The 55,038-nt window shown below is 57.9% G+C and carries 60 protein-coding genes and 1 riboswitch (2 of these 61 running past the window's edge); of the genes, 20 read left to right on the top strand and 40 right to left on the bottom strand.

Translation table 11 applies throughout. The features are described 5' to 3' along the window. The 3 genes in view from mqnE to SELSP_RS01545 are tightly spaced (at most 57 nt apart) and all read right to left on the bottom strand, a layout consistent with a single transcriptional unit that may run on beyond the window. A protein-coding gene (gene mqnE / locus SELSP_RS01555) for an aminofutalosine synthase MqnE (protein WP_006193757.1) crosses the window boundary here: on the bottom strand, positions 1-1,054 show its 5' portion. Its footprint begins 68 nt before the window's first position; 1,054 of the gene's 1,122 nt are visible here — the first part of the coding sequence; its start codon is at positions 1,052-1,054; the stop codon falls past the left edge of the window. A gap of 9 nt (positions 1,055-1,063) precedes the next feature. Further along, a complete protein-coding gene (locus SELSP_RS01550; RefSeq protein WP_006193758.1) occupies positions 1,064-1,579 on the bottom strand; it encodes an ECF transporter S component in 516 nt (171 codons plus the stop codon). A gap of 57 nt (positions 1,580-1,636) precedes the next feature. Beyond that, entirely contained in the window at positions 1,637-2,200 is a 564-nt protein-coding gene (locus tag SELSP_RS01545) for a beta-class carbonic anhydrase (protein ID WP_006193759.1), read from the bottom strand. A 207-nt stretch (positions 2,201-2,407) separates the two neighbouring features. On the opposite strand from SELSP_RS01545, the gene trxA reads away from it, so the two are divergent. Beyond that, positions 2,408-2,716 (top strand): thioredoxin, encoded by a 309-nt coding sequence (gene trxA, locus SELSP_RS01540; RefSeq protein WP_006193761.1) that lies wholly within the window; start codon positions 2,408-2,410, stop codon positions 2,714-2,716. A gap of 112 nt (positions 2,717-2,828) precedes the next feature. Here trxA and SELSP_RS01535 read toward each other — a convergent pair whose 3' ends face one another. From SELSP_RS01535 to SELSP_RS01520, 4 genes are all read right to left on the bottom strand, one after another. Next, the gene (locus tag SELSP_RS01535) at positions 2,829-3,158 is read right to left on the bottom strand and encodes a branched-chain amino acid transporter permease (protein WP_006193762.1); all 330 of its coding nucleotides are present in this window, start codon (positions 3,156-3,158) and stop codon (positions 2,829-2,831) included. Beyond that, positions 3,155-3,871: an AzlC family ABC transporter permease gene (locus SELSP_RS01530; RefSeq protein WP_013740546.1), complete on the bottom strand. Its 717-nt coding sequence runs from the start codon at positions 3,869-3,871 to the stop codon at positions 3,155-3,157. The genes SELSP_RS01535 and SELSP_RS01530 overlap by 4 nt, the downstream gene beginning before the upstream one ends. A 9-nt stretch (positions 3,872-3,880) precedes the next feature. Continuing rightward, a complete protein-coding gene (locus tag SELSP_RS01525) occupies positions 3,881-5,983 on the bottom strand; it encodes a methyl-accepting chemotaxis protein (protein ID WP_006193764.1) in 2,103 nt (700 codons plus the stop codon). 215 nt (positions 5,984-6,198) lie between these two features. Then, positions 6,199-7,071 (bottom strand): NAD(P)/FAD-dependent oxidoreductase, encoded by an 873-nt coding sequence (locus tag SELSP_RS01520; RefSeq protein ID WP_006193765.1) that lies wholly within the window; start codon positions 7,069-7,071, stop codon positions 6,199-6,201. Between the two features lie 216 nt (positions 7,072-7,287). Between SELSP_RS01520 and SELSP_RS01515 the strand changes: the two genes are divergently transcribed. From SELSP_RS01515 to SELSP_RS01505, 3 genes are all read left to right on the top strand, one after another. Continuing rightward, entirely contained in the window at positions 7,288-7,638 is a 351-nt protein-coding gene (locus tag SELSP_RS01515) for a hypothetical protein (protein WP_013740545.1), read from the top strand. Positions 7,639-7,785: 147 nt separating this feature from the next. Next, positions 7,786-8,673: a hypothetical protein gene (locus SELSP_RS01510; protein ID WP_006193768.1), complete on the top strand. Its 888-nt coding sequence runs from the start codon at positions 7,786-7,788 to the stop codon at positions 8,671-8,673. A gap of 26 nt (positions 8,674-8,699) precedes the next feature. Continuing rightward, on the top strand, positions 8,700-9,896 hold the full coding sequence (locus SELSP_RS01505) for a glycoside hydrolase family 3 protein (protein ID WP_013740544.1): 1,197 nt from the start codon (positions 8,700-8,702) through the stop codon (positions 9,894-9,896). Positions 9,897-10,386: 490 nt separating this feature from the next. Here the strand turns inward: SELSP_RS01505 and SELSP_RS01500 are convergent, their stop codons facing one another. Next, on the bottom strand, positions 10,387-11,031 hold the full coding sequence (locus tag SELSP_RS01500) for a lactate utilization protein (protein ID WP_013740543.1): 645 nt from the start codon (positions 11,029-11,031) through the stop codon (positions 10,387-10,389). Positions 11,032-11,205: 174 nt separating this feature from the next. On the opposite strand from SELSP_RS01500, the gene hisC reads away from it, so the two are divergent. The 9 genes from hisC (at position 11,206) to SELSP_RS01455 (ending at position 18,356) form a co-directional block, all read left to right on the top strand. Further along, positions 11,206-12,258: a histidinol-phosphate transaminase gene (hisC, locus tag SELSP_RS01495; protein ID WP_006193771.1), complete on the top strand. Its 1,053-nt coding sequence runs from the start codon at positions 11,206-11,208 to the stop codon at positions 12,256-12,258. A 67-nt stretch (positions 12,259-12,325) separates the two neighbouring features. Continuing rightward, entirely contained in the window at positions 12,326-13,300 is a 975-nt protein-coding gene (locus SELSP_RS01490) for a polysaccharide deacetylase family protein (RefSeq protein WP_006193772.1), read from the top strand. Then, positions 13,294-14,478, top strand: coding sequence for a serine hydrolase (locus tag SELSP_RS01485; RefSeq protein ID WP_006193773.1), 1,185 nt, complete (start codon positions 13,294-13,296; stop codon positions 14,476-14,478). The genes SELSP_RS01490 and SELSP_RS01485 overlap by 7 nt, the downstream gene beginning before the upstream one ends. Positions 14,479-14,582: 104 nt before the next feature. Continuing rightward, on the top strand, positions 14,583-14,987 hold the full coding sequence (locus tag SELSP_RS01480; protein WP_006193774.1) for an Asp23/Gls24 family envelope stress response protein: 405 nt from the start codon (positions 14,583-14,585) through the stop codon (positions 14,985-14,987). A 91-nt stretch (positions 14,988-15,078) separates the two neighbouring features. Beyond that, on the top strand, positions 15,079-15,765 hold the full coding sequence (locus SELSP_RS01475; RefSeq protein ID WP_006193775.1) for a DUF4234 domain-containing protein: 687 nt from the start codon (positions 15,079-15,081) through the stop codon (positions 15,763-15,765). 54 nt (positions 15,766-15,819) lie between these two features. After that, the gene (locus tag SELSP_RS01470; protein WP_006193776.1) at positions 15,820-16,191 is read left to right on the top strand and encodes a DUF4234 domain-containing protein; all 372 of its coding nucleotides are present in this window, start codon (positions 15,820-15,822) and stop codon (positions 16,189-16,191) included. A gap of 3 nt (positions 16,192-16,194) precedes the next feature. Continuing rightward, the gene (locus tag SELSP_RS01465) at positions 16,195-16,671 is read left to right on the top strand and encodes a DUF2752 domain-containing protein (protein WP_006193777.1); all 477 of its coding nucleotides are present in this window, start codon (positions 16,195-16,197) and stop codon (positions 16,669-16,671) included. Between the two features lie 713 nt (positions 16,672-17,384). Next, positions 17,385-17,729: a single-stranded DNA-binding protein gene (locus SELSP_RS01460; RefSeq protein WP_006193780.1), complete on the top strand. Its 345-nt coding sequence runs from the start codon at positions 17,385-17,387 to the stop codon at positions 17,727-17,729. Positions 17,730-17,969: 240 nt separating this feature from the next. Beyond that, a complete protein-coding gene (locus SELSP_RS01455; RefSeq protein WP_006193782.1) occupies positions 17,970-18,356 on the top strand; it encodes a hypothetical protein in 387 nt (128 codons plus the stop codon). A 143-nt stretch (positions 18,357-18,499) separates the two neighbouring features. Here SELSP_RS01455 and SELSP_RS01450 read toward each other — a convergent pair whose 3' ends face one another. The 4 genes from SELSP_RS01450 to SELSP_RS01440 form a co-directional block, all read right to left on the bottom strand. Then, positions 18,500-20,275 (bottom strand): poly(ADP-ribose) glycohydrolase domain-containing protein, encoded by a 1,776-nt coding sequence (locus tag SELSP_RS01450; RefSeq protein WP_006193783.1) that lies wholly within the window; start codon positions 20,273-20,275, stop codon positions 18,500-18,502. A 326-nt stretch (positions 20,276-20,601) separates the two neighbouring features. Next, entirely contained in the window at positions 20,602-20,802 is a 201-nt protein-coding gene (locus SELSP_RS12540; RefSeq protein ID WP_006193785.1) for a recombinase family protein, read from the bottom strand. Positions 20,803-20,854: 52 nt separating this feature from the next. Next, complete coding sequence (locus SELSP_RS01445; protein ID WP_006193786.1) at positions 20,855-22,462, bottom strand: SH3 domain-containing protein; 1,608 nt, start codon at positions 22,460-22,462, stop codon at positions 20,855-20,857. Positions 22,463-22,467: 5 nt separating this feature from the next. Then, positions 22,468-23,823: an MATE family efflux transporter gene (locus SELSP_RS01440; RefSeq protein WP_013740541.1), complete on the bottom strand. Its 1,356-nt coding sequence runs from the start codon at positions 23,821-23,823 to the stop codon at positions 22,468-22,470. Between the two features lie 215 nt (positions 23,824-24,038). Here SELSP_RS01440 and SELSP_RS01435 point away from each other — a divergent pair, with 215 nt between their 5' ends. Next, positions 24,039-24,521, top strand: a complete 483-nt coding sequence (locus tag SELSP_RS01435; RefSeq protein ID WP_006193788.1) for a pyridoxamine 5'-phosphate oxidase family protein — start codon at positions 24,039-24,041, stop codon at positions 24,519-24,521. 55 nt (positions 24,522-24,576) lie between these two features. Here SELSP_RS01435 and SELSP_RS12330 read toward each other — a convergent pair whose 3' ends face one another. The 13 genes from SELSP_RS12330 to SELSP_RS01370 all read right to left on the bottom strand — a co-directional run bounded on the left by SELSP_RS12330 (position 24,577) and on the right by SELSP_RS01370 (position 34,729). Continuing rightward, the gene (locus SELSP_RS12330; protein ID WP_006193789.1) at positions 24,577-25,002 is read right to left on the bottom strand and encodes a DsrE/DsrF/DrsH-like family protein; all 426 of its coding nucleotides are present in this window, start codon (positions 25,000-25,002) and stop codon (positions 24,577-24,579) included. Positions 25,003-25,100: 98 nt separating this feature from the next. Beyond that, entirely contained in the window at positions 25,101-27,146 is a 2,046-nt protein-coding gene (locus SELSP_RS01425; protein ID WP_006193790.1) for an FAD-dependent oxidoreductase, read from the bottom strand. A gap of 52 nt (positions 27,147-27,198) precedes the next feature. After that, positions 27,199-27,501: an ArsR/SmtB family transcription factor gene (locus tag SELSP_RS01420; protein ID WP_006193791.1), complete on the bottom strand. Its 303-nt coding sequence runs from the start codon at positions 27,499-27,501 to the stop codon at positions 27,199-27,201. A gap of 150 nt (positions 27,502-27,651) precedes the next feature. Then, positions 27,652-27,855 carry a hypothetical protein gene (locus tag SELSP_RS01415; RefSeq protein ID WP_006193793.1) on the bottom strand — a complete coding sequence of 68 codons (204 nt, stop codon included), beginning with the start codon at positions 27,853-27,855 and terminating at the stop codon, positions 27,652-27,654. Then, a complete protein-coding gene (locus SELSP_RS01410) occupies positions 27,852-28,103 on the bottom strand; it encodes a type II toxin-antitoxin system RelE family toxin (RefSeq protein ID WP_006193794.1) in 252 nt (83 codons plus the stop codon). Before SELSP_RS01410 ends, SELSP_RS01415 begins: the two co-directional genes overlap by 4 nt. A 109-nt stretch (positions 28,104-28,212) precedes the next feature. Then, a complete protein-coding gene (gene smpB / locus SELSP_RS01405) occupies positions 28,213-28,689 on the bottom strand; it encodes an SsrA-binding protein SmpB (protein WP_006193795.1) in 477 nt (158 codons plus the stop codon). Between the two features lie 55 nt (positions 28,690-28,744). Beyond that, positions 28,745-31,348 (bottom strand): ribonuclease R, encoded by a 2,604-nt coding sequence (rnr, locus tag SELSP_RS01400; protein WP_006193796.1) that lies wholly within the window; start codon positions 31,346-31,348, stop codon positions 28,745-28,747. Beyond that, the gene (locus SELSP_RS01395) at positions 31,335-31,760 is read right to left on the bottom strand and encodes a PaaI family thioesterase (RefSeq protein ID WP_006193798.1); all 426 of its coding nucleotides are present in this window, start codon (positions 31,758-31,760) and stop codon (positions 31,335-31,337) included. The genes rnr and SELSP_RS01395 overlap by 14 nt, the downstream gene beginning before the upstream one ends. Positions 31,761-31,783: 23 nt before the next feature. Next, positions 31,784-32,533 (bottom strand): alpha/beta hydrolase, encoded by a 750-nt coding sequence (locus SELSP_RS01390; RefSeq protein WP_006193799.1) that lies wholly within the window; start codon positions 32,531-32,533, stop codon positions 31,784-31,786. A gap of 147 nt (positions 32,534-32,680) precedes the next feature. Next, positions 32,681-32,896 carry a preprotein translocase subunit SecG gene (secG, locus tag SELSP_RS01385; RefSeq protein ID WP_006193800.1) on the bottom strand — a complete coding sequence of 72 codons (216 nt, stop codon included), beginning with the start codon at positions 32,894-32,896 and terminating at the stop codon, positions 32,681-32,683. A 134-nt stretch (positions 32,897-33,030) separates the two neighbouring features. After that, positions 33,031-33,264, bottom strand: coding sequence for a type II toxin-antitoxin system MqsA family antitoxin (locus tag SELSP_RS01380; protein ID WP_013740540.1), 234 nt, complete (start codon positions 33,262-33,264; stop codon positions 33,031-33,033). After that, a complete protein-coding gene (locus SELSP_RS01375) occupies positions 33,261-33,614 on the bottom strand; it encodes a DUF4258 domain-containing protein (protein ID WP_232362394.1) in 354 nt (117 codons plus the stop codon). The genes SELSP_RS01380 and SELSP_RS01375 overlap by 4 nt, the downstream gene beginning before the upstream one ends. Before the next feature lie 86 nt (positions 33,615-33,700). Beyond that, entirely contained in the window at positions 33,701-34,729 is a 1,029-nt protein-coding gene (locus SELSP_RS01370) for an ABC transporter substrate-binding protein (protein WP_006193804.1), read from the bottom strand. Positions 34,730-34,935: 206 nt separating this feature from the next. Between SELSP_RS01370 and SELSP_RS01365 the strand changes: the two genes are divergently transcribed. From SELSP_RS01365 to SELSP_RS01360, 3 genes are read left to right on the top strand one after another with little or no spacing between them, the layout of a single operon-like run. Continuing rightward, positions 34,936-36,414, top strand: a complete 1,479-nt coding sequence (locus tag SELSP_RS01365) for a class I adenylate-forming enzyme family protein (RefSeq protein ID WP_006193805.1) — start codon at positions 34,936-34,938, stop codon at positions 36,412-36,414. 18 nt (positions 36,415-36,432) lie between these two features. Next, positions 36,433-36,912 (top strand): hypothetical protein, encoded by a 480-nt coding sequence (locus SELSP_RS12145; RefSeq protein WP_006193806.1) that lies wholly within the window; start codon positions 36,433-36,435, stop codon positions 36,910-36,912. 29 nt (positions 36,913-36,941) lie between these two features. Continuing rightward, on the top strand, positions 36,942-38,123 hold the full coding sequence (locus tag SELSP_RS01360) for a multidrug effflux MFS transporter (protein ID WP_013740538.1): 1,182 nt from the start codon (positions 36,942-36,944) through the stop codon (positions 38,121-38,123). A gap of 19 nt (positions 38,124-38,142) precedes the next feature. On the opposite strand, the gene SELSP_RS01355 is transcribed toward SELSP_RS01360, so the two are convergent. The 12 genes from SELSP_RS01355 to SELSP_RS01305 all read right to left on the bottom strand — a co-directional run bounded on the left by SELSP_RS01355 (position 38,143) and on the right by SELSP_RS01305 (position 49,646). Then, positions 38,143-39,453, bottom strand: a complete 1,311-nt coding sequence (locus tag SELSP_RS01355; protein ID WP_006193808.1) for a dicarboxylate/amino acid:cation symporter — start codon at positions 39,451-39,453, stop codon at positions 38,143-38,145. Between the two features lie 268 nt (positions 39,454-39,721). Continuing rightward, entirely contained in the window at positions 39,722-40,774 is a 1,053-nt protein-coding gene (locus SELSP_RS01350) for a FecCD family ABC transporter permease (protein ID WP_006193809.1), read from the bottom strand. Continuing rightward, positions 40,771-41,784 carry an ABC transporter substrate-binding protein gene (locus SELSP_RS01345; protein ID WP_232362389.1) on the bottom strand — a complete coding sequence of 338 codons (1,014 nt, stop codon included), beginning with the start codon at positions 41,782-41,784 and terminating at the stop codon, positions 40,771-40,773. The genes SELSP_RS01350 and SELSP_RS01345 overlap by 4 nt, the downstream gene beginning before the upstream one ends. Before the next feature lie 53 nt (positions 41,785-41,837). Beyond that, positions 41,838-44,003 (bottom strand): TonB-dependent siderophore receptor, encoded by a 2,166-nt coding sequence (locus tag SELSP_RS01340; RefSeq protein WP_006193811.1) that lies wholly within the window; start codon positions 44,001-44,003, stop codon positions 41,838-41,840. Between the two features lie 122 nt (positions 44,004-44,125). Further along, positions 44,126-44,301: riboswitch (cobalamin riboswitch) on the bottom strand. Positions 44,302-44,501: 200 nt separating this feature from the next. After that, positions 44,502-44,795 carry a helix-turn-helix domain-containing protein gene (locus tag SELSP_RS01335; protein ID WP_006193813.1) on the bottom strand — a complete coding sequence of 98 codons (294 nt, stop codon included), beginning with the start codon at positions 44,793-44,795 and terminating at the stop codon, positions 44,502-44,504. Further along, entirely contained in the window at positions 44,792-45,151 is a 360-nt protein-coding gene (locus SELSP_RS01330) for a type II toxin-antitoxin system RelE/ParE family toxin (protein WP_006193814.1), read from the bottom strand. Before SELSP_RS01330 ends, SELSP_RS01335 begins: the two co-directional genes overlap by 4 nt. A 92-nt stretch (positions 45,152-45,243) precedes the next feature. Continuing rightward, positions 45,244-45,747, bottom strand: coding sequence for a nitroreductase family protein (locus SELSP_RS01325; RefSeq protein ID WP_006193815.1), 504 nt, complete (start codon positions 45,745-45,747; stop codon positions 45,244-45,246). A 60-nt stretch (positions 45,748-45,807) separates the two neighbouring features. Next, on the bottom strand, positions 45,808-45,960 hold the full coding sequence (locus tag SELSP_RS12060) for a HepT-like ribonuclease domain-containing protein (protein ID WP_006193816.1): 153 nt from the start codon (positions 45,958-45,960) through the stop codon (positions 45,808-45,810). Beyond that, a complete protein-coding gene (locus SELSP_RS01320; RefSeq protein ID WP_006193817.1) occupies positions 45,950-46,255 on the bottom strand; it encodes a nucleotidyltransferase family protein in 306 nt (101 codons plus the stop codon). The genes SELSP_RS12060 and SELSP_RS01320 overlap by 11 nt, the downstream gene beginning before the upstream one ends. 1 nt (position 46,256) lies before the next feature. Further along, the gene (locus tag SELSP_RS01315; RefSeq protein ID WP_006193818.1) at positions 46,257-47,009 is read right to left on the bottom strand and encodes a DUF6339 family protein; all 753 of its coding nucleotides are present in this window, start codon (positions 47,007-47,009) and stop codon (positions 46,257-46,259) included. Next, positions 47,000-47,866 (bottom strand): hypothetical protein, encoded by an 867-nt coding sequence (locus SELSP_RS01310; protein ID WP_013740537.1) that lies wholly within the window; start codon positions 47,864-47,866, stop codon positions 47,000-47,002. The genes SELSP_RS01315 and SELSP_RS01310 overlap by 10 nt, the downstream gene beginning before the upstream one ends. Continuing rightward, complete coding sequence (locus SELSP_RS01305; RefSeq protein ID WP_006193820.1) at positions 47,814-49,646, bottom strand: hypothetical protein; 1,833 nt, start codon at positions 49,644-49,646, stop codon at positions 47,814-47,816. Before SELSP_RS01305 ends, SELSP_RS01310 begins: the two co-directional genes overlap by 53 nt. A 533-nt stretch (positions 49,647-50,179) precedes the next feature. On the opposite strand from SELSP_RS01305, the gene SELSP_RS01300 reads away from it, so the two are divergent. After that, a complete protein-coding gene (locus SELSP_RS01300) occupies positions 50,180-50,530 on the top strand; it encodes a hypothetical protein (RefSeq protein ID WP_006193821.1) in 351 nt (116 codons plus the stop codon). A 49-nt stretch (positions 50,531-50,579) separates the two neighbouring features. On the opposite strand, the gene SELSP_RS01295 is transcribed toward SELSP_RS01300, so the two are convergent. Continuing rightward, on the bottom strand, positions 50,580-51,278 hold the full coding sequence (locus tag SELSP_RS01295; RefSeq protein WP_233275184.1) for a hypothetical protein: 699 nt from the start codon (positions 51,276-51,278) through the stop codon (positions 50,580-50,582). A 238-nt stretch (positions 51,279-51,516) separates the two neighbouring features. Here SELSP_RS01295 and SELSP_RS01290 point away from each other — a divergent pair, with 238 nt between their 5' ends. Beyond that, a complete protein-coding gene (locus SELSP_RS01290; protein ID WP_006193823.1) occupies positions 51,517-52,683 on the top strand; it encodes an HD-GYP domain-containing protein in 1,167 nt (388 codons plus the stop codon). 51 nt (positions 52,684-52,734) lie between these two features. Further along, entirely contained in the window at positions 52,735-53,913 is a 1,179-nt protein-coding gene (locus tag SELSP_RS01285; RefSeq protein WP_006193824.1) for an HD-GYP domain-containing protein, read from the top strand. 56 nt (positions 53,914-53,969) lie between these two features. Here SELSP_RS01285 and SELSP_RS01280 read toward each other — a convergent pair whose 3' ends face one another. Both SELSP_RS01280 and eno read right to left on the bottom strand, forming a co-directional pair. Continuing rightward, positions 53,970-54,341, bottom strand: a complete 372-nt coding sequence (locus SELSP_RS01280; RefSeq protein ID WP_006193825.1) for a heavy-metal-associated domain-containing protein — start codon at positions 54,339-54,341, stop codon at positions 53,970-53,972. A 185-nt stretch (positions 54,342-54,526) separates the two neighbouring features. Next, positions 54,527-55,038: the 3' end of a phosphopyruvate hydratase gene (gene eno, locus SELSP_RS01275; protein WP_006193826.1), read on the bottom strand. The gene runs 787 nt beyond the window's last position; only the last 512 of its 1,299 coding nucleotides appear in the window; its start codon lies beyond the right edge, outside the window; the stop codon is at positions 54,527-54,529.

Raw genomic sequence — 55,038 nt, 5'->3', positions numbered from 1 at the left:
CGATGCGGATGATGCGGTCCTCCGTCAGCGCGCGCGGACTCTTCGCGCCCGCGTCGTGCAGAATCGTCTCCTTGTGCACCGTACCGTCGATGTCGTTCGCGCCGAAGCCGAGCGCTACTTGGGCGACGGGGACGGTCAGCATGACCCAATATGCCTTGATGTTCGTGAAGTTGTCGAGCATGAGGCGCGAGATCGCCATCGTCCTGAGGTCGTCCCACATCGAGGTCTGAGAGATGCCGCTCTCGGCGGCGAGCGCCGTGTTCTTCGGCAGGAACGGGAAGCAGATGAACGTCTGGAAGCCACCCGTCTCGTCCTGCAGAGAGCGCAGTGCGAGCAGATGGTCGACGCGCTCGGCGAGCGTCTCGATATGCCCGTAGAGCATCGAGGCGTTCGACTTGATGCCGAGTTCATGCGCCGTGCGCGCAGCGTCGAGCCACTCCTTCGCCGTCGCCTTGTTCGGACACAGCTCTTCGCGGATGCGGTCGGAGAGAATCTCAGCGCCGCCGCCCGCGATCGCATCGAGTCCCGCCGCCTTGAGCCTTTCCAGCACCTCGCGCACGGAAAGCCCCGAGATCTTGGAAAAGTGCGTGATCTCGACGCCCGTGAATCCCTTGAGGTAGAGCTTGGGGAATCTTTCGTGCAGTGCACGAAGACGCGCGAGATAGTCATCGAAGCTCCACTCGGGATGCAGCCCCGAAACGACGTGCAGTCCCGCAAGATGCGGATCCTTCATCGCATCCTCGACGACGGCGATGGCGTCCGCCGCCTCCATCTCGTAGGCGCCCTTGTCCTCGGCGTCACGGCCGAAAGCGCAGAACTTGCAGTGCGCACGGCATATATTCGTGAGGTTCACATGGCAGTTCACGTTGTAGTAGACGACGTCGCCGCACTTTTCGCACCGCACATGGTCGGCGAGTGCACCGAGCCAAGCGATGTTCCTGCAGTCAAAGAGGCGGACGCCGTCCTCGCGCGTCAGGCGCTCTTTCGCCAGCACCTTTTCTTCAATATCTTCATAGCCCTTGGGAGCGAGCAATTCCGTCACTTCTTTCCTCATCCATAAAATTCAATCCTTGCGCAAAAAACGCCCGCGTAAAAACGGCAGGGCGGCGAGCGCCAAGACGCTATTGACGACGCCCTCCGCGAAAAGCCCGGGGAAGGAGGCGAGCGCCGCCGCGAGGCTGTCGTAAAGGACAGCCCCTGCGAACGTGTAGGCCGCCGCCATCCAGAGGCTTGAAAGCGTGAGCGCCACGCCGATGCGTCCAACGAGACTCGCCGCATCCGCCATGCGGCAGACGATTTCCGCCATGACGAACTTGATGACGAGTGTCGGCACGATCCAAAGCGCGAAGCCGCTCATGAAGTCGGCAAGCGCCGAGCCGAAGCACGCGGCAAAGAGCGCCGAGCGCCGCGGCGCCAAAAGTGCGAAGAGAAAGATCGCGGCATCGCCCAAATGCGCGTAGCCCAGCGGAATCGGGATGTGCGGCACGAAGGTGGCTAGAAAGACGATCGCCGTCATCAGCGCCGTCAAGACAAGATCCTTCGCGGTAAAGTCACGGTTCTTTCTTCGAGCGGCCATCATGACTTCTCCTTCGGCATACCTGCAGCAAAAAACTTCTCCTCGTATCCGATGCTCTCTTCACGCATCGCCGCTCTCAATCAGGTCGACCTTGCCTGTCCTCGGGTGCAACATCAGTCCGTGAATCTTAAGATCCTTCGGCAGCAGCGGATTCTCGCGCAGTTTTTGGACGACTTCCTTGACATTTTCCGCCGGATGGCTGAAGCTGTCCGCCCAATGCACAAGCTCCTCGCGCAGGGGCGCGATCGCCGCATCGTCGACGCCGCGCGCGTGCATGGCCTCGATGAGACTCTTCGCCGTCGTCTTCGCCATGCCGCATTCGTCGTGACCGACGACGAAGATCTCCTCAATGCCGAGCTCGTATGTCGCAACCATGAGGCTTCGCACAACGCCGTCGAAGGGGCCGATGAGCGTGTTGCCGACGGTCTTGACGAATTTCGCGTCGCCGCGCTTTAGCCCCAAGGCAGGCTCCAAAAGCTCTACAAGGCGCGTGTCCATGCAGGTGAACACGGCGATTTTCTTCTTCGGCAGCTTGCTCTCGTGTGCATCCTCTCCCGTGTAGTCGACGGGCGGGTTCTTGCAGTACGCCTCATTCGCCTGCAGCATCTCTTCCAATCGTGTCATGGAATCCACCTTTCCAGGGAAGCACGGATAAATTCAACGACTCCCCATCATTATTTTTCGTTCATCATTGTAGTGGAAAAAGCGCGATATTGCAAGAGATTTGACGGCAAGACGGAAGAAATCGCACGCTTTCCCGCTTTTTCCGAGGAAAAAAATGTGATATAATGAAGAAGGAGCTTCATCAAAAAAAGATTGCGAGGGATAAACATGAATGCAATAGAGATTACAAAGGAAAACTTCGAGAGCGAGGTCACGGCCGCCAAGGGCGCGGTGCTGCTCGACTTCTGGGCGCCGTGGTGCGGCCCGTGCCGCATGCTCACGCCCGTCATCGACGAGGTGGCTGCAGGGCATCCCGACCTCAAGGTCGGCAAGGTCAACATCGACGAGCAGCCCGATCTCGCCGTCCGGTTCGGCGTGCAGTCGATTCCGACGCTCATCGTCTTCAAGGACGGAAAGAAGACGAAAGAATCCGTCGGCTTCGTGCCGCGCGAGATGGTCGAGAGCCTGCTCGACTGAAGGGATCGCGGATAAATTCCGCACTTCCTCAAGACGTACGAGAAAGAGCCGCCATGGTTTTGCAGCCGTGGCGGCTCTTTTTTTGATAGGCGCTGCATCCATCCGTGCTTCTTCAGATGAATACGAACTGTATGAGCAGCATGTAGCAGACTGTACCGCCCGCGATGGAGAAGAGAAACTGCCTGCGCCACACATGCAAGCCCACCGTCACGGCGACGCCCAAAAGCTCGGGCAAGCCGTGCGGCGCGGCGAGCCACGCGACATCCTTGAGACAGTAGACGACGAGCATCGCGAAGATCGCCGCGGGCAGCGCATCGCCCAAGTAGCGCACATAGGCGGGCGTCGGCTTCCTGCCCGAAAAGATGAGGAACGGCACAGCGCGCGTAAGGAGCGTCGCCAGCGCGCACAGGGTGATCGTCGCGGCTTCCTCAGAAAAGCTCATCGAAATCCTCCCTTCCGCGCAATCGAGCGGCGCAGTGCGGTCAAAAAGAGCAAGATCAGCACCATCGTCGGGATGAGGAAGTCGTCTGTGCCGAAGAAGAAGAGGCAGACGCCTGCGGCGAGAAAGCCGACAGCGGCGCTGATATGCTGCTTTTCATGCAGGAATTGCTCCAGGAAGATGACGACGAACATCGCCGTCATCACGAAGCCGAGTCCCGAAGTGTCGAAGCTCATCAGACCGCCCACGAGACTGCCGAGCGCCGTACCTGCAACCCAATAGAGCTGATTGAGAAGCGTCACGAAGAAGTAGAACCAGCCGCGATCGACATCCTGTGGCAGGCGCGTCGTATAGGCGATGGAGAACGTCTCGTCGCAAAGTCCATAGATGAGATAGATGCGCTTGGCGCCGAGTCCTTTGTACTTTTCGAGCATGGAAAGCCCGTAGAAGAGATGACGCGCCTGAATCATCAAGGCGATGAAGAACGCCTGCACGGGCGCAAAGGGCGAGAGCAGCAGCGTTCCCGCAACGAACTCCAAGGAGCCGCCGAAAATGACGACGGCCATGACGACGGGATACCAGAAGGAGAAGCCGAGCACATGCATGTAGACGCCGTACGCCATGCCGAGAAAGAGAAAGCCCGCGAGAATCGGCACGGTGCGCGGAAATGCCGCGCGAAGAGCGCGCGCCTTCGCCCCGCTGCCGCGAAGAGTCAAGCCTCCCACCTACGCGCCGCGCTCGATGTTTCGGATCAGGAGGTTGATCGCCTCCATGCGCATATTCGCCGACTCACTGACCTTTTCCAACTCGCTGACGGAGCGCGCCGACTCGGCGATGTGCACGAGGCTTCCTTCAAGCGTCTTCTGCAGCACGGTCATTTGCTCGTTGAACTGCGCGTCGAAAGCACGAATCTTCTTCTCCATTTCCTCGTTTGCCTCCATGATGGCGTCGATCTTGCGCACTTCGTGCAGCAGCTTTCGCACCGCCTCGTCGGATGCCGTGAGGTTTTCCTGCGTCGTGCCCGATAGCTTGCCGACCTCCTGCGCGACGACGGCGAAGCCACGTCCCGCCTCGCCCGCACGCGCCGCTTCTATGGTCGCATTCAAGGCGAGCAAATTGATCTGCGAAGCGATGCCTGCAATCAGGCGGATGACCTCGTCGATGCGCTTCGTGTCCTGCGCCAGCTTTTCGAGCGTCGGCCCGATCTCCTCGCCTTGGCGCACGATCTGCGCGAAGAGCTGCTTCTGCTCGGCCGAGCCGTCCGAAAGGTTCTTGAGCGCCGCCTGAATCGCATGAACCTCATCGGAAATGCGCGTGATGGAGTCGATGATCGCAGGAATCTTCTGCTGATAGTCGCGGAACATGGCGACAAGGTCATCTTTGAGCGCCCCCACATGCGCCTGCCGGTCGATCATGCGGCGGAAGAAAAAGGCGTCGCAGTCGGCGTAGATGCTCGCGAAGTTATCGATGTAGTCATCGCGGAAACTCACGCCCGAAGGCACATGATAGAAGAAGAGCGCCGTCAGCGTCTCGTTGACATGCAGCCCCGCGATTTCACCGAAGCTCGAAAAGCCTGCGACAGGCACATCACGGAACTCGTCGATGCGCCCCGTCTCCGACGCATAGCAGAGGCGGCGCAGGATGCAGTCGTTCAGAATGCCGCCGAGCGGTGCAGGCTTGCCGCGCTGGAAATCGATGAGACCCTTGGCGAGCGTATCGGCGAGAGAGCCGCGCTTCATCAGATGAAGCCGCTCGCCCGTCACGATGTCGCAGTAGAGATTCAGGCGGCCTCGCGCATGGTCGAGCGCACTGACCGAGCGAATGAAGAAGTCTTCGTTGATATCGGAAGCGAACGTGTACTTCTGCATTGCCGCATCAAGATCGGCGGCAGAATGCACGCCAAGCGTGCGTTTCAAGGCCTCCAACGCCGGCAATGTCTCGCCCGACGAAAGCTGCAGCGTCTCGACAGAGCGAAGCGCCGTCGAGGCCTTATCGATGATGAAGGACGTATCCGTCTTTTCGACCGCCTGCGTCTTGAAGATGCCATAGCGGTAGCCGCGCCTGAGACGCACGAGCGTAATGACGGCATGATCTTCAAGGCTCGCTTCGCCGTCGTAGACGCAGGCGCGCCCGTGCGCATCGGGGGCAGACGAGCCGCCGATATAGGGGCACGGGAACTTTCGCGACTCGTAGAGCGCCTGCATGAGGAACGTCTCCGAGCGCGAAAGTCCGTCAATGTAGACGAGCGCAAACGTATGGTAGAGACTGATGCGAAACGGCGGCGTATGCCGCTCAAGCTCGCCCTTGATCGCCTGGAGACGCGCCTCAAGGCTCATGTCGATGCGATCCGCCTTCAAATCCTGCGAGTGGAGCGGAACGCTCATCGTGAAGACGCCCTCGATCATGCGGCGCGAATATCCCTGCAGAAGCACGCGTGCGCGTCCTTCGCCGGCTTCCTGGTAGAGCGTCGCACTGCCCTGCGGACGACAAAGCTCGCCCGCGTCCGTCATGAGCACGACGCGCACCTCCTTGCCGAGCGCCTGCTGCACGGCTCTGCCGACATCCGTCAAGTCGAGATCGGGCGAGACGAAGCCGAGGACGATCGCCGCGCCGTCGGGCAGGGAGGCGATGGGCGCGAGGTTTTCCCGCGCGATCTCGCTTCGATGCAGGTAGCAGACGGCGACATCAGCGCCCTGCAAATCTCTGGCTGCCGGCGCTTTGTTCTGCGCGGCTGCCTTTTGAACCTGCGGCAAGGGCTTCGCATCCACGCGATCGCGCAGAGAAGATTTCCCTTCCTCATCTTTTCTGCTCTTCAAAAAATCAAACACCTTCGAACCTCCTGACAAAAGAAGCACGGATAAATTCGGCCGCTCATGCTCACACTTCTATGCGGCCTCAATTTATCACCATTTCCCGAAGAAAAACTGCCGGACACGCCCGCGCCCAGCTGCCGTACATACCTTGGCCATCATTATAGCATGGAAGGGGCGTCCCTTTCCAATTTTTTTCAAAGGAAAATTGCCGTCCGACGCACGTCTTCCATTCAAGCCTTTTTGCCGCGCAAAAACTTCAGCGCCGAAAGCCCCGCGACCGCGCCCTCGTGCACGGCCTTCGCCACCTGCAGGAGTCCGCCCGTCGCATCGCCCGCGGCAAAGACGCCGGGCACGTTCGTCTCCATCTTCTCATTCACTTTCAGATATACGCCGTCGAGAAGAATGCCGAGCTTCTTGGCAATCGCCGTACTGCCCGCCGTGCCGACGGCGACGAATACGCCGCTGACGGGAAGCGCCGTGCCACCCGCAAAGACGACGCGCTCGACTCTGCCCTCGCCCTCGACCGCGGCGAGTCGTTCCGTATGCACGAGAAGCCCTGCCGGCACGTGCGCGGGCGCCGCCTCGCCATTCGTCAAAAGATGCACCTTCGCCGCGTGCGGCAGGAGCGCCGCAGCTTCTGCAAGCGCATAGTCACCCGCGCCGAGGACGGCGGCCTCCTTGCCGCGATAGAAGAAGGCGTCGCAGATCGCGCAGTAGCTCACGCCGTGCCCTTCCAGCTCCTTGAGTCCTGAGAGCGGCGGCGCGAGGCGCGAAGCGCCCATGGCGAGCACGACTGCATCCGCTTCGAGCGTCCGATGCACCAGCTCAGCGACGAAGCCGTCCATCGTGTCCTTGAAGCGCAGGCCGACAAGCTCCCCCTCGACGAAATCCACGCCGAGACGCTTCGCGCCCTCGACGCCCTGCGCGGCAAGCTCCCTGCCCGTCAGCGGCTCGCCGAAGCCGTAATAGTTTTCAATCCTTTCCGCCTTTTCGAGCGCACCGACGCCGTTCGCAACGACCGTGACCGCCGCCCCGCCGCGCTTCGCGTAAACAGCCGCCGAAACGCCCGCAGGCCCCTGTCCGATGACAAGAAGATGTTTCATGCCTGAATCTCCTTTCCGTCCCAAAGGAAGCACGAATAAGCTCAAGCGCCCATCTTCGCATATCCGGACGACTCCATCTCAGCCGCGCTTCCACCATTCTTCCATTACTATACTACGTAAATTTTCCGCGCTTTGTCAATAACCGCTTGCAATTCTGCCCCATTTCTTCTATAGTCGTAATAGGCAATGTCAACGAATAAAGAAAGGATGTTATTCATGGACAAGCAAACCCTCATTGAAAAGGTCAAAGAGATCGTCAGCGCCCCGAGCTGCTACGAAGGACTCCGAAAGCTCGGCGAAGACTGGCTCGCCTCCATCGGCACGGACGCGGAAAAGAAGCTCTCCGAAAAGCTCATCGCCGCTCTCAAGGAAGATGTCTCCAGCATCGACGCCTCACTCGCCTTCTTCCAGTCCGACGAAGCGAAAAGCATCTTCGGCAGTGAAGAAGCTGCAAACCTCGCAAAGAAAGCCGAAGAGTTCAAAGCTGCCGGCAACAAGATTTGTTTCTGCCCCGCGTGCCAGGCAGGCGAAACCGTGCTCGAAAACGCGAGCGTGCTGCTCAAGTAAGACGCGGAATCAAACAGACTGCCAAAGCCGAATGCAGGAAAAGCTGCACTCGGCTTTTCTTGCATCGAAAAGCGCGAATGCTTGCCAATGGGACAGATTTTTTATAAAATATGAGGTAAGCGAAGCCTCGTTTCAAAGGAGCGGCACATGACGATTTTCGACACACCGGAGCGGCAAAAAGTCTATCGTGACATCATCAAGAAACTGCGTTTGATTGACGACGCATTTTTCAACAGCTGTTTCGACGGCGACATCGCCTGTATGGAGCTTTTGCTGCAAATCATCTTTGGCAATCCACAACTGCGCGTCGAAGAAGTATTGACGCAAAGATCTGTCCCCAACCTCTTCGGACGCGGTGTGCGCTTCGATGCAATTGCCACTGACGGTGAACGCATCTTCGATGTCGAAGTGCAGCGCGATGACGAGGGTGCCGATCCCATGCGAGCGCGCTACAACAGCTGCATGATGGACGCACGCGAACTCGACAAGGGAAAAGACTTCAGGGAACTGCCCGAAACCTATGTCATCTTCATTACGGAACACGATGTATGGAAAGGCAATCGACCACTATATCATGTACAGAAGTCCTTCGCTGAAACAGGAGTCGCCTTCGACGACGGCGCACATATTATCTACGTCAATGCCGCATATCAAGACGACACGCCGCTCGGTCGCCTGATGCATGATTTCTTCTGTGAAAACCCCAACGACATGCATTACAGCGTCTTAGCAAATCGAGCGAGATTTTTCAAAGAAAACGAAAGGGGAGCCTCCACCATGTGCAAATTGATTGAAGACCTCGTCAAGAGTGACCTGGAACACATTCTCAAGGCCGAAGTAGCCGAAGCCGAGGTTCGCGGTGAAGCCCGTGGTGAAGCCCGCGGCGAAGCTCGCGGCAAAGCACATGGCGAAGAAAGCGCCTTTCTCAGCAGCATCCGCAATCTGATGAAGAATGCGGGCGTCTCGCCAGAGAAAGCCATGGATCTGCTCGGCATTGACGCCATGGCTCGCAGCAAGTATATGTCACTGCTATGAAACACACTCCCAGCAAGGAATCATCCATGACGAAAAATCGCGCGAACCGCAAAACCTCCCTCGTTCCTCTACTCCTCTGTCTGATCATCTTCTGCACCAGCCTGCTCCTCGCGGGCTGCCTTGCGCGCTCTGACGATGCCGCCTCGAAAGATTCCGCTGCGAGCCATACGCAAAAAGGCCTCTCGCCCGATGAAAAAGCGGCCGCCATTGTACAGAAGATGAGCGACGCCGAGAAGGTCGGGCAGCTCCTCATGATCGGCATACAGGGAGCGGAGCTCGATGCGGACAGCCGCTTCATGCTTTCGGAGTATCATATCGGCGGCGTCATCCTCTTTGACCGCAATATGAAGAGTCAAGAGCAGGTGCGTGCGCTGAACGATTCCCTGCAGAAAAATGCCTCGGATGCAGGACTGCCGCTTTTCTTGGCCATCGACGAGGAAGGCGGCGCCGTCGCTCGCATGAAGGAGGCATTCCTGCCGCCGCCCGCCGCCGCAGAAATCGGCCGCACGGGCGACCCCCAGGCGGCATACCGTTATGCCGCCGACACGGCGCACGGACTCAAGGCGATGGGATTCAACCTGAACTTCGCCCCCGTCGCCGACCTCGGTGCGACCTATGGGCGCTCCTATGCCGACGATGCCGCCACCGCGACAAAGTTTGTCGCCGCCGCCCTCGAAGGCCACGCGGACGCCGGGCTTCTCGCGACGCTCAAGCACTTCCCCGGTCTCGGACGCGGCGAGAGCGACACGCATGAAGACACGGTCACCGTGCGCGCCGACCGCGCTACCCTCGAAGCGAGCGACCTCGTGCCGTTTCGCGAGATGATTACTAAAAGGAACGCTGCAAAGAATGCGAAAGGCGCTAGCGGCTGGTTCGTCATGGCAACGCACACGATGTACCCGGCGCTCGATGCCAAGAATCCTGCCAGCCTTTCGCCCGCCATCCTGCAGGGCCTCCTCCGAGAAGAGCTCTCCTACGACGGCGTCATCGTGACCGACGACCTTGAAATGGGCGCAATCTCACGCCACTACGGCTTCGATCGCGCGGGCGTCGAAGCGATCCTGGCGGGAGCAGACCTCGTGCTCGTCTGCCACGACTACGCGCACGAAACCGCCGTCTACAACGGCCTCCTGAAAGCCGTGAAAAGCGGCGAGATCTCCAAAGACCGCCTCGACGCTTCCGTCCGGCGCATCGTCAAGGCAAAGATCGAATATCTCGAATAGGCGCTTGCAATCATAGCCGAGAAGATTGACAGCAACGTACAAAAAATCTATAATTACAAAAGAAGAGTGACTGGCGGGTGGTAGCGTCGGTTTCTCCTTCGGAAATTTTTAGTTTCATTGGAAAGAGGAGCCGCCGCAACCGCAGAGCGGTTCTTTTTTCTACTTAGAATCTAAGCAGATGAAAAGTGATGTCTACTGCAAGCGCAAGCGCTGCAATGAGAAGTGAGAGCTTTTCATAAAGCGTCACACACATCACCTCCTCGCATGGAGGAGAACCGACTGAAGCCAGTCACTACGGCGATTATAGCATAGGAATTGCCGCAAGGAAAGCGCCAGCCTCTGCTATAACGAAAACCATGTTCTGAGAATCTTATTGCAACCATTTTGAAGGCCAGCCGTCATGGCAAGCTGATATAGCAAGCAGCCTCCTGTTTCGCCAAGCGAAGTGCAGGAGGCTGTTTGCGTTCATGCAGCGCCTTCGTAACTCTATCTACAGCCCCAAACACTCCTCAATCAAAACCAGTTCCATCGGGCGATAGCTCATCTTCTTGTAGTGGATTGTCAGTGCGTTGCAGATGCGCTCGGGGCTTGTACAGTCGTAGCACCTGTCGCCCTTTGCAGCGCACGGCGTGCGCTTTTTCTTCCTCGCTGCATTTTGCGGCGCGGCAATGGCGTGGATGCGCTCGATTGCCGCCTCCACATCCTTGACGAGCTTGTTCACGCCGCAGACGAAATACGTCTTCTCATGACCAAAGAGAGAACCTGCGATGCGGTTTCCCGCGCCGTCCATGTTGACGATCTGCCCCGCCTCCGTGATGGCGTTCGCCGACAATAGGAAGACATCGGTCATCAGCGCCTCCCTGCCTGCCCCGAGGAAAGCCTCCAAACCGCCGATGTGACCGCTCCTCGCAGGATCTATGACCTCGTTTTTCACGCTGAGCTTCTCGTAGAGCCTCAGCGCTCGCAGCGTCTCCGAGTCGCCGAAGCCCACGCGCTTTCCTGCGATCTCCCGCGCGAGGTAGTCCGCCGCCTCCTCCTTCGTCTGAAACAGCGATACGTCGTAACGATTGCGGCGAAACGCTTCAAGCGTGCGCTCGATGCGCTCCTTTTCACGCACTTTTCCATCTTCCGTCATGACCTTCTCTCCTTCCGTCAAACACGCGGAAAATCCCCTATTTACCCTAAAGAAATTTTCGGCAAAAGCCGCCGCTTTCCTGCCGCCCCCTTGCCCTTCGGGCAAAAAGGACGTAGAATAGGAATGTATTCTTTAAGAAAAACGCTTATAGCATAATGAAAACGAGGGAAAGCCATGAGCCTGTACGATAACATCCGCCGCGTCACCCCCTACGTCCCCGGCGAGCAGCCTGCGGGCAAGGTCATCAAACTGAACACGAACGAATGCCCCTACGCGCCCTCGCCGCGCGTCGCCGAAGCCATCGCCGTCTGCGACGCCGGCCGCCTGCGCCTCTACCCCGAGCCGGACTGCCACACTTTGAAGGAATCGATCGCCGCGCATTACGCGGTCAAGCCGGACGAAGTCTTCGTCGGCGTCGGCTCCGACGACGTGCTCGCGCTCGCCTTCCTCACGTTCTTTGCCGGGGAAAAGCCCGTGCTTTTCCCCGACATCACCTACTCCTTCTACGATGTCTGGGCCGAGCTTTACGCCATCCCCTACGAGACCGTGCCGCTCGCCGCAGACTTCACGCTCCGCCCCGAAGACTACGCGCGTGAAAACGGCGGCGTCATCTTCGCGAACCCCAACGCGCCGACGGGACTCGCGCTTCCCCTCTCAGGCGTTGAAGAAATCCTCGCGAAGAATCCCGAATCCGTCGTCATCGTCGATGAAGCCTACGTCGATTTCGGCGCAGAAACAGCGCTCCCGCTGCTCAAAAAATACGAGAACCTCGTCGTCGTGCGCACGATGTCGAAGTCGCGCGCTCTCGCCGGCATGCGCATCGGCTACGCCTTCGCAGCAAAGCGGCTCATCCGTGCCATGGAGGACGTCAAGGCGTCGATCAACTCCTACACGATGACGACGCTCTCTCTCGCCGCAGGAAAAGCCGCCATCGAGGACGAAGACTACTTTCAGCAAACGCTTGGAAAAATCATCAAGACGCGCGAGGAAACGAAGGCGTCTCTTCAAAAGCTTGGCTTTTCCGTCACGGAATCGAAGACGAACTTCCTCTTCGCGCGAAATCCCAACATCCCGGCACAAACGCTCTTCGAAACCTTGCGAAAGCGCGGCATCTATGTGCGCTACTTCAAGAAACCGCGCATCGACGAACACCTGCGCATCACCATCGGCACGGACGAGGACATGAAGCAGCTTCTCGAAGAACTCCGCTGCCTCAGCAAAAGATGAAAAATGCGCCAGGACGGAGAAACGGAATGTAAGAAATCACGGAACATACGGAAAGGATGATTTTGTCTTGCAAAAGAACACGGAAAACACCAGCGGCAAGAACTTCCTGCAGAACCGCCACGCGAAGATGTTCGTGCTCATCGCTTGCCTCATGATCGCCTGCATCGCAGGCTGGCGCATCGCATGGAGCGAACTTCATACGGAAGACAACGCTGCGGAACCCTCGACGGCACAGACAACGGACAGCGGCGCTCCCGCGGCCGACCCTGCGAAAAAGACGCCGCCGAGCGGCAACTACGTCGTCGTCAGTGACGACTTCAGCAACCTCCAGATCACCGATGCGCAGACGCCCGTCTACGACATCTATACGCTCGCCGAACGCCGCGAAAAAGGCCTTCCCACCGAGATGCCGGATCTCATCCCCTATACGATGCCGAATGTCGCCTACCTGACCTTTGACGACGGCCCCGACGCGAAGAACACGCCCGCCATCCTCGACATCCTGAAGGAGCGCGGCATACACGCCACCTTCTATGTCATCGGCAGCATGGCAGAAGCGCACCCCGACGTCCTCAAGCGCATCTTCGCCGAAGGCCATGCCATCGGCAACCACAGCTACAGCCACCGCTACGACATCCTCTATCCGAACAAGGAAAACTTCCTCGAAGAGATTGTCCACACCGATGAAGTGATCTACAACATTCTCGGCGTGCGTCCGCTCATCGTCCGCGCCCCGGGCGGCGCCGCCAGCATGTTCAAGCCCGGCTACAGTGCCATGCTCAAGGAAAACGGCTATGTGAACCACGACTGGAACGTCAGCAGCGAAGATGCGACGGGCAACAACGTCAGCGTGCAGAAAATCCTCGGCTCGATCAGCTACACCTGCGCCAACCGTCCCAAGGATCGCGGCGCCATCGTCCTCATGCACAGCAAGGACGGCAAGGAAACGACGGTCGAGGCGCTGCCCGCCATCATCGACATGCTGCAGGGCGCAGGCTTCACCTTCGGCGTCATGACGCCGCGGACGGCGCAGCCGTGGTAAAGAAGCGCACGCAAAAATCGGGAAAAGCCGGCGAACGTGCAGAACTGCAAAGGAAGCTCGATCGTCTCCACGCGGATAAAAAGACGCCGAAGAAATCCTCCCCGTGGCTGAAAAAAGCGATGCTCTGCACTGCCCTGCTCATCCTCGTGCAAACTGCCCTCTGCCTCGGCGTCGCCGAATACATGTGGCAGAAGCAGAACCCGGACAAGCCCTCGCCGTTCCTCGTCGCCCTTCTCGATGGCAGCGACGCCGCGCAAAAAGAACTGCAAGAGCATTGGCAGAGCCTTACGAGCGCCGTGCGCGCCAAGCAAAGGGGCGGCGAGGCAGAGGCGGCGGAACGCAGCGTGCAGCAGGATTCTTCGGCTGCAGCTAAGAGCGCACCGCCTGTGCCGAAGCTCGCCGAACGCAACAGCGACCAGGAAGCGCTGCGTGCCGACTTCTCCGCCATCCTCGCCCCAAAATCTCCCGACTGCTCCGTCTTCCTGCTGCGTCCGCGCGAAGAAAAAGAGCCGCTTCTCTACCAGTCGCATGCCATGCAGCCTGCGAGCATGATCAAGCTCTTCATTCTCGCCTACGCCATGCAGCAAGCGAAAGACGGAACACTCTCCCTTGCCGAACCGCTCTCCATCACCGAGGCGAACATCGTCGGCGGCGCGGGGCAGCTCAACTGGTACGACAGGGGCAAGCAGCTCACGATCGAGCAGCTCTTAGAGCGCATGATCACGGACAGCGACAATACTGCGACGAACATCCTTATCGACCGCCTCGGCATCGAGAACATCGACGGCTACATCCGCCAGAAAGGATACGCAGACACGCGCCTGCAGCACAAGATGATGCTCTCCAACCAAGGCCGGCCGAACCTCTCCAGCGTCAAGGACATCGGCACGCTTCTTTCGCTCATCTACCGCGGCGAATGCGTCGACTACGAGCACGACAAAAAGATGCTGCAGATCCTCTCGCGCCAGAAGGACAAGGACTGTCTGCCGTCGGCGCTCCCCGCCTTCCTCGTCGCGAACAAGACGGGCGAGATCACAGGCGTCTACGCCGACGGCGGCATCGCGTGGAGCGACGCGGGCGACCTGATTCTCGTCGTCATGGACGAGAACTGCCGCGACCGCCAAGAGACGATCGCGCTCTTTCAACGAATCGCCCAAAGAGCTGCCGCCTCGCTCTGACGCTTTGCAAACCGATGTCGTTGCCACCCATACGATTTTCTGTTATACTGGAATGGCAGAGATATTGAAGAAGTTGTTTTAGCAGCAGCAAGGAGGTTTTTTCCATGGCAGAAGATACAGCTCCGCTCATGACGAGCAACGAAGGACTCGGCTCGATCCGCGTCGCCGATGAGGTCGTCAGCGTCATCGCGGGACTCGCGGCGATGGACGTCGACGGCGTCGCAGGAATGAGCGGCGGTCTCATCGGCGGCATCGCCGAGATGCTTGGTCGCAGGAATTTCTCGAAGGGCGTCAAGGTCGAAGTCGGCGAGCAGGAAGCCGCTGTCGATCTCTCCATCGTCGTGACCTACGGCGTCGACATCCGCCACGTCGCAACCGACGTGCAGAAGAACGTGCGTCGCGCCATCGAGTCCATGACTGGTCTCAAGGTCGTCGAAACGAACGTACAGGTGCAGGGCGTCGTCTTCCCCGAAGAGGAGAAGGAAGAGCCTGCCGCACGCGTGCGCTGAAGAAGAAGCTCCATGAGGCAGGCGCCCCATGGAGCTTCTCTCGTAAAAGAGCCATTTTGAAGGAATTCTAATATTTGATAAGGAGGTTTTCATGCAGATACAGAAGCGCGACATCGCGCTCTCCATCGTCCTGACCGTCATTACCTGCGGCATCTACGGACTTTACTGGATGTACAAGCTGACGAACGAGATCCACGCCCTCTCGGGCAAGCCGCGCACGGTGGATGGCGGCACGGCCGTACTCTATACGATCCTCACCTGCTCTTTTTACTTCTACTACTGGCTCTACAAGATCGGCGGCGAACTCGTCGAACTGCGCCGCGAAAACGGCCTGCCTCCCGACTCCGTGAGCAACAAGACGTATACGATCGTCACCATTGTTATGACTGTCATCTACATCGTCTTCACGATGCTCGACTACACCTTCCAATTCATTCTCAGCGCCGCTGCAGAAGCCGCCCCTGTGCATCACGATTCCACCGAGGACGCCATGGCCATCGGCATTGTCATCCTCGCATTCATCATCGGGCTTCTCGTCACCGCCATCGTTCAGGCCATCCTTTCCGGCATCGTCCTCTGGGCGGTCTACAAGCGCAAGGATGACAGTCCGACGCTCGTCTACCTGCTCATGGCGATTCTGCGCACCTACAATTTCACCATGGCATTCCTGCAAGCCTCGCTCAACGATTTTCTGCAGCAAAAGAACTGCGGCGCACCGCCCGATCCCATCTTTTCGGCAGATGCACCGCGCGTATCTCTGCAAAAGCCGCACGCCTAGCGTTCGACAAGATCCGCCGTTTTTATCCTATTCAACCAGAAAGGAAGATTCATCATGACAAAAAGAAGCATTCCCCTTGCCATCGTTCTTTCCTTCATTACCGTCGGTCTCTATGCCCTTTATTGGGTCTATACGCTCACCGAAGATGCGCACGCAGCAGCGGGCGAGCGCACAACGGCCTCAGGCGGCATGGTCATCCTCTTCTCCCTCCTCACCTGCGGCATCTACAGCCTCTACTGGCTCTACAAGATGGGCGAGACCATCGTCATGGCGAAGCAGAAACGCGGCATGACGGCAGACACGAACCTCCCCATCATCTATCTCGTCCTCGCCCTCTTCGGCTTCGGCATCATCAGTTACGCCTTGATGCAGAGTGCGCTCAACGACATCATCGATCACGATGGCGGCATATCGCAGGCCTTCTAAATCATGAACGATACGAAAAAAGAGAATCCGTCCGCTTTCGGGCGGTTTCTTTTTGCCGCAAAAACCATCACAGGCAATGCAGAAGGGGCAGCAAGATGCTTTGCCGCCGAGCAGCGAACACGCGCCAAGGTCATTTTCCAGCGCTACGCCCTGCTCCTCGCCGTCGGCGTCGCCTATCTCATCTTCTGCCGCACGACGGGGCTCAGCCTGCCGTGCCCCTTCCACGCCATGACAGGACTCGACTGCCCGGGCTGCGGCATCACCCGCTTGATGCTCTCGCTCTCCGAAGGCGACCTCGCTGCCGCGTTCCATGCGAATGAAGCCATATTCATCCTAGGGCCGCTTCTGTGCATCTTTCTCCTGCGCGACGATCTCCATTGGATTCTGCACGGCAAAAGAAAAGAGCCGCCTCGCCCCTTCGTTTTCTTCCTCCTCATCGTCTTCGCAGCTTTTACGATCTGGCGCAATTTTCTGCGGTAAGCAGATGATCGGGATACTCATGGGAGGTTGGCTTGCAGTTTCCTCAAGTTCCCTCCCTCAATATGTCCAAATAAGATTCCTGCCTATTTAAGGAAGCACCGATAAATTCAGCCGCCCATCTTCACACATCTGCGCTGTCCTCTCGTCGTCGACAAAACCTCGACGCAGCACCGTTACGCCTGTGGTTTGTCTCCTTGCTGAGCCGTCCAAGAGGCAAGTCCGAAGGACGCAGGCGATTGGGCAACGGCTCGTATGCGAAAACGTCCCAAGAATGCAAGCGCGAAGCGCGCCGCATGATTGGTTGACGTTGACCGCTGCTGAGCCGTCCAAGAGGCAAGTCCGAAGGACGCAGGCGATTGGGCAATGGCTCGTATGCGAAAACGTCCCAAGAATGCAAGTGCGAAGCGCGCCGCATGATTGGTTGACGTTGACTGCTGCTGAGCCGTCCAAGAGACAAGTCCGAAGGACGCAGGCGATTGGGCAACGGCTCGTATGCGAAAACGTCCCAAGAATGCAAGCGCGAAGCGCGCCGCATGATTGGTTGACGTTGACTGCTATAGATACAGCGCATCTGTGCAAATCTGGGCGACCTCATTTTATCAGCGCTTCCTAAAATATTTTCTCAAAAGTGCTTGCCGGGTCCTTGTCTCTGATATACAATATAAATATGAGTTTAAACATTTTCAATATTGGTCACAAAAGGAGGACTTCCATTGAAAAACCTTCAAGTACTACTGTCCGATGAAGAGTATGCCGGTCTCGAAAAGCAAGCTGCGCAAAAAGGGATGCCGACGAGTGTCTACATCCGTAGTCTGCTTCTCGGTGAAGCTGATGAGCTCTCCAAAGCCTATATTGAGACGATTGCCCGCGTCACAGCATTGACTCCTGGCACGAAGTTCAATCTGAAATCGCTCTTCGGCACAGACTGGACACAGAGCCGCGGCACGAAACTGACGCTCGGCAGGACGTTCTACGAGATGGTACGAAGCGATACCATCTCGATGGTAAAAGTACTAGGCAAAGACAGTTCAAACATCATGCAGTATGAGCGCGTATGAAAACGGCTATATAGAAAACCACACGCACAACGTCCACAAATTGGATTTTTGTACGTGTAGATTGCACATCGTTATTTTTTTGCAAAGTTCGAAATTAACCCGAAAATCGACATCTTCTGTGATATAATCCTCTCAGAGACATAAGGAATAAATTTAGCAGAAACTTTGGTAGCTGTCTCTGCTCAAGTGGCTGACAAGCTATTGAAGCGCATATAACATGACGTCACAAGTACAGAAAGGATGATTTTCATGACAAGGCTCCCCTCTTTCGACGATTTCCTCGACTCGACTCCCTTCAACTCCTTCCTTGCTGACAGCCAGACAGCGCGGCATATTTACGAGAACATCATCTGCACGGAAGAGATGCAGCGCAAGCTGACCGAGATATCCGATAAGGGCAAGCCGGCAATCCTGGCAAGCGGGCCCGCCGTAGAGGAGTACTTCCGCATGCACAAGGATGAATGCGACCTGAGGCTGAAGGATGATCAAGTCCGGCAAGCCATCGGACGCATGAATAAAGAGGTGCTTGAAGCGTTGGGCTATACTAAGGTCAGGGATCATGTAGACTTGGAAAAAGGATTCTGCGAACACTTCAAATCCGGCACGGTCTTTGCCAAAAAGGCGTAGGAAAAGCGGCAGCTTCCAGATTCTCCGCCCTTGGATTTTCTGCACGAAATGCCCCGCCGCGAAGCCTCATGCTTCGCAGCGGGGCATTTCTCTTTCCTCCCATCTCCTTATCTCACCTGTCGCTTGCATCGTGCGCAGCCTTGTCAGTACCAGTACGAGTTCCCCATGCCCGAGAAGGCATAGCTCTCGTCATTATCCTGCATCGCAATCATCACGCAGACGACCTCTTTTCCCCGCCAGTCCGTCATATACTGCAGCGCCCCCCGATAGCGATTCGACGGCGAAAGCAATATGCCCCAGCCCGCGAGGTATCGCACATAGTTTTCAAACTTCCACATGTCCTCGGAGATTTTCCCCAACTTCATCTTTGCGGCAAATGCCCGCTTTTTCAAGACGCTCTGCGGAGGAAGCATCGGCATGAAAAGCGTCTCTTTCTCATCGTCCGCCTTCCCCTCCGTCTCCTCATAGGAAGAAAGCGCGTATATATAGAACATCCTGTACTCCTGAACGCCGTTGATACCATCTTCCGGCAGGCGAATGCCTTCCTCCACGAAAGATTTGCCATCCGTGAAGATTCCTGCCCTATACCAGTCGGCGTTATCTTTCCACGCTTTATCTTTCCACGCTTTATCTTTCCATGCTTTATCTTTCCATGCTTCGCATTTCCAGCCTGCTGTCAGGATGCTGCCTGTCACATCGCAAAATTTATTATTCGGTTCTGCGGAAACCCCACCGGAGTACTCTGCCATTTGCCTGAGAACAGGCTCTTTCAACTCCTTTTCCAACGCCTTTTCCGCCTGCTGCCTCTCTTGCGCCTTCTTCAAGGCACTCTGCTCAGCCTCTTCCAACATTTCGCGCACCCACGCCTCCCTATCCGGATCCTGCTTCCACGCATCATTCATCTCCAGCCACTCAACGTCTCCCAATAGTGCGTGCAGGATCACATCCTCTGTCGAATACGGCTTCCGTTCCTCCTCCAATTCCGGCTCTTCCTGCCACGTCTCTTGTATGTCCTCCAACGTCTGCACGGTCAGCCCCTTCTTTTCAAACGCCTCGCAGAAAACATCGCTGCGTCTGCCTGCGGCAAACACGACCATATCGAAATATTCGGCATAGTTCCTCAGGAGATCTGCGTACGCATCGGCAACGAAATTCGTCGGATCCTCCCACACCAGATCACAGCCGAAGGCAGGCAAGACAAGAATATGCGGTACATTATTTCCATACTCGCCTCCTTCATGAATAGCCGCCTCGAAAATATTTCTGCCTTGCAGCAGATGCACAGAGCGCAATATCGCCCTCTCCAGGTCAGAACGGCCTGAATATCCGGTCCACAAGTCATCTGCAAGCGCTCCCGGCGGCGCACTGGTGATGACATCAATGTGACCCCATTCGTTTTCTGGAAGAAGCTCGGGGACGCCATCGCGGATTTCTTTGAAAATCGTGACATCCCCAGAGTAAAGCCATTCATCCATCAACTCAGGATATTCTGTTGTGTTATATATTCCAATGAGATGCTTCATATAAAATTTCTTCCATATCCCCGGCAATTCCAGCACCGAATAGAGATCCGAGCAGAGGCAGAGAGACTCCTCCACACCTGACTCACCAATATGCACACGACCGCCGGGTCTTGTCGCCGAGCCGGGATTCACTGCCACGATGCACTTCTTCGGATAAGCAACGGACAGGGCACGCGCAACATTCACAAGCGGCTCCTGCACCACGGCGATCCGGCACTTCCGAGGATAGATTCTGCGCCAACAAGATTTCTGGAGTTCGTCCTTATTCTTCTCGCCATAGCGCACCCATGCGCCGGGCAGTCGCTCATCCTCCAGCACGATGCGCTGTGTATCCACAAAGGCATCCCTGCGCTTTCGATACTTCAATCGGCCGTTAAAATCCTCAATATACTTCATATCCGAAACATCCCCCTCTCTATTCGCGTTGACTCCACGAAACGCACATCCGCAGCGATGAAAACAAACGGGAATCAGACTCTCAGCATCTTCTGATTCCCGTTGCTACACTATTCATTTCAGCGTCTTTCGCGCCTCTCGTATGATTATACCACACTCGATGTCGATTTTCGGGGTGATTCCGTACTTTGCAGAAAAATTTTCAATGTGCTGACAAAACCGGAGCGAACACCCCCTTCCACAAACATGATATAGTCCCTCGCGCCGCCGAGAATCTTCCAACCGTACGGAGCGTGCGCCTCCGCTCGCCGCTTTGGCACGAAACTTCACACTCTGTATCTCCGTGCCTTCCCGTGTGCGTCACTCCATTTCTCCTTTCCCGTGACCGTCAAGATATGCCGCGCGGCCAGTGCCTTGGCAATTCGGCAAACCGTCATACCATCAAGGAAAAGCTGGAAGATGCGCCGCACGATATTGAAATAAGAGGCTCTTTTTCTCCTCCTTATTTCAACATCAGAACATTCCATCTATATCTTGCACAAAAAATGCGCCAGGCATCGAAACCTGGCGCACCATGCCTTATCGGAAACTGCCCACCCCTGTGCAATCGTCGAGATTCCTGCCTTCCGTGCTCGTCAAAAAGTAAGCGTCGCTGACGAGCACGCGGCGGATGCGGCAGCGCTTGAGGCCTTCCTGCGTCTTTTCCCAGCAGCCGCTCAAGGAATGTATGACATACGTCTTGCCATCGACCGAGCCGAGCGTGAGCATCACATGGCCGGGGCGAAAGAGAAGGCTCGCAGGCGGTGCGGCGAGAAGCGCTTCGGTTCGCTCCTCGGGCGTAAGATCGTCGAGCGGCGTGAAAAAGATGTGCGGCGCGACATCTTCCGTGCCGCACCGACGCCCCCCGAATGCCGCAGCCTTTCCCCGCGCACCGTGCGCCGCATTCTGTTCATCGCCCACATGGGCACTCGCCCGCAGGAACGCCTCTTCCTGCTCATCAGCGTCGCGCGGCAGTTCGATGCCGACCGTGCGGTAGACATCGGCGACGAACGAGGAGCAGTCGACGCTCTCATCCTGCCCGCCCCAACCATAGACGTCGCCGAGACACGCGAAAGCCGCGCGGCGCAGATTGTTCGCCGTATAGGGCAGACTGCCGCGATGGAGCGCGGCGGCTTCCATGTCGCCCGCGTCCTCCACAGCAAGGCTCGCGCTCTCGCTGTACGGAAGCGGCACAAACATTTCTTGGAGACTGCCGTCCGCCGCACGCTGCGGCAGACGCGCGAGATGCGCTCCGCCCTGCTGCACGAGCGGAATGCGGCTGCCGAGCTGATAGAGCTGTCCGCCTGCCTCCTCGGGCGTTTCGTAGCGGTTTTGCGTGACGACGAGGAAATCTTCGGGCTGCACATAGGCGAGCCACGTCTCGCGCGTTGTCAAGGCAACCGCATCCCTCGCCAGCCAGCCGCGATAATAGCGCATGGAAACGAAGAGGAACTTGCCGTCTGCGCTCTCGTGCCAAACGGCAAGCGGCTCGGCGGGATCAACGGCGGTCGCCTGCAAGATGTCGTAATGCACATCGTCGGGCGCATCGAGCCATGCCTCCTCGGTCGGCAGATCGCGCAGGTCAGCACGCCGCACCGTCACGCCATAGCGCAGAGGATTGCGAAGCGGCAGCCTGTCCGCCGCGCAGTTTTCGACAGTCGCCCGATACGCCTCATCCGAAAGCGGCTCTGTCGGCACGTACCAATCTTCACGCTCGGGCGCGGCTTCTTCCATCCAGTGTCGGAGCTGCCGCCTCGATACGGCACGCGGCAATTCCGCCAGAGAAACGAGACTCGGCTGATTCGCGTGCAGCTCCTCGTTGAGACGTGCCACGTCCTCCGCCGTGCCAAGGAGGCGATCGCCTGCCGCATCGCACCAGAAGCCGGCGTCATCGTAGGGAGCGCCGAGCGCCACGCCGTAGTCGAGCGATGCCGCTTCCGTCTGCGCCCGCATATCATCTGCCAGCTCCGCCTTCGATGCAGACTGCACGGAAACTGCCGCCGCATCTGTCACGGACAACACTGCCGCGGCAGACGTTCCCGCTTTAGCATCCGTCAAATCCGCCCCGCCGAGAAACACGCCGACCGCAGCCAAAAAGCACGCAGCATGCTTCCCGATATTTCTCGAAACGTTCATTTTCGCACACATACCTCTCAACGCTCCAAAATCACAGCGCCCGCTGCCTTTTCCTCGCGAAAGGAACGCGCCGCCCCCCAAAGCTGGCGGAAGGAAAGCAGTACAGCGGCCGCATCTGCCGCAGGAACGGCGAGCCATGCGCCGTCAAGGCCGAAAAAGTGCGGCAGGAGCAGCAGGAACACCACGATGCCGACGAGATTGCGCACAAAGGACAGGATTGCCGACATCCTGCCGTCCGACAACGCCGTGAAAAAGGTCGAGGAGAAAAGGTTGAAACCGCAGAGCAAAAAGCTCCACGAGAACAGCCCGAAGCCGCCGAGAGCCAGCGCATAGGCACGTCCTCCATCCGGCAGAAACAGCGTCATCAGCGGTACGGCGAATATATTTGCCGCCGCAAAGGACAGAATTCCGAAGAGAAAGATAATGCCAAGCGACAGCCGCAGAAGGCGCAGAAGCTCGGCATATCCTTTCGCGCCGAATTGGTAGGAAAATACAGGTGCGACGCCATTGGCGAAACCCATGAGTATTGCCGTCAGGAGCATTTCCGCATAGAGGATGACACTGATTGCCGCGACGCCGTCCGCTCCTGCATAGGAGAATGTCACGAGGTTAAAGAGATACGTCGTAATGCCGACGGAAAGCTGCGTGACCATCTCGGAAGAGCCGTTGTAAAGTGCCTGGAAAAGCGGACGCACGACGAAGGAAAACCGCTCGAACGCGAGCGTGCGGCTGTAGCGCGAAAAGTAAACGAGACCCAAGACCGCCGCGACGACATCCGAGATGCCCGTCGCAAGACCCGCACCGAAGATACCCATGCCGAAGTGCGCGAGAAACACATAGTCGAGTCCGACATTGACAAGTCCCGCTGTCAACGATACGAGAAATCCCTGCACGGGGCGGCCATCCGCGATATAAAAAGCGTTAAATATGATCATCAAAACGACAAAGGGCGCGAAGAACATATTCGCCGAGAGATACGCGCGGCAGTCGGCATAAAGCTCGGGTGAAGCGCCGAGAAGCGCCAAAATAGGCTCCATGAAGAGGAACACCGTGCCTGCGAACAATATGCCGAGCGCTGCGCCGACAACGGCGAGCAGCGTGAAGCGGCCTCTCGCCAATGCCGCATCGCCCTCGCCCAGCGTCTTGGCAACGAGTGCCGAGCCGCCCGAAGAAAGCATGATGGAAAGACCAAATACGAGATTCAGCGCAGGATAGACGATATTCGATGCAGCGAGCGCGAGGCTTCCCGCATAGCGCCCGATGAAGATACCGTCCGTCACCGTATAGATAGAAATGACGAGCATCATGCCGACGGCGGGCGCAGCGAAGCGCAAAAGTCCGCCGAGACTGAAATGCTTTGCCAATGTGTTCATGAAATTCTCCTTTTGCAGCTTGACCAGAAGAGCCAATCAGCCTGCGCCCTTCGGGCTTGACTTCTTGGACTTTCATTGTAAGCTATATAGTAGGGGTGTTGTCAAGTTTTGGGCGAGAATAAAGCGCCTTAGCCCCCTGACCAAGTTCGCATGAAAGAAGGCTGCACAAGGAAGCACGGCTTTTCTCCAGGCTTCCTCAAAAGGAGACGATTGCCATGTTCAGAGAAATGCGCCGCAAGAATCAACAGATGAGCGATGAAGAAGCCCGCGACATCCTCGCGGCAGCGACCTCGGGCGTGCTCGCGCTCGCGGGCGAAAACGACTATCCCTACGCCGTGCCCATGAGCTTCGCCTACGACGAGGAAAAGGAACGCCTGCTCTTTCACACGGCACGCGTCGGTCACAAGATGACGTCGATTGAGCGATGCGACAAGGCGTCGTTCTGCATCATTGCCGAGGACAAGGTCGTGCCGCACCGCTTTCTGACGCAATACCGCAGCGTCATCGCCTTCGGCAGGCTGCGCGTCCTCAAGAGTGACGAGGAAAAGCGAGAAGCGGCGGAATTTCTCGGCGAAGCCTACTATCCCGGCCATCCCGAGGCCTGTGATGAGGAGATCAAAAAGCATTGGCCGGCTTTCAACATGGTCGAGCTGAAGATCGAGCACCTGACGGGCAAGAAAGGGAAAGATTTCGTATAGCGAAAAGAAGGAGTGCCCTGCACCATCCTCAGGATGCTGCAGGGCACTCCCTTTCTCATACAAAAAGATTCGTATCCGATTTCTCCGCTGCAGCCAAGTAAGCGGCGACGCCGCCGGAACTTACGCCGTCGATCAGCTCTTCGGCGCGTATGCCCATGACGTCCATCGACATCTGGCACGCGACGATTTCCGCACCGCCCGCGATGGCGCTCTGCATCAGGCTCTCCAAGGACGCAACGCCCTTTTGCTGCATGACATGGCGCATGAGGCGCGTGCCGAATCCGCCCATGTGGAGCTTCGAGAGCGAGAGCGCCCGGCTGCCGCGCGGCATCATCCAGCCGAACATGCGGTCGATGATCCCTTTATTCACGGCGGCGCCCTCGGGGCGTCGCAGAGCGTTGAGTCCCCAGAAGGTGAAGAACATCGTGACCTTGCTGCCCATGGCAAGCGCACCGTTCGCTATGACGAACGCCGCAAGCACCTTGTCGAGATCGCCGCTGAAAACGACGATGGTCTTATGCTTTCCGCGTGATGCGTTTCGGCAAGTTGCCGTCTCCCGACTCTTTGTGCGCGGCGTGCCTAGCCGTCCTCCGAGGCGTCTTCTGCCTCTTTCCTGCTTCCCGCCTTCTCGATCTTCACGACGACAAGCCCGTTTTCCTTGTGGCGGGAAAGCATCTTATGTCCCGAAGTCTGCGCCCATGCCGCGCTATCGACATAGAAACCGGGATCGGAAGCGCGCGCCATCAAAACGCCGCCGGGCGCGATGCGTTCCATTGCCTTTTGCAGTTCCATCAAAGGACCGGGGCAGCTGAGTCCCGTGAGATCAAGTTCTGCTGACGCACCCGCAGCAGTCTGCGTCACCTCCGTGCTGCAGCCCGCTGCATCGTCCCCGCCTTTGCCGCAAGGTGCGTCAGCTTCGGGCGACGCCTCGAATTCCTCCATCTTCAGCGACGTATAGCCGCCTTCGATGACTTCCGCATCGTAGCCTTCCTGCATGAGAATGCGCGCCGCATTATAAGCGCGCTGTCCGACCTTGCAGAGCACTGCCCAGCGCACCGTGCGGTCAAGCTCAAAAAAGCGCTCGCGCAGCTCATCGAGCGGAATCTGCGCGTCAGACGCGGCGGGCGCACTCTGCAGCTCGATCGCCGTGCGCACGTCGAGCACGCGTACGCCCGCTTCCCGCGCCTCCTTGAGACGATCTGCGGGCAAGAAGCGCACGAGACCCGCCAGATCGTTTTCCGCCATGTATCCCGCCATGTTCACGGGATCCTTCGCCGCGCCGAAGGGCGGCGCGTAGGAAAGCTCCAAGCTCGTGAGGAAATCCACGTCCGCTCCCATGGCGATTGCTGCCGCGAGCACGTCGATCCGCGCCTTCACGCCGCCCGCACCGATGATTTGCGCGCCGAGAATCTTGCCGACAGACCCCTTCGTGCGATAGAGGAGCTTCAGCGTCATCGTCTGCGCGCCCGGATAATAGCCGACATGTGCGAGCGGATGAAGCTTCACCACGCGGTAATCCTCGCCATAGGAAAGACCCTCGCGCATCAGCGTGCGCTCATTCTTGCCGACAGAAGCCGCCGTCAGGCCGAACACCTTGAGAATCGACGTGCCGACGAAACCGTCATAGACGCGCCGCCTGCCCGCCATATTATCGGCGGCGAGACGGCCCTGCCGATTCGCCGGCCCTGCAAGGGGCAGGACGCCCGCCTTCTTCGTCTGACGGTCGAGCGTCAGCACGGCGTCGCCCACGGCGTAGACCTCGGGCACGCTCGTCTCCATGCGCTCGTTCACGAGGATGTGTCCGCGCTCGCCGAGCGCGATGCCGCTCGCCTGCAAAAAGCCTGTGTCGGGACTCACGCCTATGGCGAGCGCGACGAAGTCCGCCGCTACCTCGCGCCCGCTCGCAAGGCGCACGAGGACGCCCTCAGCGTCTTCCTTGAACTCCTTCACGCCATCGCCGAGGACGAGTCCGACGCCGTTCTCGTTCATCTCTTTTTCCACGATCTTCGCCATGTCCGTATCAAACGGCGCGAGCACATGCGGCGCCGCCTCGACGAGCGTGACGGCAAGGCCGCGCGCACGAAGATTTTCCGCCATTTCGACGCCGATGAAGCCGCCGCCCACGACGACGGCGCGCCCCGTCGCCGCATGAAGATCCGCCAGACGGCGCAGAGCCTCGGCATCGGGCACGTTGCGAAGAGCGAGGACGCGCGGGCTCTCGATGCCCGGAATCGGCGGACGCAAGGGCTTCGCACCGGGCGACAGGAGGAGCGCGTCGTATGGTTCTTCGTATTCCTCTCCTCCCGCCGTTTTCACATGAACGCGGCGATTCTCTGTATCGACATGCGTGACCTCGCTCTTCGTGCGCACGTCGATGGCGAAGCGCTCGCGAAACAGCTCCGGCGTCATGAGCAGGAGCCGCTCGCTCTCCTTGATCTCATCGCCCACATAGTAAGGCAGTCCGCAGTTCGCGAAGGAAATATGCTCACCGCGCTCGAAGAGGACGATTTGCGCATCCTTGTCCAAGCGCCTGAGCCGCGCCGCCGCCGTCGCCCCGCCCGCCACGCCGCCGACGATCACATAGCGCTTTGCCTTTTTCTTTTCCTTTTTCATTTCCATTTCCATACGGATATGCCTCCTTCTGTGCCGCCGCGCTTCGCTTGTCGAAAGAGCGAAATCAGCCCATATCGTGATAATCCTTCTCCTTGCAGAAAAGCCCTTCGAGCAGCTGTTCCACTGCCCGGCTCTTGAGGCGATAGACGACTTCCAGCCCGTTGCGCTCGCCCTCGATGATGCCGACGGCACGCATCTTCGCGAGATGCTGCGAAATCGTCGACTGCGGCGCTTCGAGGCACTGCTGCATGTGTGCCACATTGCAGCCGCCGCTCTGCCAAAGCCCGCGCGCGATGCAAAGGCGCACGGGATGCGAGAGTGCCTTGAGCATCTCAGCCGCGCGTGCAAGCTCTTGATCTTCTGCCATAGAATCAACTCCAAAATCGTTATATTTATATATTACGATATAGCGATTTATATGTCAAGAAAAACTCCCCCTCATCGAGCGATTTCAGCAAATACGAAAAATCCGTCCGTCCAGCAAGCAACGCATTTAATCGAGTTGTCAACATACCGGCTACTCCCAGTCGATATCATCATGCGATACGGTTTTTCCACACATATATTCCTGCATAGCGATGTGATGCGCCTCCCTGTCGTCCTCTGACGCAAAATCCTCCATCTCTTTCGGCAAGAATCGCCTCACGACCTCCAGAAGAATCGGCAATTCGCGGTCCGGAATGAACTCTATCATCTCCACAATCTGAGCTTTTACCGTCATAGCAGGAAACCTCCCTTGTAGACATCGCCTCGCGGCGCAATTTTTTCAATCAAGAGCGTATCCTTTGCAGGATACGAAAATACGATTCGCCAACCTCCAACGCGCAGCCGATAGAGTCCGTCACTCCCCTTGAGTCGTTTCACATCGCCTTGCGGCAGACCTTCAATTGCCTGTTTGATGCGCTGTTTCGTCGGCCTGTCCATCGTCTCAATGCTCTTTACCGCAAGTTTTGCATATTGTATCTTCATGGATGGATTCCTCTTCTCATCAAAGCCGCAAACATCAAGTCGCAAGACCCTTTCCGCTAAGGAAATTATAGCAAAAAGAGATGGCGTCCGCCATCTCTTTTTGCTGTATTCACCGACCCTTGCCGTGATCCTTCAAGGCGCGCTCGATGTCGCGCTTGGCGGCCTTTGCCGCCAGATCCCGGCGCTTGTCGTAATTGTGCTTGCCGCTTGCAAGTGCGAGTTCGAGCTTCGCCCTGCCCTTCGAGAAGTAGAGCTTCAGCGGCACGAGCGTGAAGCCCTTCTCGCGCGTCTTGGAGAAGAGTTTGACGATCTCCGCCTTGTGCATGAGGAGCTTTCTCTTCCGCAGCGGCTCGTGGTTGAAGATGTTGCCCTGCTCGTAGGGGCTGATGTGCATGTTCTCCACGAAGATCTCGCCGTTCTTGATCGAGGCGAAGCTGTCCTTGAGGTTCACTCTTCCCGCACGCAGGGATTTGACCTCCGTGCCCTGCAGCACGAGTCCCGTCTCAAAGGTTTCGTGTATGAAATAGTCGTGACGCGCCTTGCGGTTTTCCGCGACGATCTTCACGCCGTCGTTCTTGCGTCCCATCGCTTCCCCCCTGCTTCTTTATGCGGCAATCGCCGCTTCCTGCAGCATCCCTGCATCAATCGCTGTTCGCTGTCGCTCGCTGCGTCTTGTTGTGCGGGCGGCGCTTCTTTTCCGGTTTGGGCGCAGACTTCTTGCCCTTCTTGCGCAAGTCCTTCGGCGGCTTCATCCAGAACGCCTTGGGGCGGCTGCTGCTCGACTCGTCGGCGAGAGCGCCCTGCCTTTCCGCCTGGAATCTTTCCGGCCTCCTCGCGCTGCGCCCTTTGTCGTGCGGCTTCGCCCCCTTATGTCCCTTACCGTGCGGCTTGTGTTCGCCCGTTTCCGCAGGGGCGGATGTCTTCTCCGGACGCTTGTCGCCCTTCACATCAGCGATGATCTCATCCGTACGCTTTTCTTTCGCCGCCTTCCGACCTCTGCCCTTTTTCGAGCGTGCATCCTTCTTCGCGCCCTTTTCTTTCAAAGATTCACCACGCTTTACGCCGCCTTCCTCGGGCTTCTTCTTCGCAGCGACAAAGACGCCGTTGTCCTCCAAGATGAAGTCGAGGTTGCGCTCGGCGATATTGGCACGCACGAGCACGACGCGCACAGGCTCGCCGAGGCGGTAGGAGACGTGCGTCGCACCGCCGACGAGCGCGTAGAGGTCTTCGCGGTACTCGTAGTAGTCGTTGACCATGCTCGATACGTGCACGAGTCCTTCGACGCCGTTTTCCAGCTCGCAGAAGATGCCGAACGCCGTGACGCCGCTGATGACGGCATCGAAAGCGTCGCCGACAAACTGCGCCATGTACTCGATCTTCTTCATGTCCTGCGTCTCGCGCTCTGCCTCGATGGCGATGCGCTCACGCGCCGAGGTGTGCTCAGCGATCTCGGGCAGGAGGCTCCTCAGGCGTTCCTGCCGCTCAGACGCGATCGTGCCCGTCGCAAACGTCTCGCGCAGCAGGCGATGCACGATGAGGTCGGGATAGCGGCGGATCGGCGACGTGAAATGCGTGTAGTGACGCGCAGCGAGTCCGTAGTGGCCGAGCGGCGCGTCGGCGTAGCGCGCCTGCTGCATCGAGCGCAGCGAGACGGCGCTGACGATGCGCTCCTCAGGCCTTCCCTTGACCTTTTCCAAGACCTGCTGCACGTCCTTCGGCGCTACCTCGCCCGCCTCGTTCGGCACGAGGTGCAGTGAGAACGTCGCCAGAAGATTGTTCAGCCGCTCGATCTTCTCGTCCGACGGCTGCTCGTGCACGCGGTAGAGGAACGGCTGCTCCTTCTTCTCCATGTGCTCCGCGACGGTCTCGTTCGCCGCGAGCATGCACTGCTCGATCATCGACTCTGCGAGCGACCCCGTGCGCTTGATGAGCGCGACGGGCTTGCCGCTCTCGTCGAGCTTCACCTTGATTTCGGGCACGTCGAAGCCGATGGAACCGCGCTCATGCCGCGCCTTTTCCATCGCGTCATGCACCTCGCGAAGAGGCGTGAGAAGCGGCAGGAGGTCGGCATTCTCCGTGCGCACCGCATCCGCTCCCTCGGCGAAAATCTCGTTGACGAGCGTATAGGTCAGGCGACGATAGACGTGAATGACGACGGGCAGAATCTCGTAGCTCTTGACGAGTCCGTCCGCGCCGATCTCCATCTCGCACGCCATCGCCAGGCGGTCTTCGCCCGCGTTCAGGCTGCATATACCGTTCGACAGCTTCTTCGGCAGCATGGGAATCACGCGGTCGACGAGGTAGACGCTCGTGCCGCGTGCACGCGCCTCGCGGTCGAGCGGTGAATTCTCGCGCACGTACCAGCTGACGTCGGCGATGTAGACGCCGAGGAAGAAGCTGCCGTCCGCGCGCCGCTCGGCGTAAACGCCGTCGTCCAAGTCCTTCGCGTCCTCGCCGTCGATCGTCACGATGCGAAAACCGCGGCGGTCGCGCCTGCCGCTGAATTCTTCTGGCGAGACGGCGTCCTCGATCGCTGCCGCTTCTGCCGCCACATCGGCGGGAAACTCCTCCGAAAGCCCGTATTGGCTCATGACGGAGAGCACGTCGACGCCGGGCTCGCCCGCGCGGCCGAGGATTTCCTCCACCTCGCCCTCGGCGTTCCTCCTGCCCGCCGGCCACTTCGTGATGCGCACGACGACCTTCATGCCCGCCTTTGCGCCATGCACGGCGCCCTTGGGGATAAAGATGTCCTGCCCGATCTTCTTGTCATCGGGAGTCACAAAGCCGAAGTGACGGCTCTCCTCGAACGTGCCGACAATCTGCTCGTTGGCTCGCTCGACGATGCGGATGATCTCGCCCTCGCGCGAGCGTCCAGCAATCTCCGACGGCGAAATCCTCGCGACGACGCGGTCGCCGTTCATCGCGCCGCCAAGACTCACGCCCGGCACGAAGATGTCGCTGTCCGTCTCCTTCTCGCGCACCTCGGGGATGATGAAGCCGAACCCCTTCGCCGACATCGAGAGCCTGCCGACGACGAGGTTCATGCGCTCGGGCACGCCGAAGCGCTCGTGACGCGTCTTGATGACAGCCGCAGTCTTCTCCAGCTCTTCCAAAGCCGTCCAAAAGAGCGCGAGTTCTTCTTGCGCGAGGTTCATGGCGGCGGCGAGATCGTCCGCCGTCAGCGGCTTGTACGCCGCCGTGCGCATGTAGTTTACGATGCGCTCCTGCAATTCATTTTGTTCCATTCATTTCTCCTACCAGCGCCATCTTCGCCGTCGCTTCCGCAAGCACAGTGCCGTCAGCGAGCGAAAGTTTGGCGCGCATGTTCACGAACCCCTTGCGGCGGCTCTCCTCCCATCCCTCGATCAAAAGCTCCTCGCCGACGGGCGCAGGATTTCGATAGCGCACGGCCAGACGCGCCGTCACAGCCCGCTCGCCGAGTCCGTCGTAGAGATAGCCGCCCATCGCCTCATCGAGCAGCGTCGTGACGATGCCGCCGTGCACGATGCCGCTGTATCCCTGGTACTCGGGCGAAAGCGCCTTGCGCGCCCGGAATTTCCCGTCCGCCAGCTGAAACTCCAAATGAAGTCCGATGGGATTCTTCGGTCCGCAGGCAAAGCAGTAGTCCTCACCCTGCCCGATCTTTTCGTATGGCATAAATCGTTTCCTTCCCCATTCTCTCAAACGCTCCCCATCTCGCGCAAAAACGATGCCGTACGCCGAAAGACTGCCCGTCGCTCAGCGTCGAGCATCACGAGATGACCCGAGCGCACGAGCCAAAGAACTTCCTTATGCGCCGCCCCCACATGGTCATAGATATAGCGGAGGCTTCTCCTGTGCGCCGTGCGGTCGTGCAGCGAGTGCACGAGGAGGAGCGGCGCATATACCTTTGGCAAGAGCGCCTTGACATGCTCGATGAAGCCGACGAGTTCGTGGATGGCGACGAGCGGCATCCTGTCATACGTCACATTGCAGAACTCGGGCACGTCGCGCAGAGACTTGCGCAGTTTCGGATGAAACCTGCCGATGCACGCGCTGCGCGGCGGCAGGTGCTTCATGCCGCGCCCCTCGTCAATGAAGATCGGTGCGGCGAGCGTCACGACGCCCGTGACGCGCTTTTGCGCCGCGAGACGAAGCGCCAGCAAAGCCCCCATCGAATGTCCAACGACAGAAATGCGCGGCACGAGCCCTGAAAGAATCGCATAGCCGTCGAGAGCCGAATCGTACCAGTCCTCAGCATCCGTATGTGCCAGATCCTCGGGACTCGTGCCGTGCCCGGCGAGGCGCGGGCAAAGCACCGTATGACCTGCACGATAGAGCGCCTCAGCGAGAAGCCGCATCTCGGGCGGCATGCCCGTGAAGCCATGCAGGAGCAGCACGCCGTGCGGGCCGCCTGGCAAAAGGAAAGGCTCCGCTCCCTCGATGATCATCGCTGCACCCCTCCCTCGAAGGCTGTAGCCAGAAAAGTCCCACAGGCCGCGCCCCTCCAATAGAAAGAAACGCCCGGCCTTTTGCCGAGCGTCCGCCGCAAACAGCTGCCAAGAAAGCGCAGAACCCCTCTGCGCTCTATGGCCGCCCTACATCGTCATCTTGGCAATCACGAGCGTAATCGCACCGAAAAGCACCGCCAGAACGACTGTCACACGCGCCAAGAGCGCATCCATGCCGCGCGCCTTCGCGCTGAACACGGTATCGCCGCCGCCCCCGTCGAAGCCGCCCATGCCCGCAGACTTAGGCTCCTGCCCCAAGACGGCAACAATCAGGAGTATGGCGACAAGCGCATCAAGCACCATCAATAACGTAAGCAAAAGTGAACCTCCTCCAGATCAGAGAGTCTCTCCTCTCCTCCTTATTATACTATTCTATCATGAAAGCCCGAGAAGTCAAGAAAAAGGCGCGGCCATCAGACGCCGCGCCTTGCCTGTCATCATGCCGCCGGTTTTGCTTCATAGTCGACGATGGAAACCTCCACAGGAGATTTGCGCAACTCGTTGACGATTCGTTCCAATTCGTGAGCGACATCGTCAGCATACGTCGTTTCCCCACACTGCGTGCAGCGTCTTGAAGGAACATTCTTGACAATGATGATCTGCTTGTCAATCTCAACCATGAAAGCAGTCTTCTCCTCTTTCATCCATCCTCTGCAGACGAAGCAATTCATGACGATATCTCCTTTCTGATTTTTCCATCATCATCCCATTGCTCAGGATCGGGACGATATGCTGTAATAAGGTGGAGGTCGCATGGGCCGACTCCACAAACAACATGGATGCACGCATGATTCTCCACATACCCCGAAACAAGACAGCTGGGATAAGGATAATCGGTCGGATACATCTCAATGATTTCCCCCGTTTGCAGCACATGAGAAACATCCGCCAGCGAAATTCCCCGCTGCATGATCCTAAACATCATGTGGTTCGTCCACTGCATTTTTCGTCCCGCACAGCGCTGTCGAATCGTCTGCAGCAACCGTTCCTTCATGCAGCCTTCTTCAGCAGGAAACTCCATCAAAGTCATCGCACTCCTATTATAGTATCAAGCATCGTACACTACAATACCCATATATAAAAAGGGGGCTTTTGCGCCCCCTCCCATCAATATTTTCTTTCCTGTATCGCCATCGGGGCGATTTCTGCCGGATAGACGCTGTCCTTGACGAAGACCGTGCGCTCGACCTTCTCGCCGGCTAAGACCTTCTTCGCCATCTCCATCAAGAGCGGACCCTGCAACGGGTTGCCTTCGACGGTGCAGTTACTCTTGCCGTCGATCATCGCCTGGAAGATCGCACGCGTGCCGTCGCACGAGACGATCACGATGTCCTGTCCGGGCTTCAATCCCGCCGCCTCGATCGCCTCGATCGCGCCGAGTGCCATGTCGTCGTTCTGCGCGAAGAGAATGTCGATCTTGTCCTTGTAGTTCTTGAGCATCTCCGTCATGACCTGCTTGCCGCCGTCCTTCTGGAACGTCGAATTCTGTGCGACGAGAATCTCATAAGCGTCCTTGTTCGGCGACGCCGTCATCGCATCGCGAAAGCCCGTGTCGCGTCGCTCGACAACGGACGAACCTGCAGGGCCTTTGATCTCGGCGATGTTGAACTTCGCACCGCCGTCGCGCGGCTTCTTCCCTTTTTCCTGCATGTAGCCATCGAGCCAGCGGAACGCCTCGCGCCCTTCGCGCACGGAATCCGTGCCGATGCGCATGATGTAGAGGCTATCGTCGTTCGTCTGCAGGTCGCGATCGACGATGATCACGGGAATCTTCGCCGCCTTCGCTTCCTTCAGCACCTCATCCCAACCCGTCGCCACGATGGGCGAGAAGGCGATGATGTCGACCTTCTGCGCGATGAACGAGCGGATCGCCCGAATCTGATTCTCCTGCTTGAGTTCCGCGTTGGAGAACTGCAGCTCGATGCCCGCGTCCTCCGCTGCCTGCTTGATCGACGCCGTATGCGCGGCACGCCATGTGGACTGGGCGCCGATCTGCGAGTAGCCCATCGTGATCTTGCGGTTTCCGGAACCCGGCTCTGCGCTGCCGACCTTGCTCGCGTCCTGCCCATTCGTCGTACACCCCGCGGCTGCAATCGCCACGAATGCAGCAAGCAGCAAGGCAAAGATTTTCCTCATATCGCTCTCTCCTTTTCGCACCCCTTGATACAGGCATAAACCTCCACTATCCAAGGCATAGCTTAATACTATCTTAAATTTAGCATCGAACGCCGTTTTTGTCAATCCATACAATGATAATTTCAGTTGACTTATAGACCTTTAGGCCTTAAAATTCAGCTATGAGCAATGTTTTTTTCAGAGATAAGAGATAAAGGATGTGTTCCATGCTACTGCACGAAATCTTGCAAAACGGGCGCGGCGAAGACATCGCCGTCATCGACCGCGGTCGCCGCATCACTTACGACGAACTGCGCGAAGCCCTGAGAGCCTCGCGCGACCGCTTCTACGCCGCCGGAATCCGTGCGCACGATCGCGTCGCGCTCTTTTCCCATAACCGCGTCGAACTCCTTGTCGCCTACCTCGCTGTGAACTCGCTCGGCGCTGTCGCCGTCCCGCTCAACTACCAGCTCAGCGTGCGCGAAGTCGCCTACATCATCAAGGACGCGGGCGTGCGTCACCTCGTGACGGAAAAGGAGCTGCCCCTCGAATCCCACCTCGGACAGCAGGGATACGGCGGCGAGCTTTGTCAGCTGCCCCTCCTCGACGTCATGAAGCCCGCGAGCGCCATGCCCGCGCCGAAACTCTCGAACATCTTCTCAGAGGAAAATCCCTGCGTCATCATCTACACCTCGGGCACGACCGGCGCCCCCAAGGGTGCCGTGCTCAGTCACCGAAACCAGTGCACGAACGCGCATCAGGTCATGGAGCATCACGCCATCACGCCGAACGACCGCGTGCTCTGCGTGCTGCCGATGTACCACTGCTTCGCCTGGACGTGCTCCGTCCTCGCGACGCTCACAGCCGGCGGCACGATCGTCATCGTCAACGGCTTCATGCCCAAGGAGACGATCCGCGCCATCCGCGACGAGAAGGTCACCATCATGTATGCCGTGCCTTCCGTCTGCGCCATCCTCACGCGTCAGGCAGAGGCGGAAGACCTCAAGAGCCTTCGTCTGACGGGCATCGGCGGCACGGCGCTGCCGCAGGAAATCGCCGCCGCCTACCGCGAAAAGTTCGGACTCACGATCTACGAGGTCTATGGACTCTCCGAGGCCTCTCCCGTCGTCACGATGGACTCGCCGCGTCACTACCGCCCCGGCTCCATCGGCGTCCCCTTGAAGGGTCTTGAAGTCATCATCGCCAACACCGACGGCACGGAGCTTCCGTGCGGCATGACGGGCGAGCTTCTCGTCAAGGGGCCGACCGTCATGAAGGGGTACTGGCATCAGGACGAGGCGACGGCTCGTGCGCTCAAGGACGGCTGGCTGTATACGGGTGACATCGCGCGCATGGATGAGGACGGCTTCGTCTACATCGTCGACCGCATCAAGGACATGATCATCAGCATGGGCGAGAACGTCTACCCGCGCGAGATTGAAGAACTCGTCTACTCCTTCCCCGGCATCGAGGACGCCGCCGTCATCGCCATTCCCGATCCTCTGCGCGGGCAAGCGGGCGCCTGCTACTACACGGTCAAGAAGAACGAAGAGGTCGATATGCGCACCTTGAAGAAGTTCCTGCAGAAAAATCTCGCCGTCTACAAGGTACCGCGCGAGTTCTGCCAGATTCCTGAAATGCCGCGCACCTCGACGGGCAAGATTGCCAAGCGCGAGATCGCACGCCTCTATCGCGAGGACAAGTGAGGCGCACACAAAAAGAAAATGCCGCGCAAGGCGGCAAGCGAGGAAGGGTCGGGGCTTTCCCGTCCCTTCTTTCTATTTACGATCCTGCACGGACAAAAAAAAGACGCCGCAGAACGCGGCGCAAATGAAGGGATGAGGTCTTGGACGGGACGCCCTCCCCAAGGGTACCAAGAGCGGCTTGATCCGCGCCGTGTGCATCGTGCTTCTCCTGTAAGGGAGACGCGGGCTGCTGAAAGCCATCGATTTGTACGAATGTACTGCACGCTGTGCGAGGTCAGTTCCAATCCTCGGCTCCACCCGATTGTTGTCCCCTATGGCGGAGGACATCCCTTGGGCTTCCGTCTTATCCCGATTTTTCGAAAGTCCGACGGAGCCTCTCTTCTTGCTTTTAATTATACTCTAGGACAATGGTTTAGTCAAGAGATAAAGCCAACGATTTCTAATTTTTTCAATCCGACGACCCTCGAACTGGAAAACCCTGTTCCCTCTGTATTTTAATGGAATATCTGCTAGAAAGAAGTGTACTTATGAAAATGACAAAACGCCGCCGCATAAGCCTGACTATTTTTCTAGGCATAATGTCGGCTATGGCACCGCTGGCGACCGACATGTACCTGCCTGCTCTGCCCGAGCTTTCAGCAGAATTTTCCGCCTCAACCTCGGCGACGCAGCTGACCTTGACGATGACGCTGTTCGGCATGGCCATCGGGCAGGTCTTCCTCGGGCCTTTGAGCGATATGTACGGGCGCAAACGACCGCTCTTTGCGGGCATGGTCGCCTTCGCTATCGTCTCGGCGGGCTGCTTCTATGCAAGCTCCATCGAACCTTTTCTCGCACTGCGCTTTCTGCAGGGATTTGCGGGCGCGAGCGGCATCGTCATCGCGCGTGCCATCGCGCGTGACGTAGCCGAGGGTGTCGAACTCACGCGCTTCTTGTCCATCCTCATGCTCGTGAACGGACTCGCGCCGATCCTCGCTCCCGTCGCCGGCGGACAGCTCCTCGTCTTCTCCTCGTGGCGCATCGTCTTCGCCGTGCTCGCCGCTATCGGCGTCCTCCTCGCCGTATGGACGCTCAAGACGCGCGAGACGCTGGCCGAAGGGGCGCGCCAAAAGAGCATGACGGCGAGTTTCCATGCCTTTCCCACTCTCCTTCGCGACCGCTACTTTCTCGGACATTGCCTCGTGCAGTGCTTCGTCTTCGGCGCGTTCTTCTCCTACATCGCCGGCTCTTCCTTCGTCTTTCAGAACATCTACGGCGTCTCGGCGCAAGGCTACAGCCTAATCTTCGGCGGCATCGGCACGGGACTCTTCCTCGCAGGGCTTCTGCCCGCACGCCTCGCCGGACGCATCAAGGACATCTCCATGCTCAAGGCCTCGCTCCTCGTGCCTCTCGTCTCCAGTGCGCTCCTCCTTGCCTCCCTCCTTGCGGGATTCGCCCCGCTCGCGCTCACCATCGTCCTGCTCTTCATCACCGTCGTGCCGCTCTCCGTCATGGGCACGGCGAGCTTCTCGCTCGCGCTCTCACGCCAAGGCAGGAACGCGGGCGCAGCGTCGGCGCTCATCGGCTTCTTCTCCATGGTGCTCGGCGGCGTCATGATGCCCCTCGTCGGCATCGCAGGAGACCATACGGCGATTCCCATGGCAGTTCTCATGCTCACCGGCTACACGCTCGGCGCAATCGTCTTCTACAGCAACGTTAAAAACGGCTGAGGACGCCTTCGTGCTTCCTTCAAATTTCCGCTGGGTGCGCCTCTTCGTCGTCGAGCGTTCCTTCGAGATCGTGATCCGTCATGGCACAGACGGCGGCATCGGACCAGACGTTCTCCGCCGTCTCGATCATGTCGATGATCGTGTAGATCGGCAAGATCACGCCCATCAGCCCCAGGGGCGCACCGAGCGAGGACATCAAGGAGAGCGTCAGGAAGTAGCAGCCCATGGGCACGCCCGCATTGCCGACAGCAGCGAGGACGGCGACGAAGAGCCAAGTGACCATCGTGCCGAGCGTAATCTCGAAGCCCGCATTCTGCATGACGAAGAGCGAGGTCACGAGGATAAAAGCCGCGCAGCCGTTCATGTTAATCGTCGTGCAAATCGGCAGGACGAAGCGCGAAACGGTCGGATTCACCTTGAGATTCTTTTCCGCCGAAGCCAACGTCACGGGCAGGGTGCCTGCCGAGCTCTTCGTGAAGAGCGCCACGGCGACGGCCGGTGCCATCTTGCGGAAGACATGGAGCGGATTGAGGCCGCGCACGAGGAGGAAGAGCGGCAGGATGATGAAAAACTGGATGAGGTTGCCGCCGAGGACGACAGCCGTGTACTTGCCGAGCGCACCGACGATGACACCGGCCTCGATCTGTGCCGAGAGCTGCGCGGCAAAGGCGAGAATGCCGACGGGCAGAACGTATAGCAGTGCACGGATCAGCGTGAAGAGAAGCTCCTGTGCGCCATGGAGCGCCTTCAACAGCACGGTACGATTTTCCGTCTTTGGCATGAAGGCGAGCGCTAACCCGACAGATGCCGCAATCAGCATGACGGAGAGCACGTTGCCCGAGAGGAACGGCTGCAGCAAATTGTTCGGAATGACCGAAAGGATGTGGTCATAGTAGGAAAGCGTCCCAAGCTTCTGCGGCACATCGGCTGCACCCGCACCGATGACCTCGGCGGGCAAGTTGCCCGGCGCGATCCACACATAGAGTGCAAGTCCGACCGTCGCCGCCGAAATGGTCGTCAACAGTGTATAAGTGACAGCATGAGCAAAGATGCGCCCCGTATCCTTCTTCGCGCCAAGCGCCGCAAGTGTCGTGATGACAGCGAGAGCGATGGTCGGCACGGCGATGAACTGAAAGAGGCGCGTGAACACCGTCGCAACGAAATCAAACAGTTCGTTCAAAGGCCCGACGTTCAGCCAACCAAGGCCGGCACCGACAATGAGCGCGAGAAACCACAGGACAAACTGCCTGCCCTGTCCGCTTTGGCGGCTCTTCGCAATCGCCGCCTGCGCCGTCTCCTCGACGGCCGCATGATTCTTTTCTTCCGACATGATACCCCTTCTTTCTGCATGGCAGGAAGCTTCCCACCACGTCGACGAACCAATCGCCGCTTCCTCAGAAGTAGGCGGTTGATAATTCATATAAAATCAGTATGGTTTATATTATACGAATCTCCGCCTGCACTGTCAAGGGGCACGACAAGAAATCTTACAAAATCCTCGAAAGCGCAGAAAAGACGGGCTATCATACGAAGCTTTTTCCGCTCCGTATGACAGCCCGTCTTTTGTCCAGAGAACAATTGCGTGCGCCGAAGCCCTCTCATTCGGCATCGCCGAAGCCGTAGCTGCGGCGCACCATCAGATAGACGAAGCACGGCGCACCGACCAGTGAGACGAGGATGCCGATCGGCAGTTCCGTTCGCGGCAGGATCGTGCGGCACAGCACATCCGCCCAGACGAGCAGGATCGCACCGGCAAAGGCGCTGGCGGGCAAAAGCCTCCTATGCTCCGCTCCCGTGAGCATGCGCATGACATGCGGGCAAATCAAGCCGACGAAGCCGATCATGCCCGCAGAATAGACGACGAAGCCCACCATCAAGGACGACAAGACAAGATAGCCATGGCGATAGCGCGTCAAATTCCTGCCTAGAGTAATGGCAGCAGCATCGCCCACAAGCATGAGGTTTAAGATCTGGCTCTGCGTCCAGAAGAACGCCGTGCCGAGCACGATGATCGGGCAGATCACCGCGAGATTCTCCCATTTGGCATTCGCCAGACTACCCATGAGCCAATAGGCGATGGTCTGCATGCCTTCACGATTGTTGGCAAAATAAACGATGAAGCTCGAAAACGCACTGCAGACAGCGCTCAGCGCCATGCCCGAGAGCAGCAATTTGACGGGGCTGGAATGCCCGCCGACGCCCGAAAGGACGAGGACGCCCATGGAGACTGCAAAAGCGCCTCCGGCGGCTGCAAGCCCGACGAAATTCTCGCCGAGGAAAGCGCCAATTCCCAGCATGATCGCCGCCGTAGCTCCGAGCGACGCTCCCGAGGAGATGCCCAAGATGTACGGATCGGCCAGCGGATTTTTCACGATTGCCTGCATGATGACGCCGCAGACGGAAAGCCCCATACCCGTCAGCATAGCGAGCACGATGCGCGGCAGGCGCAGCAGCCAGATGATGTCATAGACAGCGCTGTCGCCATAAGAGGCAAAACTCTCGCAGCCCGTGATACCATAGACGATCGAGCCGAAAGCCTCCGCAAGGGAGACGTCGACTGTGCCGACCGTGACGGCGCACAAGACGGATGCGATGAGCAGCCCGCTCAAGAGCCATGAGGAAAGACTGCTCTCCCACATTTTTTTCTTCATGCAGCGTCCCCCTCCAATGCAGCGGCCTCCTGCAATCCGTGCTTGAAACAGCGGATGCAGTCTAATACCCGCACGCCCGGGCAGCGCATGAGATAGAAGGGCACGCAGTAGATGTGCCCTTCCCGCACGGCACGCAGTCGATGAAGCGCGGGATTGGCCAGCAGCTGCTCGCGCGGCCCTTGATCGTGCGGCGACGTGGACTGGACAAATATGACATCGGGATTGAGCAGCAAAAGCTGCTCATAGCTGATGAACTCGTCCTCGCCCACCATCTGACGATCTGCGCCCAAGACCTCCGCACCAAGCTGCTCCAAGAGGTCGCCCGCGAGCGTGCGCGGCGTATAGATGGTCAGTTGGCGTGCGACGGAAGATACGACGAGGACGCGCAGCCTTTTCCCCTGCATTACGGGCGTCATCTCAGCGCGAATCTCCTGCTCGATCTCTGCCGCCCTTTCCTCGCGGTCGACGATCGTGCCGAGATCACGAATGAATCTCAGCTCGTCTTCCAACGTATGAACGTCCTTGAAGTCTGCGCCGTTCATCGTCGTCATATAGACGTTCGTGCCGCGCTTCTCCCAGAAATCGCTGCGCCCGACGCCGTTGCTCTGCCGCGTAAAGTCGAAGAGCCAGCCGACGATCAGATCGGGCTGCAGCGTCAGCATCGTTTCCACATCGGGCACTTGCTTGAGCCGCAGCGGAATCGTTTCATAAGCTGATACGTTCTCCGGCGCAAGGACATCCGTATTCGACACCCCTCCCGCGACGATGATACGGTCTGCCACTCCCAAAGCCAATAACGTCTCAATGGAATTTTGCCAAAGCGCCACGATACGCTTCGGATGCTCTGAATAGTGATAAACATGCGGTCGCAGAGCCGAATCATAATTTTCTACAGCAAACCCATCCGCCTGCAGCGCCTCCCGTTCACCGCCATAGGAGAAACCCGCTCGAATAAGCGCGAAAAGGAAAAGTGCACCGAGAAGGACGCCGCCCATATACAATCGCCTCATCACACCATCTTCTCAAAGAAAAGACCTAACGAATGAACAAACATTTCCATACATCAGAAATCGCAGCTCGCCGACAAGGAAACCGTACGCGGCATGCCCAAAGCGATAGAACTTCCTGAAGCATACCAGTAGCGCTTGTCAAACAAGTTATTGCACATCAGGGAGAACGTCACATCCTTGCTCGAAATCTTTGTCTTATAATTCAGTCCCAGATCGAAGGTGGTATAAGCAGGCACATCCAAGGGATCGCTGTGGCGAATACGCGCCTTGGCACTGTAGTTCAACCGTCCGATGACCGAGAGATCTTCCGTCGGCTTATAGACGAGCGCCGCCGTCCCTGCCCACTTCGGCAACCCCAGGACGGAATTGCCGTCCGTCTGCTCCGCCTGCAGCCAATTCAGCGCGAGGATCATATCGAGCTGCGGCGAAATCTTGCCGACGGCCGAATACTCAACGCCCAAATACTTCTGCTCCTTATCGATTTCCAAATATTTTAAGCCGCCCCGCAAAACATCGTTCGTTCCCTGCTTGCGCATATTGTAGTAACTAAGCGTCTGCAAAAGCCCCTTGCTCTGATACTTGACGCCGACCTCGTTCTGCTTCGTCTTTGCCGGCGGAATCGTCTCGCCTGCATTTGCATAGCTGGAGCCGACGACCGTCCCCTCGTCAAAGCTCTCGCTGTGATTCGCATACATCATGAATTGCGGCGTGAACTGATACGTGACGGCAACTGTCGGGCAAGTCGCGCTCGCATCGATTTCTGACGCACTGCTGCCCGCATAGTTTCTCGCGCGGATGCCGCGATGCCCGTGCAGACCGAGCGTAATGCCAAACTTATCTCCTGGCGCGGTAAATGTATCCACGACATGCCAACCAAGCATCTGCAGATTGTACTGCGTCTTCAATGTGTGCTTGGGCAACGGCGCGGGAAGTGGTGTGGAATTGGAATGATAGATATTACCGGGTGCTGGGACGTAGATATCCGAAGGATCAGAACCGTAATTCCCTATGACTTCACGCCGAAACCACATTTTGTCAAGACTCAGCACATAATCGTTCTTCCATTCGCCAAGCTTGAAATCGCCCTTGACGCCGATGCCGATATACTTCGTCTCATGCGCTACAGGCCATTGCGAATAGCCGCTACCGTACCCAGATGACCGCAAAGAGGCATAATCTCCATCCAGATTGAGCAGCGTACGACCGTAACCTTGAATCCAACTCGTATAGTTTTCCTTGTGATACCCAGCATTCAAAAATGCCTTCGCATGTTCGCTGAGCTTCTGCTCGTGGTTCAGAATGAACGTCCAATCGTTATACGTATCCTCCGCCCAATCCGGGGAGAAGTTGACCGAACCGCTGGGCGCTTTCGGCAGACTCTTGAGAGTTTTTGCTACACTCAAGCTATTTCCATCGCCGCGCTGGCGCGTATAGTCGTATCCCATAAGCAAATTCGTCGTGCTGTTCGCCGTCTTGTGATCGAGGTTCAGATAGACGCCCCACTTCCACATGCGTGCATGATCGACCGACAGTGTACCCTGCCCCTGCAGGACATTGAAGCGCATGCCCCATTCCTTGTTCTCGCCGAAGCGCTCACCGAGATCGACCGACTGCGAGACATAGCTCTTGCCGTGAAACGAGAGCTTCGCCTCGCGATCACCCTTCGCCGACGCCTTCTTGGAAATCATATCGACGACGCCGCCCGCATTTTCCTGCCAGCCCGCTGTCGTGCCGCGTACACCGAGCGCCGGTCCCGCAATCACGGTGACGCTGTCAATGAAGTTCGCCGTCATATCCTTTTGATGCGCCATGCCGGGCACACCGTTGATATACCACTTGTTGCCGTTGGAGCTGAGTCCGCGAATCGTGACATTGCTGTCCGTTGCACCTTGGCCGACGCGAACGGCGGGGCTCAAGGAAAGTGTGTCGAGAATCGTCCGATCGGGTACGCTGAACTGCTCCAAAGCTTTCTTGCCGAAGGTCATCGCTTGAAACGGCGTCTCCATGACGTCCTTCGAGCCGAGCAGGCCGATGTTTTCCCTGCGCTCGACAAGGCCGCCCGCGAGCTTCGCTCGTCCAGCCTCCACGACCGTTTCTGACAGCTCGTGCGCCGTTTCCTCCCCATCAGCCTCTGCCGCATGAACACTGCCGTGCAGACTCATGCCCGTCAATGCCCCCACGATTGCCAAAGCCAGCCAATTCTTTCTCTGCTTACCCATCCTTGAACGACTCCTTTACTTGCTTGCTACATGATTCCTTGATACAAAAAAACCTCCCCACAGCCTGCAGGGAGGACGAAGAGCATCAAAAAGACACCCTTTCCTGTCGCTCGCAAGAAGGTGTGGTTTCACAAATCAAGGCAGGTCTCCTGGCTCTGCATCATCGTCTGTTCCGCCTTCCCAGAGTTTCCTCCAGTGACATCATGGAACATCCTCCGCATCACAGTGACGGGATCGCATCGGGCTTGCACCGATTTCCCTATTAAGCTCTCGCGAGCGCCTTGACTATGTATGAACTACACGCACAAACGTCCACTTTGTGGACATTGCGCGCCGCCCTTAATGAAAGTCATCCAATCAGTCTGCGCCTTCAGCTTGACTTCTTAGACTTTCATAATAAAGCCTTTCAAAGGTGAAGCGCGTCAAACGCCTCACAGCAGGAAGTATACCTTAAGCTCTGTCTAATGTCAATATCACTTATGAAAAGATAGATCTATTTCATGCCTGCACATCCTGTTTCGGTTCAAAAGATATCTTGAGAACTAGGCCAAGACCTTCTGCGAAGCGTTGAAGCAATTTTATGGACGGATTCCTCAAACCATTTTCCATTCGGCTAAGTTCCGCTTGAGCAATGCCGGTTTTCTCCGCAACTTCCTTCTGCGTCAGATTCTGCGCGATGCGCGCCTCCACTATGGCACGGATAATGTTACGTTCCGGTTCCATCTCTTGATATACACGGGCAAACGCAGGATTCTTCATTTGCTCCCGCTTGAAATCCTGCAATGTTTTCATTCTGCACCCTCCCCAAAACGGCGAATATAATCAGCTCTTCTCTTCTTTGCTATCTCTATTTCTGCAGGCGGCGTTTTCTGCGTCTTTTTAACAAAACCGTTTGTCAAAATAATTTTTCCACCGATGTAAAAGAAGAACATTACACGTGTGATGTTGCCAGCAAAAGAGCAACGCAACTCTAAAATTCCATCATCCAAAGGCTTGGTATAAGGCTCACGCAGTTCAACACCCTTCTCCTCAAGGATTTGCATGAAGCCAAGTATCTTCGCTCGCATCTTGACGTTCAATCCAAGCAGAAATTCTTCGACAGGGCACTGACCGTCTTCCGTTTCATAAAATTGCACTTCAAAATTCATCGAGTACTCTCCAATTAACAATATGATATATATATCATATTGTCAAGACACAGTCTCATCCTTTTAATGTAGAACTATAGCCCCTCCGTCCCTCACCTCACATAATGCACCCGCTCCGCTTCAAACCTGTCTGCGTGCAGCTTTCTCTCATTCGGGTAGCCGAGGGCGAAGAGGGAGAACGCCTTGAGGTTCGCGGGCATTTCGAGGATTTCTTCCACCTTCTTCATGTTCTCCTCGTAGGGCGCGATGCCGAACCAGACGCCGCCGAGGCCGAGATACGTCGCTTCGAGCCAGATGTTCTGCTGCGCCGCTGCCATGTCGATGTGCGAGAAGCGCGGCACGGTCAGGCCTTCCGTACGGTAAGCGAGCGCTAGGAGGAGCGGTGCACCTGCCGCGCAGCCCGTATAGGGCGTGACCTTGGCGAGCGCGGCGATCTTCTCGCGGCTTTCGACGACGAAGAACTCCCACGGCCGCTGATTGCAGGCGGACGGCGCCTGCATCCCGGCGCGCAGGATGCGCTCGACCTTCTCCGGCTCGACCGGCCTCGCCTGATACTTCCTTATGCTGCGGCGCTGAAACACGACGTCATTTTCCATCGAAAAGCACTCCTTCCAACCGTTTCTCTATCTCCTCCTGCGAGAGCATGTCGACGAGCGTCAGTACACCTGCCCGCTCTCGCCAAACCGCTTCTTCATACCGTTCAATTCGCATCTCAACGCTGGCATGTCGTCAGAGACAATCTCCCAGATAAGACGCAGATTCACGCCTTCGTAGTCATGAACGATGCGATTCGTGATCTTATCGCGCATAAATCTCGATCCCCGTCTGCTTAATTTCCTCGGCAATCCGAGACTTCGGCTCGATATGGGCGACATCGAACACATCCATATCCTTATCGTCCAAAGCTTCGCGCAACTCCTCCACGAAACCCATGAATTTCAGTCCGCGCAAATCGCTGTCCACCAACAAATCCACATCGCTTTTTTGCGTTGCCGTCCCCTTGCCGTAAGAACCAAAAAGAATCGCCTGACGAATCCGATGGCTGGTAAAAACTGGCTGCAATCGCCGTTTTATTTCATCGAACGTAAAAATCCCCTCCGGCATATCAATCCCTCCGATTCTCGAACAGCGGGAAAAGCACTCCTTCCAACCGTTTCTCGATCTCCTCCTGCGCGAGCATGTCGACGAGCGTCAGCGAGGAAATTGCGTTGAGGCGCGCAAGGAGCGCCTGCAGATGCTCGCGCTTGACCTTCCTCCCACTGCGCTCGAAGCGCTCTAGGAGCGCGAGCACGGCGAAGCGCGTCTCCCTGCGGCTCATGAGGCTGCTTGAAGCGAGGAGCACGAGCTGCGAGGCGAACGCTTCTTGCGCGAGCACGGGCAGAAGCTCGAACGGATCGCGGCGGCGCTCATCGAAGACCATGTGCCCCGCCCACCACAGGCGGGCGATCGGATTCACGAAGAGCGAGCGGCGCCGTCCCTGCGCGAAGAAGAAATCGCTTCGAAGCGCAGCGGCCTTGACTTCGCCGAAATCCTTTTCCTTGCGGTAATGGATGTAGCGCCAGAAGAGCGTGTGAGAAAGCCCCGCCCAGAAGCGCTCATCCGCCGCCGTATAGGGCGCGAGCGTGCGCCATGCGCCGTAAATGCGCCGCACGTTCTCCACGTCCGTCGAGGCAAAGTCGCCCTCTGTCAGAAGCTCGACGGGCGAAAGTGCGGCAAGCTCCGTCTTTTCGAGATAGCCGCGCGCCGAAAGATGCGCGAGCATCGCCGCATTGTCCGCGCTCTGATACATCGCGGCATATTCTTCGACATGCGTCTTCATATCGTCGATGCCCGCCTGCGTCATGAAGCTCAGTTCCATGCGCCCACCTCCTCGCGCTGCGCCAGATCCTCCAACTCCTGCACGGCGCGGTTCAGCGGGTCACGCAGGAGGCGCTGGGCGACGGCAAGAGGCTCTGCGTCCTTCGCCGCGAGATCGATCTTCTCTTCTTCCAAGAGGTGCACGAGCACCCTCCGCCAGCGCGTCCTCGGCTCTTCGCCCGCACGCAGCGCACCCTGCAGCTTTTCGAGCGCCGCAGTGAGAGCCGGCTGGACGACGCACGAAAGGAACGTCGCGCTGTAGACTCCCTTCGCGTAGCGGCGATAAGCGTCGTACATGCCTTGCGGCAGGCGGGCGACGATGTAATCCGAGCCGCAGTCGACGCGAAGCGCCGCCTCGCCCGCCTCGCGCCCCAAAGGCTCGACGCGCACGATGGAAGGAAGCGTCTCACGTTCGTCATGCGCCTGCAGCAGGAATTCCGTCGTCTGATCGACGGCGAGGATATGTCCGCGTGCGAAGGAAAAGACCTGCCCTTCGTAGGCTTCATGAAAATCATCGCTCGCGTATCCCTCGATCGCCGCCTTCGCGACGACGAACGGCGTGACCTGCAGAGAGACGCGCACCTCGTCCGCCGCCAGCGTCAGATGAAACGGCGCATCGTTGAACTCAAAGAGGCGGCGATACGACGTGACGGGCGACTCGACGTGCAGCGCATAGCCCGCAAGCCCTGCACGCACGAGGTTTCGGAGCGAAGTACAGCGAAGCACGGCGCGAAATTCCAGGCGCAGTTCTTTCCCCGACGCCTTCAGCTCGGCGATGCCGTCGAACGACGACTTGCGGTAGCTGTCATTCGTCTTCGCCAGCAACGGATACGGCGCCAGACGCCCCCGGATTTTCAACGTACTTCACCTCCATCAGGCAGTAGTCACGATAGTCCATCGTATAGTCGACAAAGAGTTTCGCGCCCTTCGCGACATTCTGCAGCTCGATGACGTTCTTCTCGAACCTTGCCAATTTCGCCCTGGCTCTGCCCGAAAGCGAGGCCGCGAGCAATTTGACGGGAACATCCGTCTGCTCGCCCGCGAGAAAAAGCTCCAGGCGCACGCGCTCGGCCTTTCGCGGCGCGATGAGGCTCAAGCGATAGCGCCCCTTCTCGCGCTCGACGCAGAAAGAGCGCATGTGGAGCGGCGAGAGGCGCGACGCCGCCGCCTTCTTCTTCCGAACCTTCTCAATACAGCTTTGAAGCTCCTCCCGGCGCTTTCCCTTTCGTGCAGCAAGGGCGCGGCGCACGGCCGCATCTTCCAAGTCAGGCAGGAAATCGCCCGCGCCGAAGGCGTCGACACCGCGCTCCTCCTCCGCCATCAGCCGCTCGCGCACCTTTTCCTTCAGGTAGCGCTTGAGCCCCAGATACATCTCCTTCGCCTGCTTTTCCTCTGCCGCGTCCTGCACGACGCCCGGCTCCCACGCGTCGTGCGACGGCACCTCGATGCGGCGGAACGCCTGTCCCATCGCGTTCTCCTTGATGAGGAAGATGCCCGTAAAGTCGATGCCGCTCGGAAAGCCTTTCTGCTCGAAGAGCTTCATGCCGATGTGACGCGACATGAGGATGCGTCGGTTCAGCCCCTCGCCGCGCGTCAAAAAGAGCGTCGCCGCGCCGTCGGGAAAGCCGTACTTCGCACCGTACTCTGCAGCACGAAGCTCGATCCTCTGCGTCGCCTCGTCCTCGCCTAGAAGCATGCGCGCGTAGCGCTGGATCATGCGGTTCTCTTCATAATATTCCTTATGATGCGGACTTCCCGCCGTCTTCTCGACGGGAAGCGAATCCGCGTAAAGCCCGAGGCTCGTCTTCGTGATGCGATGATCGCCGATCTCCACCTCCAGATTGCCCAGCCATATCGCAAGAAGGAAATTGTCGAGAACGGCGCGGATCATCTCCTGCTCCAGGCCCTCGATGGGCACGAGTCCCATGACGAAGATGTCCGTGCCGCTCGTGCGCCGCCGAAAGGCAGGATCGAGCGTGAAGATGTCCAAGAGCGCCTTCTTGTTCTCGTCGCTGTAGTAGACCGTGCCCGTCGTCCAGCGCTCCTTCTCATCCTTGTAGGAGACGAGCTTCGCGACGCCCGTATACGATTCCACGCCATCCTTGTCCAACGAGGCGAAGAACGCCGTGCGAAGCTCCGAGCAGCTGTAGACGACCGCCTTGCCGATGCCGAAACTGCCACCCGCGTCATTTTCCTTCTGCACGGAAAAGCCCTGCTCCTTGACGAGTCCGCTCCAAAGCGAACCCTTCTCGCCTGCGAGCGCCCCTTCAAGCCCGCGCGTGCGAAAATCGCTGATGCGAAGGACGGCAATTCGCTCCGCCCTAAGGACGTCCGCGGCACGCTCGAAAGCCTCGCGGCACTTCTTGTCCTCACGATTGCTGAGGAAGCATCGCTCCAGGATATTCTGAAAATCCTCGCGCCCCGGAAACTTCTCGCGCGGGATGTCGAACGACTGAAAGGAAACGAGGACGGCGCCCTCGGCATCCTCTCTTCGCGCATCGAGCGAATTCTGGATCGTCTCGCGCACGAGGTAGTGCACCGTGCGTATGCCGAAGGAAACGCGCGCGAGGTCGTTGTAGCCGACAAGCTCGCCGCTGTCGTTCACCGGCGCACGCCAGCTGCCCTTCTTCCTGTCCATGAAAGGAAACAAATTTCCCACCTCATTCCTGTATGTCTCCTAGTATAGCAAAGAGACCGCCCAGTGACAATGCGTGAGGTGCATCCCAAAAATTAACAAAAGCTAAATATTGCAAAAATTTACCTGTCCCCTCTTGCATATACGAACCAATATGCTATAATAAAGGTGCGGCAGGTGGACTAAGCGTCATCCCGCCTTTAGTGCCGTACCTTACTAACCACCAGAAGGAATCATCGCGTATGGTTCCTCCTGGTGGCAATATAATCGAATCCCGCGCAGGGATTCAGGCTGCAAGGCCAACAGAAAAGAACAGGCAGAGAGCCTAGGCTCACTGCCTGTTTTCTTTCGCGTTCTTTCCTTTTCCAGTATTCTCAATTTCTGGTATTTTCCCTCAACTTTTTTGCACCCGTGCGGGAATTGTGCTATAATGAGGCTCGTGCGGCAGACCGCACGCCTTCATACATTTCATCATTCTTCAGATACGGCACAGCTTATCGCCATTGTGCCGCACAAAAGCGAAAGGAGTCTTTTCCATGCCAACAGCAGCAAAATCGAGCGGCGCAAGAAAGACCGCCGTCCCAAAGAAAAGCAGCGCCCCCTCGCGCACGCGCAGGGCCTCGAACGTCGCCTACATCTTCTTCAACTGCGACGCCGAAAAATCCCACGGCTCTATGAACATTTTCTACAACCATGAGATCTACCGCGACACGCAGGCCTCACGCAAGGCTCTTTGGCAGAAAGTCAAGGCGGAGCAAGATGCCTCGCGCATCGAAATCGCCGAGGACGATCTGACGAGCGTGCGCACGGCAATTCTTGAGAGCGACCCCGCCGAAGCGAGCCGCTACATCCGCTTCGGCGCGATTGAGACCTTCACCTGCCACTGATTCGTCCGCGATTTTCGTACGGCCGAACGAGAAAAGCCCGAGGGCGTCCCTAGCGGTCGTCCTTGGGCTTTTCTTTTTCAGGAATGTCAAGCTCCTCGGCTTTCGTCTGCGTCGTCGGCACGCCCTCGGGCGTAAGGCTCGGCGCATAGCGCCAGCTTTCCTTGATCCTCTTTTCCAGACGCTCTTCGAGAAGGCGGCGCTCCTTTTCGTCGGCAATTTCCGGCTCGAACTGCCACGCTTGGACACCCGTCACGCGGCCTTCTTGCGAGATGTCCGCGAAGAACTGCACATGCCCGCGGTACGCAGTCTCCTTCTCGGTCAGGCCGCGCTTCGTCTCCTCACGCAGCACGGCAGGCTTGTTCGGCTTGCGCATCGCAGGATAGTCTCGCTTTTTCGGCGGCTTCGCTTTTTGCCTCTCGATCGATCTTTTCTCTGCCTCGCTCGGCGACTTCGCCGCTTCTTGCGAAGGCGGCTTCCAAGGCTCGGGAGCGCTCTCCTCTTCCACCGCCAACGTCTCATTTTCCGCCGGCGGCTTCTCCTCCGTCCGTAACTTCTCCTCTCTAGGAGGTGAAACTTTCGCGGCGGTTTCATCCGCCTCCGGCACATCGAGCCATGTGATTTCCTGCGCCGTGTCCAAAAACGACTCCTCATGCGGCAGAAGAAGCCCCGCGATGCCAAATGCGAACAGATGCAGCAAAACGGCAAGAAGCACGACAGTCCCCCAGCGTTGGCGTACGATCACAATCATCCCTCCCCACACGTTTCGTCCCTTCATTATAACACACGAACACCAATCTCAAGGCAAAACCTATTGCACTTTATCCAGTATTCATGGACGAGATTCTTCCCTTTTGGAGCAAAATATAGTATCATGAAGATGAGTGGATATTTCTTCTTTATATATTTAGGATAAACAACCTAAAATTATTCGTCGGATACAAAACGGTGCTCGAAAACTGCATCCAGTAAAATGATAGGCGGGTAAAATGATTCACATACCTATAAAAAAACTAAAGAACGGCATGATTACGGCGCAGAGCATATACAATCCTCTCGGCGCCAGCTACCTGACGAAGGGCATGGAACTCAGTCCGACATACATCGAGCGTCTGGAAAAGGCGGGATTCGACGGCGTGACCGTCACCTCCATGGATCCCAAGCTCAAGCTCGCGCCGCCCGATGATATCGTGCAGGAAAAGACGCGCATATCCGCCATACAAAACGTGGCGACAGCTTTTCACAGCGTCGAGGAGAACGGCACCTTCGACCCGGCGCCGCTGCAGGGCATTTCGGAAAACATCCTGCAGGACATCATTGCACAGCAGCAGAACCTCGTGCAGCTCACGGACATCCGCCTGCACGACACTTACACCTTCGCCCATTCGGTCAACGTGGCTATCCTCTCGTCTCTCCTCGGCGTGCTTCTGAAGATTTCCAGGGAAGAGCAGCTGAAGCTCACGCTCGGCGGCCTCCTGCATGACATCGGCAAAGTCACCGTACCCTACGAGATCCTCACGAAGGCCGGCCATCTGAGTGACGACGAGTGGAGCGTGATGCAGGGACATCCGGAAGCCGGCAGGCAGCGTCTGAAGAAGATGTTTCCCAACGACACGCTGCTCTCGACCATCGCCCTGCAGCATCATGAGCACATCGACGGCTCGGGCTATCCCAACCATCTGAAAGGCGAGCAGATCCATCGCTACGGGCGCATCGTCGCCATCGCCGACGTCTACGACGCCCTGACGAGCGTGCGCCCGTACAAGAGGGCGTACACGCCGTCCGTCGCGCACCGTCTCATGGCGACATGTTCGCCCGGCCATTTCGATCTTGATCTCCTGAAGCTCTTCTTCGACAACGTCGCGATCTACCCCGTCGGCACGATCCTCAAGACGCAGGAGGGATACGCCATCGTGAAGAAAGTCGAATTCGGCCACACGCTGACGCCCGTCGTCTGCATCTTTGCCAACCGCGAGGGCAAACTTCTCGACGCCCCCCACGACCTCGATCTGAAAGAAGCACCGAAGGGAATGCTTGAAGGCGTGATTTCCGACAGCGAGCTGTACCATTTCATCCACAATATCAACGTCGATCCGGCCATCTTCCTCCAGGAAAACGCAGAGAAAGAAGACGCGTCCCAAGAAAATGCCGAATGAACCACGGCGCATCTCAAGGTGTTCCGCCACTGAAACCGGGGTGTTTTCTCCATGATACGCTTGAAATCGAATCAGCTCAAAACCGGCATGGTGACGGCGCAAAGCATCTTCAACGAGAAGGGCGCTGCCTTTCTCGTGCGTGGCACGCCGCTGACCGATCGCTACATCTATAGGCTTCGTCAGCTCAGCGTGCCCGAACTTCACGTCACCTCGCTTTCTTCTAACTTTCAGCTGCAGCCGCCCCCCGACATCATCAAGGAGCACACGCGCGTGCAGGCCGTCGAAAACGTCGCGGAGACCTTCCGCCAGGCGGAAATGCATGGCCAGTTCAACATGAGCCTCATGGAGCGGTGCGCCGATCTCCTCGTGCGCGACATCATGTCGAAAAAGAAGAATCTCGTGCAAATCACGGACATTCGTCTGCACGACTCCTACACGTTTTCCCATTCGGTCAATGTCGCCGTCCTCGCGACGATGCTCGGCAACCTCTGCGGCTACTCCAAGAGCAAACTGCAGGTCATTACGCTCGGCGGCCTCCTGCACGACATCGGCAAGCTCGCCGTGCCCACGTCCATCCTCAACAAGCCCGGCGCCTTGACGGCGGACGAATTCAAGATCATCCGCCGCCACCCGAGCGAAGGCCGCAGACTCCTCAAGGAATTGAAATCGCCGATCGCCTCGATCCTCGCCATCATTGCAGTCCAGCATCACGAGCACATCGATGGCTCAGGCTATCCCAATCATATACGCGGCAAGTCCATCCACCCGTACTGCCGCATCACCGCCATCGCCGACGTCTACGACGCGCTGACGAGCGTGCGCCCCTACAAAAAGGCATACAAACCGAACGTCGTCTATCAGATGATGATGCACAACTCGCCCGGGCACTTCGATATGGATCGCCTGCGCCTCTTCTTCGACAACGTCGCCATCTATCCCGTCGGCACGGTCATGAAGACGAATCTCGGCTACGCCATCGTCAAGAAAGTCATCTTCGGGCATACGCTTGCCCCCGTCGTCATCGTCTTTGCCGACAAGAACGGCGGACTCCTCAAGAAGCCCTTCGGCGTCAACCTCGCCCACTGCCGCCGCGATGCCATACAGTACGTCATGGACGACGTGGAACTCTTGAACTTCATTCGTCATACAGGCATCGACCCCGCCGTATTCCTCGACGACGATCTTCGCGCGATGAAGGACTATCCGCGCATGGGGAAGCATGAAATCTGAGTTGATAAAGGTATACAAAAAATCCCTGCCAGACGGCAGGGATTTTTTGTATACCTTTATACCTCGCGCAGTTCTGCGCGGGCGAGCTTGTACTCCGTCTTGTCGAGAACTGCATGAAGCTCCTCGTCGGAAATCATGCGCTCCATCTTGAGGACGGCGATGTTTTTTCCGAGGTCGACCTCAGCGGCAGCGCCGTCGATGCCGTTGAGCATACGTTCGACGGCGTTCTTGCAGTTGTCACAGTGCATGCCCTCGATGTGCAGCACCTTCTCGCCGATGACGTCGTGATAGAGCTTCTTCTTCGAGCCGCCCTCGATGCTGCCGCCCCCGCCGCAGCACGCACCGCCGCCGCCGAAATGACGCACCATGCCGCGCACAGCGAAGAAAAGTCCGACAAGGAGCAGCGCTCCCAAAATATACGTTGCCATGATTTCTCCTTCTTTCCTTACCAAAGGGCATTGCCCTTATATATCATGCTACCGCTCTATTTTACCCGCGCTTTATCGGCTTGTCAATAGTGATTCTTAGTGTTGACGATGTGCCTTGGGACGAAAACAGCCTCCCCGTCGGGGAGGCTGTAACTCTTGGAATCACTGAAACTTTCCGTTCAAATTCACGGCAGAGGCACGTTGAAGGCGTTCTTACCTGCGAAGACGGCGTTCTTGCCCAGCTCTTCCTCGATACGCAGGAGCTGATTGTACTTCGCGACGCGCTCGCTGCGGTTCGGTGCACCCGTCTTGATCTGTCCGGCGTTCAGCGCGACGACGAGGTCGGCGATCGTCGTGTCTTCCGTCTCGCCCGAGCGATGCGATACGACGGCCTTGAAGCCCGCGTTGTGCGCCATGGCGACAGCGGCGAGTGTCTCGCTCAGCGTGCCGATCTGGTTGACCTTGATGAGAATGGCGTTCGCGGCCTTCATGTCGATGCCCTTCTTGAGGCGCTTCGTGTTCGTCACGAAGAGGTCATCGCCGACGATCTGCAGGCGGTCGCCGAGTTCCTTCGTGATGAGCTGCCAGCCCTCCCAATCCTCTTCATCGAGCGGATCTTCGAGAGAGACGATCGGGTACTTGTCGACGAGCTTCTTCCAATGCTCGACGAGCTCTGCCGTCGTGAAGACCTGACCGG

Source organism: Selenomonas sputigena ATCC 35185 (genome assembly GCF_000208405.1).
Taxonomy (GTDB): domain Bacteria; phylum Bacillota; class Negativicutes; order Selenomonadales; family Selenomonadaceae; genus Selenomonas; species Selenomonas sputigena.
The sequence above is the reverse complement of the archived record's forward strand: the minus strand, read 5'-3'. Positions and strand labels throughout refer to the sequence as shown.

Bases quoted from the DNA above. Each gene is read 5' to 3' on its own strand.
- SELSP_RS01550 (WP_006193758.1), bottom strand. From the start codon at position 1,579: ATGATGGCCGCTCGAAGAAAGAACCGTGACTTTACCGCGAAGGATCTT.
- SELSP_RS01545 (WP_006193759.1), bottom strand. From the start codon at position 2,200: ATGACACGATTGGAAGAGATGCTGCAGGCGAATGAGGCGTACTGCAAG.
- trxA (WP_006193761.1), top strand. From the start codon at position 2,408: ATGAATGCAATAGAGATTACAAAGGAAAACTTCGAGAGCGAGGTCACG.
- SELSP_RS01535 (WP_006193762.1), bottom strand. From the start codon at position 3,158: ATGAGCTTTTCTGAGGAAGCCGCGACGATCACCCTGTGCGCGCTGGCG.
- SELSP_RS01520 (WP_006193765.1), bottom strand. From the start codon at position 7,071: ATGAAACATCTTCTTGTCATCGGACAGGGGCCTGCGGGCGTTTCGGCG.
- SELSP_RS01515 (WP_013740545.1), top strand. From the start codon at position 7,288: ATGGACAAGCAAACCCTCATTGAAAAGGTCAAAGAGATCGTCAGCGCC.
- SELSP_RS01510 (WP_006193768.1), top strand. From the start codon at position 7,786: ATGACGATTTTCGACACACCGGAGCGGCAAAAAGTCTATCGTGACATC.
- SELSP_RS01505 (WP_013740544.1), top strand. From the start codon at position 8,700: ATGACGAAAAATCGCGCGAACCGCAAAACCTCCCTCGTTCCTCTACTC.
- SELSP_RS01500 (WP_013740543.1), bottom strand. From the start codon at position 11,031: ATGACGGAAGATGGAAAAGTGCGTGAAAAGGAGCGCATCGAGCGCACG.
- hisC (WP_006193771.1), top strand. From the start codon at position 11,206: ATGAGCCTGTACGATAACATCCGCCGCGTCACCCCCTACGTCCCCGGC.
- SELSP_RS01480 (WP_006193774.1), top strand. From the start codon at position 14,583: ATGGCAGAAGATACAGCTCCGCTCATGACGAGCAACGAAGGACTCGGC.
- SELSP_RS01475 (WP_006193775.1), top strand. From the start codon at position 15,079: ATGCAGATACAGAAGCGCGACATCGCGCTCTCCATCGTCCTGACCGTC.
- SELSP_RS01470 (WP_006193776.1), top strand. From the start codon at position 15,820: ATGACAAAAAGAAGCATTCCCCTTGCCATCGTTCTTTCCTTCATTACC.
- SELSP_RS01465 (WP_006193777.1), top strand. From the start codon at position 16,195: ATGAACGATACGAAAAAAGAGAATCCGTCCGCTTTCGGGCGGTTTCTT.
- SELSP_RS01455 (WP_006193782.1), top strand. From the start codon at position 17,970: ATGATTTTCATGACAAGGCTCCCCTCTTTCGACGATTTCCTCGACTCG.
- SELSP_RS01450 (WP_006193783.1), bottom strand. From the start codon at position 20,275: ATGAAGTATATTGAGGATTTTAACGGCCGATTGAAGTATCGAAAGCGC.
- SELSP_RS12540 (WP_006193785.1), bottom strand. From the start codon at position 20,802: ATGGAATGTTCTGATGTTGAAATAAGGAGGAGAAAAAGAGCCTCTTAT.
- SELSP_RS01445 (WP_006193786.1), bottom strand. From the start codon at position 22,462: ATGTGTGCGAAAATGAACGTTTCGAGAAATATCGGGAAGCATGCTGCG.
- SELSP_RS01440 (WP_013740541.1), bottom strand. From the start codon at position 23,823: ATGAACACATTGGCAAAGCATTTCAGTCTCGGCGGACTTTTGCGCTTC.
- SELSP_RS01435 (WP_006193788.1), top strand. From the start codon at position 24,039: ATGTTCAGAGAAATGCGCCGCAAGAATCAACAGATGAGCGATGAAGAA.
- SELSP_RS01425 (WP_006193790.1), bottom strand. From the start codon at position 27,146: ATGGAAATGGAAATGAAAAAGGAAAAGAAAAAGGCAAAGCGCTATGTG.
- SELSP_RS01420 (WP_006193791.1), bottom strand. From the start codon at position 27,501: ATGGCAGAAGATCAAGAGCTTGCACGCGCGGCTGAGATGCTCAAGGCA.
- SELSP_RS01415 (WP_006193793.1), bottom strand. From the start codon at position 27,855: ATGACGGTAAAAGCTCAGATTGTGGAGATGATAGAGTTCATTCCGGAC.
- SELSP_RS01410 (WP_006193794.1), bottom strand. From the start codon at position 28,103: ATGAAGATACAATATGCAAAACTTGCGGTAAAGAGCATTGAGACGATG.
- smpB (WP_006193795.1), bottom strand. From the start codon at position 28,689: ATGGGACGCAAGAACGACGGCGTGAAGATCGTCGCGGAAAACCGCAAG.
- rnr (WP_006193796.1), bottom strand. From the start codon at position 31,348: ATGGAACAAAATGAATTGCAGGAGCGCATCGTAAACTACATGCGCACG.
- SELSP_RS01395 (WP_006193798.1), bottom strand. From the start codon at position 31,760: ATGCCATACGAAAAGATCGGGCAGGGTGAGGACTACTGCTTTGCCTGC.
- SELSP_RS01390 (WP_006193799.1), bottom strand. From the start codon at position 32,533: ATGATCATCGAGGGAGCGGAGCCTTTCCTTTTGCCAGGCGGCCCGCAC.
- secG (WP_006193800.1), bottom strand. From the start codon at position 32,896: ATGGTGCTTGATGCGCTTGTCGCCATACTCCTGATTGTTGCCGTCTTG.
- SELSP_RS01380 (WP_013740540.1), bottom strand. From the start codon at position 33,264: ATGAATTGCTTCGTCTGCAGAGGATGGATGAAAGAGGAGAAGACTGCT.
- SELSP_RS01375 (WP_232362394.1), bottom strand. From the start codon at position 33,614: ATGGAGTTTCCTGCTGAAGAAGGCTGCATGAAGGAACGGTTGCTGCAG.
- SELSP_RS01370 (WP_006193804.1), bottom strand. From the start codon at position 34,729: ATGAGGAAAATCTTTGCCTTGCTGCTTGCTGCATTCGTGGCGATTGCA.
- SELSP_RS01365 (WP_006193805.1), top strand. From the start codon at position 34,936: ATGCTACTGCACGAAATCTTGCAAAACGGGCGCGGCGAAGACATCGCC.
- SELSP_RS12145 (WP_006193806.1), top strand. From the start codon at position 36,433: ATGCCGCGCAAGGCGGCAAGCGAGGAAGGGTCGGGGCTTTCCCGTCCC.
- SELSP_RS01360 (WP_013740538.1), top strand. From the start codon at position 36,942: ATGAAAATGACAAAACGCCGCCGCATAAGCCTGACTATTTTTCTAGGC.
- SELSP_RS01355 (WP_006193808.1), bottom strand. From the start codon at position 39,453: ATGTCGGAAGAAAAGAATCATGCGGCCGTCGAGGAGACGGCGCAGGCG.
- SELSP_RS01350 (WP_006193809.1), bottom strand. From the start codon at position 40,774: ATGAAGAAAAAAATGTGGGAGAGCAGTCTTTCCTCATGGCTCTTGAGC.
- SELSP_RS01345 (WP_232362389.1), bottom strand. From the start codon at position 41,784: ATGAGGCGATTGTATATGGGCGGCGTCCTTCTCGGTGCACTTTTCCTT.
- SELSP_RS01340 (WP_006193811.1), bottom strand. From the start codon at position 44,003: ATGGGTAAGCAGAGAAAGAATTGGCTGGCTTTGGCAATCGTGGGGGCA.
- SELSP_RS01335 (WP_006193813.1), bottom strand. From the start codon at position 44,795: ATGAAAACATTGCAGGATTTCAAGCGGGAGCAAATGAAGAATCCTGCG.
- SELSP_RS01330 (WP_006193814.1), bottom strand. From the start codon at position 45,151: ATGAATTTTGAAGTGCAATTTTATGAAACGGAAGACGGTCAGTGCCCT.
- SELSP_RS01325 (WP_006193815.1), bottom strand. From the start codon at position 45,747: ATGGAAAATGACGTCGTGTTTCAGCGCCGCAGCATAAGGAAGTATCAG.
- SELSP_RS12060 (WP_006193816.1), bottom strand. From the start codon at position 45,960: ATGCGCGATAAGATCACGAATCGCATCGTTCATGACTACGAAGGCGTG.
- SELSP_RS01320 (WP_006193817.1), bottom strand. From the start codon at position 46,255: ATGCCGGAGGGGATTTTTACGTTCGATGAAATAAAACGGCGATTGCAG.
- SELSP_RS01315 (WP_006193818.1), bottom strand. From the start codon at position 47,009: ATGGAACTGAGCTTCATGACGCAGGCGGGCATCGACGATATGAAGACG.
- SELSP_RS01305 (WP_006193820.1), bottom strand. From the start codon at position 49,646: ATGGACAGGAAGAAGGGCAGCTGGCGTGCGCCGGTGAACGACAGCGGC.
- SELSP_RS01300 (WP_006193821.1), top strand. From the start codon at position 50,180: ATGCCAACAGCAGCAAAATCGAGCGGCGCAAGAAAGACCGCCGTCCCA.
- SELSP_RS01295 (WP_233275184.1), bottom strand. From the start codon at position 51,278: ATGATTGTGATCGTACGCCAACGCTGGGGGACTGTCGTGCTTCTTGCC.
- SELSP_RS01290 (WP_006193823.1), top strand. From the start codon at position 51,517: ATGATTCACATACCTATAAAAAAACTAAAGAACGGCATGATTACGGCG.
- SELSP_RS01285 (WP_006193824.1), top strand. From the start codon at position 52,735: ATGATACGCTTGAAATCGAATCAGCTCAAAACCGGCATGGTGACGGCG.
- SELSP_RS01280 (WP_006193825.1), bottom strand. From the start codon at position 54,341: ATGGCAACGTATATTTTGGGAGCGCTGCTCCTTGTCGGACTTTTCTTC.